This is a genomic window from Streptomyces sp. NPDC058632, from assembly GCF_042717095.1.
Lineage (GTDB): Bacteria > Actinomycetota > Actinomycetes > Streptomycetales > Streptomycetaceae > Streptomyces.
Window position 1 is genome coordinate 1 of the sequence record NZ_JBHXQZ010000013.1, and the last position, 46,917, is coordinate 46,917.

At 69.3% G+C, this 46,917-nt stretch carries 42 protein-coding genes and 12 pseudogenes; 20 read left to right on the top strand and 34 right to left on the bottom strand.

The genetic code is table 11. From position 1 onward, the window contains the following. Nucleotides 1–561 precede the first annotated feature (561 nt). The 4 genes from ACFWVE_RS07530 to ACFWVE_RS07545 all read left to right on the top strand — a co-directional run bounded on the left by ACFWVE_RS07530 (nucleotide 562) and on the right by ACFWVE_RS07545 (nucleotide 3,807). A complete protein-coding gene (locus tag ACFWVE_RS07530; RefSeq protein ID WP_384009208.1) occupies nucleotides 562–774 on the top strand; it encodes a hypothetical protein in 213 nt (70 codons plus the stop codon). Then, nucleotides 750–1,277, top strand: coding sequence for a lanthionine synthetase LanC family protein (locus tag ACFWVE_RS07535; protein ID WP_384009210.1), 528 nt, complete (start codon nucleotides 750–752; stop codon nucleotides 1,275–1,277). Before ACFWVE_RS07530 ends, ACFWVE_RS07535 begins: the two co-directional genes overlap by 25 nt. Next, complete coding sequence (locus ACFWVE_RS07540; RefSeq protein ID WP_384009211.1) at nucleotides 1,274–2,953, top strand: carboxylesterase/lipase family protein; 1,680 nt, start codon at nucleotides 1,274–1,276, stop codon at nucleotides 2,951–2,953. Before ACFWVE_RS07535 ends, ACFWVE_RS07540 begins: the two co-directional genes overlap by 4 nt. 638 nt (nucleotides 2,954–3,591) lie before the next feature. Continuing rightward, entirely contained in the window at nucleotides 3,592–3,807 is a 216-nt protein-coding gene (locus ACFWVE_RS07545) for a hypothetical protein (protein WP_384009213.1), read from the top strand. A gap of 240 nt (nucleotides 3,808–4,047) precedes the next feature. On the opposite strand, the gene ACFWVE_RS07550 is transcribed toward ACFWVE_RS07545, so the two are convergent. The 4 genes and pseudogenes from ACFWVE_RS07550 to ACFWVE_RS07565 form a co-directional block, all read right to left on the bottom strand. After that, nucleotides 4,048–4,365 (bottom strand): transposase, encoded by a 318-nt coding sequence (locus ACFWVE_RS07550; RefSeq protein WP_384009354.1) that lies wholly within the window; start codon nucleotides 4,363–4,365, stop codon nucleotides 4,048–4,050. A 3-nt stretch (nucleotides 4,366–4,368) separates the two neighbouring features. Further along, on the bottom strand, nucleotides 4,369–4,941 hold the full coding sequence (locus tag ACFWVE_RS07555; protein WP_384009372.1) for a hypothetical protein: 573 nt from the start codon (nucleotides 4,939–4,941) through the stop codon (nucleotides 4,369–4,371). Nucleotides 4,942–5,416: 475 nt separating this feature from the next. Further along, nucleotides 5,417–5,746: pseudogene (locus tag ACFWVE_RS07560) on the bottom strand (transposase); the annotation flags it as partial. A 175-nt stretch (nucleotides 5,747–5,921) separates the two neighbouring features. Further along, nucleotides 5,922–6,638, bottom strand: coding sequence for an SDR family oxidoreductase (locus tag ACFWVE_RS07565; RefSeq protein ID WP_384009215.1), 717 nt, complete (start codon nucleotides 6,636–6,638; stop codon nucleotides 5,922–5,924). A 121-nt stretch (nucleotides 6,639–6,759) separates the two neighbouring features. Between ACFWVE_RS07565 and ACFWVE_RS07570 the strand changes: the two genes are divergently transcribed. Continuing rightward, nucleotides 6,760–7,161: a MerR family transcriptional regulator gene (locus tag ACFWVE_RS07570; protein ID WP_384009217.1), complete on the top strand. Its 402-nt coding sequence runs from the start codon at nucleotides 6,760–6,762 to the stop codon at nucleotides 7,159–7,161. 337 nt (nucleotides 7,162–7,498) lie between these two features. Further along, nucleotides 7,499–7,786, top strand: coding sequence for a transposase (locus tag ACFWVE_RS07575; protein WP_384009219.1), 288 nt, complete (start codon nucleotides 7,499–7,501; stop codon nucleotides 7,784–7,786). A gap of 46 nt (nucleotides 7,787–7,832) precedes the next feature. Here ACFWVE_RS07575 and ACFWVE_RS07580 read toward each other — a convergent pair whose 3' ends face one another. Next, nucleotides 7,833–8,612 carry a hypothetical protein gene (locus ACFWVE_RS07580; protein WP_384009221.1) on the bottom strand — a complete coding sequence of 260 codons (780 nt, stop codon included), beginning with the start codon at nucleotides 8,610–8,612 and terminating at the stop codon, nucleotides 7,833–7,835. 181 nt (nucleotides 8,613–8,793) lie between these two features. Here ACFWVE_RS07580 and ACFWVE_RS07585 point away from each other — a divergent pair, with 181 nt between their 5' ends. Both ACFWVE_RS07585 and ACFWVE_RS07590 read left to right on the top strand, forming a co-directional pair. Then, nucleotides 8,794–10,221 (top strand): protein kinase, encoded by a 1,428-nt coding sequence (locus ACFWVE_RS07585; protein ID WP_384009357.1) that lies wholly within the window; start codon nucleotides 8,794–8,796, stop codon nucleotides 10,219–10,221. Between the two features lie 154 nt (nucleotides 10,222–10,375). After that, complete coding sequence (locus ACFWVE_RS07590; protein ID WP_384009223.1) at nucleotides 10,376–10,540, top strand: hypothetical protein; 165 nt, start codon at nucleotides 10,376–10,378, stop codon at nucleotides 10,538–10,540. A gap of 316 nt (nucleotides 10,541–10,856) precedes the next feature. Here ACFWVE_RS07590 and ACFWVE_RS07595 read toward each other — a convergent pair whose 3' ends face one another. After that, complete coding sequence (locus ACFWVE_RS07595) at nucleotides 10,857–11,156, bottom strand: DUF6342 family protein (protein ID WP_384009225.1); 300 nt, start codon at nucleotides 11,154–11,156, stop codon at nucleotides 10,857–10,859. Nucleotides 11,157–11,814: 658 nt separating this feature from the next. Here ACFWVE_RS07595 and ACFWVE_RS07600 point away from each other — a divergent pair. Then, nucleotides 11,815–12,402, top strand: coding sequence for a GNAT family N-acetyltransferase (locus ACFWVE_RS07600; RefSeq protein ID WP_384009227.1), 588 nt, complete (start codon nucleotides 11,815–11,817; stop codon nucleotides 12,400–12,402). Nucleotides 12,403–12,907: 505 nt separating this feature from the next. Here ACFWVE_RS07600 and ACFWVE_RS07605 read toward each other — a convergent pair. Both ACFWVE_RS07605 and ACFWVE_RS07610 read right to left on the bottom strand, forming a co-directional pair. After that, nucleotides 12,908–13,648: pseudogene (locus tag ACFWVE_RS07605) on the bottom strand (IS5 family transposase); the annotation flags it as partial. Nucleotides 13,649–13,874: 226 nt separating this feature from the next. Next, complete coding sequence (locus ACFWVE_RS07610) at nucleotides 13,875–15,077, bottom strand: PP2C family protein-serine/threonine phosphatase (protein WP_384009228.1); 1,203 nt, start codon at nucleotides 15,075–15,077, stop codon at nucleotides 13,875–13,877. Between the two features lie 520 nt (nucleotides 15,078–15,597). Here ACFWVE_RS07610 and ACFWVE_RS07615 point away from each other — a divergent pair. Beyond that, the gene (locus tag ACFWVE_RS07615) at nucleotides 15,598–15,906 is read left to right on the top strand and encodes a transposase family protein (RefSeq protein ID WP_384009358.1); all 309 of its coding nucleotides are present in this window, start codon (nucleotides 15,598–15,600) and stop codon (nucleotides 15,904–15,906) included. 10 nt (nucleotides 15,907–15,916) lie between these two features. Beyond that, nucleotides 15,917–16,357 carry a hypothetical protein gene (locus ACFWVE_RS07620; RefSeq protein ID WP_384009230.1) on the top strand — a complete coding sequence of 147 codons (441 nt, stop codon included), beginning with the start codon at nucleotides 15,917–15,919 and terminating at the stop codon, nucleotides 16,355–16,357. 208 nt (nucleotides 16,358–16,565) lie between these two features. Here ACFWVE_RS07620 and ACFWVE_RS07625 read toward each other — a convergent pair whose 3' ends face one another. Continuing rightward, nucleotides 16,566–16,889, bottom strand: coding sequence for a hypothetical protein (locus tag ACFWVE_RS07625; protein WP_384009232.1), 324 nt, complete (start codon nucleotides 16,887–16,889; stop codon nucleotides 16,566–16,568). Nucleotides 16,890–17,554: 665 nt separating this feature from the next. After that, entirely contained in the window at nucleotides 17,555–18,373 is an 819-nt protein-coding gene (gene map, locus ACFWVE_RS07630) for a type I methionyl aminopeptidase (RefSeq protein WP_384009234.1), read from the bottom strand. Nucleotides 18,374–18,462: 89 nt separating this feature from the next. Between map and ACFWVE_RS07635 the strand changes: the two genes are divergently transcribed. Further along, nucleotides 18,463–18,729 (top strand): helix-turn-helix domain-containing protein, encoded by a 267-nt coding sequence (locus ACFWVE_RS07635; protein WP_384009236.1) that lies wholly within the window; start codon nucleotides 18,463–18,465, stop codon nucleotides 18,727–18,729. 103 nt (nucleotides 18,730–18,832) lie between these two features. Here ACFWVE_RS07635 and ACFWVE_RS07640 read toward each other — a convergent pair whose 3' ends face one another. From ACFWVE_RS07640 to ACFWVE_RS07670, 7 genes and pseudogenes are all read right to left on the bottom strand, one after another. Beyond that, nucleotides 18,833–18,979, bottom strand: a complete 147-nt coding sequence (locus tag ACFWVE_RS07640; protein WP_384009237.1) for a hypothetical protein — start codon at nucleotides 18,977–18,979, stop codon at nucleotides 18,833–18,835. Between the two features lie 1,034 nt (nucleotides 18,980–20,013). Beyond that, nucleotides 20,014–20,166: pseudogene (locus tag ACFWVE_RS07645) on the bottom strand (IS5/IS1182 family transposase); the annotation flags it as partial. Nucleotides 20,167–20,457: 291 nt separating this feature from the next. Then, the gene (locus ACFWVE_RS07650) at nucleotides 20,458–21,363 is read right to left on the bottom strand and encodes a class I SAM-dependent methyltransferase (protein WP_384009239.1); all 906 of its coding nucleotides are present in this window, start codon (nucleotides 21,361–21,363) and stop codon (nucleotides 20,458–20,460) included. 132 nt (nucleotides 21,364–21,495) lie between these two features. Further along, nucleotides 21,496–22,596, bottom strand: a complete 1,101-nt coding sequence (locus tag ACFWVE_RS07655) for an alcohol dehydrogenase catalytic domain-containing protein (protein WP_384009241.1) — start codon at nucleotides 22,594–22,596, stop codon at nucleotides 21,496–21,498. Further along, entirely contained in the window at nucleotides 22,593–24,002 is a 1,410-nt protein-coding gene (locus tag ACFWVE_RS07660; RefSeq protein WP_384009243.1) for an aldehyde dehydrogenase family protein, read from the bottom strand. Before ACFWVE_RS07660 ends, ACFWVE_RS07655 begins: the two co-directional genes overlap by 4 nt. An 8-nt stretch (nucleotides 24,003–24,010) precedes the next feature. Next, complete coding sequence (locus ACFWVE_RS07665; RefSeq protein ID WP_384009244.1) at nucleotides 24,011–24,763, bottom strand: (5-formylfuran-3-yl)methyl phosphate synthase; 753 nt, start codon at nucleotides 24,761–24,763, stop codon at nucleotides 24,011–24,013. 243 nt (nucleotides 24,764–25,006) lie between these two features. Beyond that, nucleotides 25,007–25,266 (bottom strand): annotated as a pseudogene (locus ACFWVE_RS07670) (transposase); the annotation flags it as partial. Between the two features lie 492 nt (nucleotides 25,267–25,758). Between ACFWVE_RS07670 and ACFWVE_RS07675 the strand changes: the two are divergent. Next, nucleotides 25,759–25,913: pseudogene (locus ACFWVE_RS07675) on the top strand (transposase); the annotation flags it as partial. Nucleotides 25,914–25,958: 45 nt separating this feature from the next. On the opposite strand, the gene ACFWVE_RS07680 reads toward ACFWVE_RS07675, so the two are convergent. The 6 genes and pseudogenes from ACFWVE_RS07680 to ACFWVE_RS07705 all read right to left on the bottom strand — a co-directional run. After that, complete coding sequence (locus ACFWVE_RS07680; protein ID WP_384009246.1) at nucleotides 25,959–26,492, bottom strand: 2'-5' RNA ligase family protein; 534 nt, start codon at nucleotides 26,490–26,492, stop codon at nucleotides 25,959–25,961. A 97-nt stretch (nucleotides 26,493–26,589) separates the two neighbouring features. Beyond that, a complete protein-coding gene (locus ACFWVE_RS07685) occupies nucleotides 26,590–27,186 on the bottom strand; it encodes a hypothetical protein (protein ID WP_384009248.1) in 597 nt (198 codons plus the stop codon). A 329-nt stretch (nucleotides 27,187–27,515) separates the two neighbouring features. After that, nucleotides 27,516–27,851, bottom strand: a complete 336-nt coding sequence (locus ACFWVE_RS07690; protein ID WP_384009250.1) for an STAS domain-containing protein — start codon at nucleotides 27,849–27,851, stop codon at nucleotides 27,516–27,518. An 8-nt stretch (nucleotides 27,852–27,859) separates the two neighbouring features. Beyond that, the gene (locus ACFWVE_RS07695; protein ID WP_384009252.1) at nucleotides 27,860–29,137 is read right to left on the bottom strand and encodes a PP2C family protein-serine/threonine phosphatase; all 1,278 of its coding nucleotides are present in this window, start codon (nucleotides 29,135–29,137) and stop codon (nucleotides 27,860–27,862) included. Continuing rightward, on the bottom strand, nucleotides 29,137–29,946 hold the full coding sequence (locus ACFWVE_RS07700; RefSeq protein WP_384009254.1) for an alpha/beta fold hydrolase: 810 nt from the start codon (nucleotides 29,944–29,946) through the stop codon (nucleotides 29,137–29,139). Before ACFWVE_RS07700 ends, ACFWVE_RS07695 begins: the two co-directional genes overlap by 1 nt. 360 nt (nucleotides 29,947–30,306) lie before the next feature. Then, a pseudogene (locus ACFWVE_RS07705) lies at nucleotides 30,307–32,051 on the bottom strand (CocE/NonD family hydrolase); the annotation flags it as partial. A gap of 400 nt (nucleotides 32,052–32,451) precedes the next feature. Between ACFWVE_RS07705 and ACFWVE_RS07710 the strand changes: the two are divergent. The 5 genes and pseudogenes from ACFWVE_RS07710 to ACFWVE_RS07730 all read left to right on the top strand — a co-directional run bounded on the left by ACFWVE_RS07710 (nucleotide 32,452) and on the right by ACFWVE_RS07730 (nucleotide 37,255). Beyond that, nucleotides 32,452–33,378 (top strand): GNAT family N-acetyltransferase, encoded by a 927-nt coding sequence (locus ACFWVE_RS07710; RefSeq protein WP_384009256.1) that lies wholly within the window; start codon nucleotides 32,452–32,454, stop codon nucleotides 33,376–33,378. Nucleotides 33,379–33,731: 353 nt separating this feature from the next. Further along, the gene (locus tag ACFWVE_RS07715) at nucleotides 33,732–34,631 is read left to right on the top strand and encodes an NAD-dependent protein deacetylase (protein ID WP_384009258.1); all 900 of its coding nucleotides are present in this window, start codon (nucleotides 33,732–33,734) and stop codon (nucleotides 34,629–34,631) included. Nucleotides 34,632–34,661: 30 nt separating this feature from the next. Then, nucleotides 34,662–35,119: pseudogene (locus tag ACFWVE_RS07720) on the top strand (response regulator transcription factor); the annotation flags it as partial. A 593-nt stretch (nucleotides 35,120–35,712) separates the two neighbouring features. Then, on the top strand, nucleotides 35,713–36,135 hold the full coding sequence (locus ACFWVE_RS07725) for a DUF6003 family protein (RefSeq protein ID WP_384009260.1): 423 nt from the start codon (nucleotides 35,713–35,715) through the stop codon (nucleotides 36,133–36,135). 712 nt (nucleotides 36,136–36,847) lie between these two features. Then, the gene (locus ACFWVE_RS07730; RefSeq protein ID WP_384009262.1) at nucleotides 36,848–37,255 is read left to right on the top strand and encodes a DUF4190 domain-containing protein; all 408 of its coding nucleotides are present in this window, start codon (nucleotides 36,848–36,850) and stop codon (nucleotides 37,253–37,255) included. A gap of 173 nt (nucleotides 37,256–37,428) precedes the next feature. On the opposite strand, the pseudogene ACFWVE_RS07735 reads toward ACFWVE_RS07730, so the two are convergent. The 4 genes and pseudogenes from ACFWVE_RS07735 to ACFWVE_RS07750 form a co-directional block, all read right to left on the bottom strand. Continuing rightward, nucleotides 37,429–37,550: pseudogene (locus tag ACFWVE_RS07735) on the bottom strand (ribosomal protein bL36). 86 nt (nucleotides 37,551–37,636) lie between these two features. Next, nucleotides 37,637–37,756: pseudogene (gene rpmG, locus ACFWVE_RS07740) on the bottom strand (50S ribosomal protein L33); the annotation flags it as partial. A 195-nt stretch (nucleotides 37,757–37,951) separates the two neighbouring features. Further along, entirely contained in the window at nucleotides 37,952–38,125 is a 174-nt protein-coding gene (locus tag ACFWVE_RS07745) for a hypothetical protein (protein WP_384009264.1), read from the bottom strand. 49 nt (nucleotides 38,126–38,174) lie between these two features. Then, nucleotides 38,175–38,312, bottom strand: a complete 138-nt coding sequence (locus ACFWVE_RS07750; RefSeq protein ID WP_384009374.1) for a hypothetical protein — start codon at nucleotides 38,310–38,312, stop codon at nucleotides 38,175–38,177. 600 nt (nucleotides 38,313–38,912) lie between these two features. Between ACFWVE_RS07750 and ACFWVE_RS07755 the strand changes: the two genes are divergently transcribed. After that, nucleotides 38,913–39,812 (top strand): GNAT family N-acetyltransferase, encoded by a 900-nt coding sequence (locus ACFWVE_RS07755; protein WP_384009266.1) that lies wholly within the window; start codon nucleotides 38,913–38,915, stop codon nucleotides 39,810–39,812. A 246-nt stretch (nucleotides 39,813–40,058) separates the two neighbouring features. Here the strand turns inward: ACFWVE_RS07755 and ACFWVE_RS07760 are convergent, their stop codons facing one another. The 3 genes and pseudogenes from ACFWVE_RS07760 to ACFWVE_RS07770 all read right to left on the bottom strand — a co-directional run. Next, nucleotides 40,059–40,346, bottom strand: coding sequence for a hypothetical protein (locus ACFWVE_RS07760; RefSeq protein ID WP_384009268.1), 288 nt, complete (start codon nucleotides 40,344–40,346; stop codon nucleotides 40,059–40,061). Between the two features lie 444 nt (nucleotides 40,347–40,790). Continuing rightward, a complete protein-coding gene (locus ACFWVE_RS07765) occupies nucleotides 40,791–41,138 on the bottom strand; it encodes a hypothetical protein (RefSeq protein ID WP_384009270.1) in 348 nt (115 codons plus the stop codon). Nucleotides 41,139–41,778: 640 nt separating this feature from the next. Next, nucleotides 41,779–41,907, bottom strand: a pseudogene (locus ACFWVE_RS07770) (flavodoxin family protein); the annotation flags it as partial. Nucleotides 41,908–42,025: 118 nt separating this feature from the next. Between ACFWVE_RS07770 and ACFWVE_RS07775 the strand changes: the two are divergent. After that, nucleotides 42,026–43,417, top strand: a complete 1,392-nt coding sequence (locus ACFWVE_RS07775; RefSeq protein ID WP_384009272.1) for an FAD-binding oxidoreductase — start codon at nucleotides 42,026–42,028, stop codon at nucleotides 43,415–43,417. Nucleotides 43,418–43,502: 85 nt separating this feature from the next. On the opposite strand, the pseudogene ACFWVE_RS07780 reads toward ACFWVE_RS07775, so the two are convergent. The 4 genes and pseudogenes from ACFWVE_RS07780 to ACFWVE_RS07795 all read right to left on the bottom strand — a co-directional run. After that, nucleotides 43,503–43,928: pseudogene (locus ACFWVE_RS07780) on the bottom strand (transposase); the annotation flags it as partial. Then, nucleotides 43,886–44,122: pseudogene (locus tag ACFWVE_RS07785) on the bottom strand (IS5/IS1182 family transposase); the annotation flags it as partial. The pseudogenes ACFWVE_RS07785 and ACFWVE_RS07780, both read right to left, overlap by 43 nt. A 179-nt stretch (nucleotides 44,123–44,301) precedes the next feature. Then, complete coding sequence (locus ACFWVE_RS07790) at nucleotides 44,302–45,933, bottom strand: alpha/beta hydrolase (protein WP_384009274.1); 1,632 nt, start codon at nucleotides 45,931–45,933, stop codon at nucleotides 44,302–44,304. Nucleotides 45,934–46,152: 219 nt separating this feature from the next. Continuing rightward, complete coding sequence (locus tag ACFWVE_RS07795) at nucleotides 46,153–46,860, bottom strand: serine hydrolase domain-containing protein (protein ID WP_384009360.1); 708 nt, start codon at nucleotides 46,858–46,860, stop codon at nucleotides 46,153–46,155. Nucleotides 46,861–46,917: the final 57 nt, after the last annotated feature.

The following is a 46,917-nucleotide window of genomic DNA, read 5'->3' on the forward strand; positions in this document are numbered from 1 at the left end:
GGAGAGCTACGAGGCCGGACTGCACCTGTGTGGGGCAATGCTCTGGCTCCGCAGCATCGCACCACACTCTTGATCCGAACTCCAGACAGGACCTAGGACGACGAGGCCCCGCTGCCGGCCTTCGGGACGCGATGGGGCGCCCCCGGATTCCTGCATCCGGAGCGTTCCTCCCGCGACGGACTGCTCCCCTGCGGCGACTGGTACGCCATCGTCATGATCCTCCACGACTGTGTGGTCCCCGCCACTGCGCTGTTCGGCCTCAACCCCGCGGCCGAGGACACCTTCCTCGACGCCTTCGGCGTGCCCCACCGGATGAGGTCCGTCGTCTCGCCTGAAGGCCGGTGCGGTGGCGGAGGCGAAGACCGTACTCGCCGAGTGGGAAGCCGGGTGATGTGACGCCTCCCTTGCCCACCGAGGCCACCGGGACGCGGGGCCGCCGGGACGCGGGGCCACCGGGAACTCCTGGACGCGGACGTACGCCGCACCGCCGACGGCGTTGCCGGGACCCTGCTCCGGACCGCAGACGAGTGGCGCACCGGCCGCCTGTGGCCCTCGGACTACATGGTCTTCTCGACCAACCCGCTCAGTGTCGCCTACGGCGCCTGCAGCCCGGCCCTCTTCCTGCGTACCGCGACGACCGCCGGCGCACCGCCGCCCGAGGCCGCCTTCTGGATGCGGCGGCAGCCCGCCGGCAACGACACCTACCCACCAGGGCTGTACGTCGGACTCGGCGCCACCTCGACCAGGCCGTGCGCGCGGGCGAGCATCTCCTGAGGACGGCACGCCACGAGGGCAACACCTCGTACTGGCCGTGCGAGCAGGACGGACGGGTCCACTACGGGTACGGGTACGGCTACGGAGCGAGCGGCATCGCCCTCCTCCTGCTCCATTTGCATCTGCGTACCGGCGACGCGCGCTTCCGTACCCGCGCCGTTCGCGCCCTGGAGTTCGACCTGGCCCACACGCGCGAAAGCGGAACCGGACTGCAATGGCGTCGGTTCCGGGACGACACCGTCATGTACCCGTACTGGATCCACGGCAGCGCCGGGATCGGCAGCGTACTCGTCCGCTTCCACCATCCGCTCGGCATCGAGCGCTGCGGCGCACTCGCCGCTCCCGTTCCGGGTGCCAGGGCCGTACCGAGTTTCACCCGGCTGCCCGTACCGGTCCGCTCTGTCCCGTTGGCGAGGTGCGCGCACTTTTCGCGGCTCCGCTGTGAGTATGTCCCGTATTCCTCCCGCGCTGACCGCGCCCCGACAGGAGACAGTCGGCCATGACAGCGAAACGCACGGCGGTGATCGCGGTCCTCGCGAGCGCGGCCTTCCTCGTGGTGAACGCCACCGCCCCGGACCCCCTGAGCGCGCCGGTGCCCGACAGCGCCGCCGCCACTGTGCGCACCGACACCGGCCTCGTCCGGGGCCTGCGGACGGTCACCCACACCCTGTTCCGGGGCATCCCCTACGCGGGGCCACCCAAGGGCGCGTACCGCTGGGCCGCACCGCGCCCGGTACGACCCTGGAAGGGTGTACGGGACGCCACGAAGCCCGGCCCGCTCTGCCCCCAGGTCGCCTCGCCCTACGCGGACGCGTCGAGCCTGGAGGAGGACTGCCTGGTCCTTGACGTCACCGTACGCGCCCCGGCGACCGCGAAACGGCCTGCCCCCGTCCTGGTGTGGATCCACGGTGACGGCAGTGTGGGCGGAGGAAGTCTCTTCGACGCACGGCGCCTCGCCGACCGCGGCCTGGTCGTCGTCACGGTCAACTACCGTCTCGGCGTGTTCGGCGGCTTCGGTTATCCAGGACTCGAGGGGTCAGGGACGTTCGCCCTCAAGGACCAGCAGGCGGCGCTGGACTGGGTCCGGCGCAACGCCGGCGCGTTCGGCGGCGACGCCGGCAACGTCACCGTGGCCGGGTCCTCGTTCGGCGCGGCCGCCATCAGCGGGCACCTCACCTCACCGAAGGCTCGAGGGCTGTTCCACCGGGCCGTTCTGGCCAGCGGCGAGGGGATGATGGACATGCCTGCCGGTGCGATGGGCGAGGGTGTACCGGCCTACCCGTACTACACCTGGCGCACGGAGCGGGAAGTACGCGACGCCGGCGTCGAGATGACCTCCTCCCTCGGCTGCGCCGGCCGCGGCCCGGAGCGCGCTCTGCGGTGCCTGCGCGCGCTGCCGGTGAAGAAGCTGCTGACGGTCCCGCACATCATGAACGCCTTCCAGACGTTCGCCTTCGGCACCGACGTGCTGCCGGAACTGCCGGAGAAGGCGCTGAGGGCAGGCCGCTTCCCCCGCATCCCACTGATGACGGGGGCCACCAGGGACGAGCACCGGCTGTTCGTCGGGATGGCCCACGACGCGATCGGTTCCCCCTTCACCGCCGGCCAGTACGAACGGGCGCTCGCCACGGCCTTCGGCCGTTGGGCGGACAGGGTGAGCGCACAATATCCGGTCAGGGACTTCCCCTCACCCGCCCTGGCCTGGGCCACCGTGGTGACCGACCGGATGTGGGCCAGGGGCACCTACGCGCAGGCCGTCGCTTTCGGACGCCACGCGCCTACGTACGCCTACGAGTTCGCCGACCGGAACGCCCCCATGTACCTCCCTTTCCCCGGGGACTTCGACTTCGGCGCCTACCACGCGGGCGACACCCCGTACGTGTTCGAGGACGCCGACGCCCAGAAGCACTTCACCCCGGCCCAGGTGCGCCTGTCCGACACCATGACCGACCACTGGGCGCACTTCGCCCTCACCGGCACACCGAACCGGCCGGGACTTCCACGGTGGCCCCGGTTCAATCCGGCCCGAGCCGTACCGCACACCCAGTCCCTCGCGCCGGACGGTATCGGACCGGTCGACTACGCCCGGGAACACCGGCTCGACTTCTGGCGCCGGCTCGCCGAACAGGACGGCTTCCCGCCATCACAGCCCGCCGAGGGCAAGGAACCGGTCTCATGACCAGCCCGCTCCCGCCGCAGCGGATCAACGTCACCCACGACTGGGGTGTGCTCAAGGAAACCGTCGTGGGCCGCGTCATCGACTTCACTTCCCCGCGCAGTTCGCCCCCGGGCTCCCGCGATCGCTGCGCTTCCTCCCCGAGCGGACGAGGGAGCACCTGCCCCGGTGGGCGGGGAGGACCTGGTCGCAGGCCGACCCCGAGGGCTACGGACGGTGTGTCGAGCAGGTGGAGTATCTGGCCCGCTTCCCCACGGCCCGCGGAGTGCGGGTCCACCGTCCCCGTGAACTCAGCGACAGCGAACTGAGCGTGACGGCGACGGCGACGGCGACGGCGACGGCGACGGGTTCAGCATGCAGACCTTCGTACGCGATCCCATGATCGTCATCGGCGGCCGGGGCGTCGAAGCGGCGCTGCGGCTGCCGCCCCGCTTCAAGGAACGCTTCGGGCTGCGCCCCGTCTTCGAGGAGGTGGCGGCACGCGGGGCGCGCTGCTCGGTCATGCCGCCTCCGGCCCCCGTACCGGTACCGGACATCCGCACGGCCCGGGGTCCCTTCCTGGAGGGAGGTGACGTGCTGCCCCATGGGCCGCGACATCCTCGTCGGCACGGGCCGGGGCGGGGCGGCGTCCGACACGGCGGGTGCCCAGTGGCTGGGACGCCGTCAACCTCCTGGCGGGCAACAGCCTGGTCCTGGCCCTCGGCGAGATCGTCGTCGCCGAGCGGTTGACTGACCTGGCCGAAGCCCTCACCGTGCACGACGTGACGGTGCACACCCTGCCCTACGACGCAGTGACCCCCTTCGCAGGTGGCTTCCGCTGCTCCCGTCACCCCTTGGTGCGAGAGCTCGGGGCCTGACCGTCGCAGGGCCCCGCCCTCGAGGGCTTCGGGGAACGGGTGCAGCGGGCGGTGGTGAGGACGGGTGCGGGCCGCCCGGGGCCTGCTGCCGCCGGGACCCGTTACCCCGGCCCTGTATACGCCGGATACCGAAGCACAGTGCGAGGTTCTGCACCGCCGCTGCGTTGGGGCCGCTCGGGATTCACCCGGCCGAGCTGTGTTTCTTGGCTTGACTCTGTCGGGGATCTTGGATGGTCGGGCTCAGCTGCCGAGGGTTCGCCAGGCCTTCGGCCGGGGGATCTCGTTCTGGTCCAGGAAGGTCTGGAAGGCGGTCGGCGGTCTCGGTGAAGAGGCTCCCTCGGTCACTGACCGGCCGCTGAGGCGTTCAATGTTCACGGCGATGGCCGTGAGCACGTGGTGCAGGTGGGCTTTCGGCCGTCCTCGGTAACGGCAGCGGTGCATGCCGTGTCCGTGGGCGAACTCGTTGATGGTGCCCTCCGCTCCGGAGCGGACCGCGTAGCGGGCCTTCCACTCGGGTGTCTGTTGCTCGTGGCGGACACGGACTTGCAGGTCACGCAGTTCTCACGGCCAAAGTCCACGGTCCGGGCGCTGTCGGTGGTGGCGGTGCAGCGGCTGCGGACCGGGCAGGGGCGGCACCGGCTCTTGGTAAACCGAGCCACGATCAGCGGGGCCGCAGTGGGCGAGGACGTCGGACAGGGGCCGTGCCACCCCCGGCTGACCTCGCCCTGGGGGCAGGTCGCCTGCTGGCGGTCGAAGTCGATGTGGAAGTTCGTCCCGGTCGAAGCCCTCGTTCTTGCGGTGCCGGCGGGTGGGGTTGCCCGGAAGCGTGCCGGTGACCGTGACCTGGTGCTTGCGGGCGGCCTGTTCCAGGTGGGCCAGGGAGGTGTAGCCGCCGTCGACCAGGTGCTCGGCGGGCAGCAGCCCGCGATGCTTGAGCCGGGTGTGGATGCCAGGCAGGGCCTGGGCGTCGTAGGTGGTGGCCACATCCGTGATCACGTTCGCGCCATCGGGAGTACAGGTCTCGGTGAGGTGCGTGAGGAAGCCCTTCCAACGGGTGATCTGCCCGCGGCGGGCGTAGCGGGCCGAGGTGTCGTAGGGAGACCGCGACCGACGAGGGCGGCAGCCCGCCGTCATCGGCGGTGCGCCGGCGCGGGCGTCCTGCCGCGTCGCGGTAGTAGTTCTGCACGACGATCTGTCGCAGGGCCTGGGCCCGGGGACCGAGCGCGCGGTCCGCCCCATACTGCCGGAGGTGTTCCGGCAGCCGGAAGGCATCGTCGCCGACGGCGAGGATCCTGGTCTTGGGCCGGGTGGGGTTCTTGCCCAGGCGGGCCGGGCGGCCGTAGCGCCACCCCCAGTCCTCGTCGACCAGGTCAACCAGCAGGTGCCCAGCGGTGCCAGCGAATTCTTCCAGCGCGGCCCGTACCGCCTCGGTGATCAGCTCCAGCCGGGTCAGGTCACGCACCGCGGCCAGGACGTGGGTGGAGTCGGTGCGCTGCGTGGTGCGTTCGGTGACGAGGCCGGCCTCTTTCAGGCGGGCGAGCGCCAGATCGAGGAGACGGTCGGCGCGGTCGTCCTGGGCGAGGCGCTCGCGGAAGTCGGCCGGCACGCTGTGGTGGAAGCCGGGGTCGTCCAGCTCCATGGCCATGGCGTATTTGAAGTCGATGCGGCAGCGCACCGCCTCGGCGGCCTGCCGGTCCGACAGACCGAGCAGGAACTGCAGCACACGGACGGTGGCCAACTGGGCGGGTGCGATGCCGGGGCGTCCGTCGCGCGGGTACCAGCCGGCGAAGTCCTCGTCGCACCACAGCCCGTCGAGGCGGTCTCTCACCCATATCGCCGGCTGGTACCCGCGCGGGTTGCTCGCCGGTGTGATCTTCGCAGTCAGAGACGGGACTTGCTCATCGGAACGAAGACGGAGCGACCCCGGGCGCCTCGGCATGTATCGGTCTTCGGAACAGCCCGAGCATGCCAGTTGATCATGCTGCCGTACCGGGAAAATCCAAGATCCCCGACAGAGTCAAGCTGAGACCGTGCCGTTCCAGACTGGCTCCGGTTCTCGCCCGGTGTGGGCAAGAACCGGAGTGAGCGCCACCTTTCGAGCGGGCAAGGAGGAATCAGTTCCCGGACGGGGGGCTGTAGAGCTGCGCAGGGTCGTTTGAGAGAGTGGCCTTGACGAAGCGGCTGGGGTCGTCGACGAGCACCTCGATGTCCCCCGCCTGCACGCCGTCGAGGCTGGCTCGCGCGACGTCCATCGGGTCGATCTTGGGTGCGTCACGTCCCGCCATCATGTCGGTGTCCGCAGCCCCCAGATGCACGCCCTGGACGAGGATCTTCTGGCCGGCGAGCTCGATGCGCACTCCATTGGTCATATTCCACTCCGCAGCCTTGGCCACGGAGTAGGGCCCTGACCCTTCGGGGGTGGCTACCCACGCCAGTACGGAGAGGACGTTCACGATCGCGCCCCCGCCGTTGGAGACCAGAGCTGGCGCGAAGGCGCGAATGACCCGCAGGGTGCCGAAGAGGTGCGTTTCCAGGTCCTGCCGGATCATGTCCAGGTCGTCGGTCAGGAGGTTGGCACCGGTGGTGATGCCGGCGTTGTTGACCAGCAACGTGACGTCCTGGGCCGCTGCGGCAGCCTCCGAGATCGACTTCTCGTCCAGCAGATCAAGGTACAGCGGCGTAACCCGAGGGTCGGAAATGCCGATCGCCTCCGGGCGACGGGCCGTCGCGTAGACTTTTTCAGCTCCCCGTTCCAGTAGCTGGTCGACGAAGCGCCGACCGATCCCTCGGTTGGCTCCGGTCACAAGCGCGGTGGCACCGGCGATATCCATGATCATTCCTTTCGGCAGGCGGGCATGCGGTCCGCACCCGTCCCGTGTCGCCTACGCTAAAACTTGACGTCGACGTGAAGGGCAAGTCGTGAGGAGTGACAGCACGAGCAGAAAGCTCACGATGCGTATCGGTGAACTGGCCGAACGGACCGGAGTCAGCACGCGCGCCCTGCGCTACTACGAAGAGCAGCGCCTCCTGAGTCCGCAGCGAACCGCCAGCGGCCAGCGCGTCTACCCGGAGTCGGCCGTGAACCGGGTGAAGCTGATTCAGCAGCTCTACACCGCCGGCCTCGCCAGCCGTCTGATCGCCACGCTCCTGCCGGCCGTCGACGCCCGCTCCATGGGCCCCGAACTGCTGGACCGTCTGCTTGATGAGCGCGCACGCATCAGAGCAAAGACCGCTGAGCTGCAGGCCGCGGGGCGCAGACTCGATGTACTGATCGGGCTCGCCACACACCCGAACGTTGAGTACTGCCCGGCCTCGCTCGACCAGGCGACTGTCCCAGAACCCACCACGACCTGACGGGCGCAACGGATCATCACCACTGATCGCTCCTGTCCCGTCGCACCGCAATTTTCTGTTGATCTTGCCCTGAGCTGCAGGTTTGCCGGGATGATTGTGAGCGCCTCCCCTCGCGTTCTCAGCGAAGCCGGCTTCTGCGGAACGTCCGGAGGCCGTGAGCATCGACGACTCAGCCCGAGGGGGAGAAAAATCCTTTAGAAGCTGTCGTCGTTCCGATCTTGAGGGGTGTACGTCGAACGGGAGTCTCGATCGGGTGATCGCCGTCGGCCGCGGGCATGAAGGCAGGGTCTCTCGGTAGCTCGGGGTTGCGAAGCCGACCGAGATCCAGGAGACCCTGTTGTCGCAGTTCTACGTGCTCGCGCCGGTGGAGTTCAACTCGACTGCCCCGTCGCGTGATTGTGTCGCTCACTGGTTCGGGAACGCGGCCGATCGCCCGGAACGTGTTCGGCGGTATTCGTCGGACATGACGGACGCGGAGTGGGCGGCGGTCCGGCCGCTGCTGCCGGTGCCGGCCTGGTTGCGCGGCCGGGGCGGACAGCCGGAGGAGTACTGCCACCGGGCGATGCTGGACCAATGCCACGAATTTAAGGGCCCGTTGGCGATGTCAAGGCATCGAGGAGAGTGATCTTGTAGGTGTTCGGCGCGGTGCGGATGAGTCGCCCGTTGCGGGCTCAATAGCAGAGTTGCGCGGTGATGCTGCTGAAAGGGCGCCCCGAGGTGGGAAGCCCGAGATGCCGCGCGATGTCCCGGGTGTGCATGGCCTGGTTGGAGTTCGCGGCCAAGAGCTGGCAGACCTGGCCCCAGCGGCCGGAGAGGGCTCGGCTCGGGTCCTGCGCGCTGGGCGGAGCTGGTGGGTGCACGGTGATCTCGATGGCGGTGATCGGGGTGCTGTCGCGTGGACGCCCGTCGCGGTTCCAGATGTTGTAGCGGAAGGTTCCGCACTTGGCTATGCGGGCGGACAGTCGCATCCGGCGCCCGGGAAGCAGCGCGAGCAGGACGCGGGCGCCGATATGTCCCACCAGGTCGTAGCGGCTGCTCGGCCCTGGGGCCGCGGTCGTTGCGACCCGGCTGACCACCGTGTCGCGGGCGGCTTCCAGAGCGACGGTGAAGCCGGCCCGGTCGGGATCACAACCGGGCATTGTCTCCACCGCGGTCACCATGACCGAGCGCCGGGCCTGGTAGTAGGGTGAGCAGTCCCACACCTCCTGGTTGAGACCCACCGGGTCCTTCGAACGGAGAACTCGGCCTTTGAGCAGGGTGTGACGGAGCGCCAGGTAGGTGATCTCGATCTCCCAGCGCTCATGGTAGAGACGCACCAGGTGGTCGGCGGGATCGGTGCGGTGGTCGTCGAGCGTGGTCAGCAGGCGGTAGGTGACGCCGAAGTCGCCGCCGTCGGCGACGCAGCAGCTGCTCGTCATCACGGTCCAGCTGTTCAGCCTTGCAGCCGTCACTGGCAAACCCCCGGCGTGCGCCGGTTTTGCCTCGCGAAGTGTCGTCGCGGTGCTGTACCGGGGGTATTCCAGCTCTTCGTGGGTACCTGCGTCCGGCGGGGCGTCGACCACGGCTCGCCAGGAGCATTCGCACCTCAATGCAGTGGGAGAGGGAATGAGGTTTCGTGAGTCGGCCCGGGCCATGGCTTCCCGGTGTTCCGCCGAGGTACTGAGCGGCCGGTACCGTCTGGACGATCTCCTTGGTTCGGGCGGCGCCGCGAACGTCTATCGGGGTTTCGATCTGCGATTGAGACGACCGGTGGCGGTCAAGGTCTTTCGGCCCGATACCGGCATCGACATTGAAGAGAACTTGCACAGCGAAGCAGTGATCCTGGCCCGGTTGCACCACCCCGGACTTGTCACCGCCTACGACGCCGGACAGCACAACGGACGTGTCTTCCTGGTCATGCAACTGATCGAAGGCAACACACTGAGGAACCGTATCGCCAAGGGCCCACTGCCACCCAAAGCGACTGCCGAACTCGGCATCGACCTGGCCCACGCGCTGGCTCACGCACACGAAGCAGGAATCGTCCACCGAGACGTCAAACCGTCCAACATCCTTCTGGACGCTTCCCACCGTCCCTACCTGACCGACTTCGGCATCTCCCGACTGCTGGACGCCACCACCCGCACCGCCACCGGCACGCTCATCGGTACCGCCGCCTACCTCTCCCCCGAGCAGGTCCTCGGCCGGCCCGTCGGCAGGCCCGCCGACGTGTACGCCCTCGGCCTGGTACTCCTCGAATGCCTCACGGGCAGGCTCGAGTATGACGGTGGTCCCCTTGAAGCCGCGATCGCACGACTGCACCGCCAACCCGTCCTGCCCCATTGCCTGCCGGAACAACTGGCCTCCCTGTTGCGGGACATGACAGCCCTGGACGAGCAGAACCGCCCATCAGCCAGCGACTGCGCCCGCGCACTGGCCGCGTTGGCCGGGACAGCACGTCTTGAAGCCGGTCCGTCGTCGCACGCCACAAGCCTCATCGCCGGCCACGGACCATCGCAGACGGCCGACCGCACGCACATGAATCCGCTGCCCGACAAGGATCAGACTGCTCCCCGCGCCACGCCCGCGCGTGGGCGCACCCTCGTGGCCGGCGCGACCGTTGCACTCGCCGCCGTCATGGCAACCGCCTTCGCCGTCAGCGACGACTCCGCCCCACCCGACGATGACCGAAGTGCGACCAGGGCCACGAGTGCCCCCACTGGAAAGTCGGATCCTCCTGGCAGCGCAGGGCAGAAGGAGGCAGCCACGACGTCTGCGGCGGCGCCACCCTCTGACCACAGCGCCTCTGTCGGCACACTCCCCGACGACGTACCCGGGCAAAGCGCCGGTCCCGCTTCCCACGGCCCGAACCACAGATCCGCCATCGACGCAGCCACACACAGCTCTGCAGCCAGGACGGCACAAGCCACACCAAGCGACACGGACACACCCGTGGCGGCAACGCAGGGCGGCGCGGCGACCGAGGCCCCGCACCGACCGCCCGGCCGAGCAAAGAAGACGGAAAAGGCCGAGAATAAGGCGCAGCAGAAGGAAGCCAAGAAGACGGCCGGGGAACGCTGAAGGTGCGAGCGGGATGCCGGCTGACTTCGTCGAACCTCGAGCAGTGAGGTTCCCCCGAGATGCACCTGCATGGCAGGCCCCCTCGCCCCCGCTCCTGAACCACCACCGTGCCGCCAGAAGCGTGCCGTACCAGCGCGATCAGGATGGCTCTGCGTTGCCATTCCGCCAGGAACGCGGCGGCGCCCGTCTGGAACGCACCATGGCCTGGCTCGTCGGCTGCCGTAGCCTCCATCGCCGCCACGAACACAAAGCCGAACACTTCCTCCCCTTCACCAGCATCGCCTGCACCCTCATCTGCTACCGCGGACTCGCCGAATGAGAGGCGGCCGCCGGTAAGTGGTCAGCATCGGGGCACAATTCTCATTCTTCGGGCGACCGCGGCTCGACCTGCTGTTACTGGGGTCAGGAATGGGCACCGACGTACCACAACACCCCGTGAGTGTCCGGGGCCACGACCGACTGGTCGTCGCCCCGGATCTCGGTGCACTCAGCTGTGCTGATTCAGAACTCTGGTCAGTTTCGGGTTGACCGCCCGAGCGGCATCGAGGTCGGACCGAGTCTCTTCCAACCGGGCGGTGATGATCGCGTCGAGACGGCCCGTCGACGTGGTCGGGGAGCGGCCTCGCCCTACCCGATCAGTAGGACAGATCTCCCTGTTCCTGGATCACGCGGCCGGCGATGTACAGGTCGCCGTCGGAGTCGAGAATGGCGATGATCTTCTTCTCGGTCCCGTGGTGGGTGGTGAACACGATCCGGTCCCCCTCCTGGCTGGTGGAGAGGTTCGTGTTCACCGAGAGCTCGATACCGAGCGGCGAGCTGATGACCACGTCCTGTTTTCCGGCGTCCGAGAACTTCGGGCTGGGCCGCAGGCCGATCCGCCCGTGGGTGTCGCCCTCGTCCCAGTCCGATGCCACACCGAGATCCACATCAGGCATGAAGTCCCCTTGATATCCGGCGGCACCGCGCCTTCCGTTTTTCAAACCGCACAGCCTGCGCGACCGAAGTTGGAATGCACGCTCCGCATCTTTTTCGCTTGGTGTTTCCCGACCCACGCAGAGTAAAATCGGCTCCGAGGGGGGCGAGTACGATGAGTAACTTATGCCTGTCGGGTCGGCAGTGTCACCGGCTGAGACGTGGCCATTAATTCTTCGGCCTGATTTGCATCGTGTGCAGAAGTGCTCTGCAAAATCTCATCCGCCCCACCTTCACCAAGGTACCGGTGAGCAGGTATGGATAATCTTCGACTATTCACCGGCATGAGGGCAGGGGCACTGGGCGGGTGCTGCGGATGGCTGAAAAGGCATCCGCAGCGTACTGGCCGGAGATCGCCAGCCGCTCAACGATTTCCACCATGACCCACGAGTGCCGAGTACTCCAAATGAGATGACACCCGAGAGGGCGATTCATGAGCTGATGTTCCTTTCGGTGCGAGGCTGGGGAAGGAGTGCCGTTCAGTGCGTCGCCGGCCTGGCGAAGTTACCTGTGTAATATGCGGTCAGGTTCCCCACTTGTTACGGAGGGGTCCGCATGGACGTCGGACTCGTACGTTCATGGGTGGAGGGTTGGGTCGTTTCACGCGGAGCCGCGCCGCCGGTGGCCGGGCCCTGGGGCTTCACCGTCATCGTGGGAATGACCAGCCGGGTCACCCGACACGTGCTGCCCGATGCCGACGAGTCACCGGTCCGCAAACTGACGGAGACGGTCACCTCCCCGGGCACCTGGCTCAAGCTCTTCCTGCCGTCGCGGACCATCGCCCCGCGGGTAGCCCCTGGCTGGCGCTTCGACGACGACGGCTTCCTGATGTCGCTGCCGCTGCACCCAACCGCCTCCGGAGCCCTCGACGGGTACCAGGTGCGCACCTGGGCGCGGGACGGCGTCACGCGGGTGCTCATCCTGACCGAGGACGGCGCGTCCGCCGCTCGTGGCCAGGTCGCCGTGCCAGGCCGCGGGCACACCGCCGTCATCGACCAGGTCGAGACTTCTCCGGCCCACCGCCGTAAGGGACTTGGCAGTCTGGTCACGCGGATGCTGGGGAACATTGCCGTCGCCGCGGGCTCCTCAACTGCTGTGTTGACCGCGACGACCGAGGGGCGGGCGCTTTATGAGGCCCTGGGCTGGCGCACCCTCTCTCCCCTGACCGGCCTGGTCCGCGACGTTCCGCCGCAGACGCTGGAAACCTGAGAGGGAGGTCGTGAGTTGATGTCCCTTTCTGGGTGAAGGTGGGGCAAGGCCGTTGGTCAGCGTACTTGATGGGCTATTACTTTCTGGCGAGGCTGCCGGTGTCGACTTCGGCGAGAACACCGAGTCCGACCAAACGCTTCAACTCGGCCCGAGTGCCTTCGACATTCTTTGGCAGCAGGTTGTGCCGAAGGCCTGGCAGACGTCGCGGGCCCGGAGTGATCGCGTGGACTCGTTGAAGACGGCGAGGATGCGGGGGCAGCCCGGGTGGTCCGGCAACTCTTGCGGCGCCGAACAATCGTTGGGGATCCGGTCGGCGAGGTCGGTGATGGTCTTCCGGGTGATGGCGAGGTGTTCGAGGTGCGTCTCGGCCTCCTGCAGCCGGTTCTGCAGGTCGGTGATCTGTGTTCGTAGGTCGTCGGCCAGGGCCCGGGCGGCGTTCCCCAGGGTGCCCAGCGCGCCGAGCAGGGGCTGGATGGATGTTCACGTGGTCATCGGCTGAGGGCCGCGCCGGGTGGTGCTCGTAGTCGCAAACCAATCGCCCGTGCAGTATCAGGATCCCGTAGGTCTGCTCGACCCTCCACCGTTTCGGCTGCGGCACGAACCCCTTGTTCTGCGGGTTGCGTTCCACGATCTCGACGTCAAGGCCGAGGTGGGCGCCGTGCGTGACGACCTGGTTCTTGAGCCCTGGTCGACCAGAGCCTTCTCAACGGTTCCGCCGGTGTTCTCGGCGACCTGGTCCAGCAGAGCGATACCTGCGGCGTTCTCGTGCGTGTCCGCCGCGAGGACCACCATCGCGATGACCAGCCCGAGCACGTCCACCGCCAGGCCCCGCTCGCGGCCCGGAGCCCTCTTCGCCATGTCCAGGCCCGTCGTGGAAGCGGGAACTCCGGCAGCCGCGTGGACACTCTGCTGTCCAGGACCACCAGGGTCGGTCCTCTAATCGGCGGGAGCGTTCAGGGACCTGGCATCGCAGGAGTTCGTGGATGGCCTGGTCCGTCCCGTCGTCACGCCAGGCGGCGAAGTAGTAGTGGGTCGCGCTCTTCGGAGGCAGGTCGTGCGGGAGGCAGGCCCACTGGCAGCCGGTCCGACCCCGGTAGAGGATCGCGTTCACGATCTCGTGCATCTCATAGGAGCCCTGGTGACCGCTGACCGAGCGATGCCGGTCCTTCCACGCGTTGATCACCGGCTCGATCAGGGCCCACTGCTCGTCCGGTAAGTCGCTCGGGTGCGGCATGCGTTCACTCACCCCGCCACCCCAGCAGACCACAAGCCGCGGAGCACTAGATTCCACTTACAGCCACACCATCAGGTGATAACAGAATCACTCAAAGACTCATGAACCGCCCTCCTGGGTGAGCCGGACGTCGCCCGGCGCGCCGGCGCGGCTGACGTTCCACGTCAGGGTCATGTACATCGTCCGATGCGAGGTTGGTGTCCGGTGCGGCATGCGCGAGCTGGTTCGTGAGCGTGGCTCATTCCAGGACAGCGAGGTGGTCGGCCGCGCGACCGCGCCACTCGATGAGGAAGAGGGTCGAGTCATCGCTGGTCGCCCCGCGTTCCTGTTTGAGGGTGTGGGAGAGCCGGAGCGCTGTTGTCCGTAGTCCTTCCTGGGTGTGCTCGACGCGGTTGACGCAGGCGATGAGTCGTTCCTCTCCGAACGGTTGCCCGTCCTCGCCGCGCTCCTCGATCAGGCCGTCGGTGTAGCACAGCACTCGATCGCCCCGCTGGAGTGTGTATTCACTGATCTGGGGCGGTGGACCGCCGAAGCCGACGGGCAGGGTGGTGAGGCCTTCCAACTGGCGGGCGACCTCGTGGGTGCGGATCAGCAGGGGTGCGGGGTGGCCCGCGTTGACCCATTGCAGGCGGCCGGTGACGATGTCCAAGTCCATCATCTGTGCGGTGACGAAGTGGTCGGGCCCGAACTGTTCGGCGATGGCCTGGTCCATGAACGCGTACTTCTCGGCAAGGCTGATGCCGGCGCGTCTGGCGTGCCGGTAGGCGCCGACCGCGACGGTCGCCATCGTGGCCGCGTCCAGGCCATGGCCCATCGCATCAATCACGGCCGCATGCAGGATGTCGTCGTTGAGTGCGTAGTCGAAACTGTCGCCGGCGATGTCGTAGGCGGGCTCCAGGATGCCGGCCACCTCGACCTGCGGCACGGACATCGACAGCGGCGGCAGCAAAGTCCACTGCATCTCCGCGGCCACGCTCATCGGCTCGCGGCGCCGGGCCTGGAAGAACCGGTCTGTGTAGGCGTGCTTGGTGACCAGCATGTCGGCGACCAGGCCGGCGAGCCTGCGCAGCAGACGCCGGTCGTCGTCATCGACGGTGTCCAGGGTGACAGCCATCACCCCCACCTCGTCGCTGCCGTCCAGCAACGGCAAGTACATCCGAACGCTGTCGGTCTGCGGGACCTCGACCGGGGCCATCCGCAGGAAAGCCGTGCCCGCCGCGGAGTCACCGATCACTTCGGGCTCACCGACCAGCAGTCCCCTCCCCGGCAGCGGCATCAGGAACTCCTGCGCATAGTCCTGCAGGAGGATCGAGACCCCGCGTCCACCGACCCGGGCCACTTCTTCCGCGATCAACGGAGCTACCAACTGCGGCGGCATCTCGTGCGCCCGGTCCAGCAGCACCCCCAGCAACCGCTCTCCGAATCCTTCCGACCGGTCCACCCTGGCCTTGTCAGGCGCCGGCTCACGCTCGGCCACAGCTGTCCCCTACCGGCCTGACTGGCCCATTACCGATCACCTTCGTGAATCGGCCACGGCCTTCTCGTTCCGCAAGCATGCGCATTGCTCGATCATCACGCTGCGGCCCAGCGCTCACCGCTCGCAACGGCACCCGCTCCCGGCGAATCGCTCGAACGGAGCAGGCGGCGAACTCCAAACCGTTCGGGAGTCGCCTGAAGAGTGTTTCCGGAATGATCCGGCCTACCCGGGGCCGCCCAGCAGCGCAGATCGGCCGCGGCCAAGGTGTTGATGATCCCGTGGGGGCGGGCCGCGCGCAGGTCGTGTGTCAACGTACACGTGAACGCGGCTCTGGCAAGATTCCCGTAGTCCGAGATCACCTCGGGAGCGCCAGGGTCGACTGGTCCGCATGACGGGCAGCCTTTGAGTGTGTTCAATTGAACTACCGGACTCGTCACCGCACTTGGCGGGCGTGCCGGTCTCCTCGGTCGACGGCTCCGGACCAGTGGTAGTTGTCCATGCGCGTACGCGGTCACTTGTTCCGGCACCGTGTACGGGCTGTGGAAGACCGAGCGGGTGGTGTCACAGCCGCTATGTCGGACGACTTGCCGATGCGTCGCTGGGCGGTCGTCCCATGCTGATCGAGCTGAACGTGCGGCGTCTGTCCTGCGAGAACGCCTCTTGCGACAAGGTGACGTTCACGGACAACGCCGCCCCTTTCATCAACGACGCCGTTCTGTTCCGCGACCGCGCCCGGTTCACCGACTCCCGCGACGCGGTCCTCTACCGGGGTGCCGCGCAGCCACGACGGTGACGTCCTTGCGTTGCCACTCACCGGCGAGTGGGTGCAGGCGCCCACTGGGAACAGTGCCGACGGCCTCGTCGCCACCCCCGACGGGCGTGCTCTGACCCGTTGTCGGCAGACGGCGCTCAGTGCGGGCCAGTTGTACAACGTGAGCCTCAAGACCGGGTACGTCACCACGATCGCCCTGACGGGCGCGGAGGAGGTCGTCAACGGTGACGGGCTCGGGTTCCGCATGGGCCACACCCTGTACGTCGTGCAGAACCGCATGAACCTCGTCAGCGTGTGGGACCTCGATGCCAAGGCCGCCACCGCCACCCCGCGCACCACGATCACCGACCCGCGCTTCGACGTACCCGCGAACGCCGCCCGCTACGGCAACCACCGCTGCCTCGTCGACGCCCGCTTCACCAGCCCGCAGACGCCAGAGGCGACGTTCGACGCCGTCGCGGTGTCCATCTGAGGGACGGCCTGGCGCCCACTCCACCCCTGTCCCTCTCCCGCCATGGTCAAAGTTGACCATGGCGGGGTGCGTGGGCGAGAAGACCCTTCCGATCCTTACCTGCCGGATCCTCCATCCCGTCCTCGACTTCTACACCGTTCTCGGCTTCGAGGTGACCTTCCCGATCCGGTTTCAGCGTGTCCACCATTCAAAGGGAGGGCTCGGGAGCTCATGGCGGTTTCACCGTCACACAGGCAGGAGCGGTCGGGGAACGGGTGGTGCAATGGCTCTTGCCTTTGTCTCCGCTGTTGGACACGTTGATCGTCAGATGTGTGGCGTTCTTCGGCAGCGTGAGCGGAATGGTTATTTTCTGGTCCACCTCGCCCATGTCGTCGGGCCTGAGCGATCCTGAATAGAGTTCGGCGTCCGACCGGTCGCCTTCACCTGTGTGCAGCGACCGCGCGAACGCGGCTACGTGGTCGTTGCGATCGACACCGACCGCGTGGACGGTGAACGTCAGCGAGACATAGGGCCGTTGACCCGTCAGGCTCACGCTCGTCACGGTCGGCCTGCCGTTCCCGGCGGCGGCGAGGGTGGCGACGATCAGCGAGGCGACGAGAGCCGCGACCAGCGGGTCCTGCGGGAGTTCGGCAGCACCCTGCGCAGCAGAGCCGTCATACCCGCCGCGTCAAGACCGAGCATCCCCAACACCGAGGCATGTTGACGTGCCGGAAGTAAGGACGCGAGCGCCAGGATCGGGCGCAGCAACTGATGCAACCCCGCATATGCCCCCCTCGCTGCCGCGACAGCGCAGCACACGAACGCGGGAAGTACGCCCTGTCCAGGAGGGCGACGCGCAGGCCCGGGTCGGCGCGCGACGCGCTCAGGGCGGTGGCGGCACCGGCCGGTCCGGCGCCGACCACCGTAAGGTCCCAGCTGACGGCAGCGATCGCCGCGTACGTCGCAGAATCCGGGCATGACCTCCTGGCGGTCGAAGCAGCCGTCAAGCACGCGGCACGCCAACCGGGCCCGCCGCAGACCAGCCGACCGTGTGCTCCGACGCGTACTGTGCGTCGCGATCTCTGCGGAAGCCGGTGCGTATGTGGTCGGCGATCGACCAGCCGACCACCCGGCGGCTGAACTCGGCCCCGCTCGCAGCTGATCACCGCGGTCGCCGTGGCGTCGGCCACCTGGGCTTCATCCTCGATGAAGCCCAGGTCAGCGTCCGGTCGTCGATGGTTTCCGCTGGTCTTCCAGCCCTTTATCGCTCTGAGGGCGCCGGGTGAGCACGAGCGGGCCGGCCTCGGTGATGGCAACCGTGTGCTCGGAATGAGCGGTGCGCGAGCCGTCGGCCGATCGGATCGTCCAGCCGTCCGGATCGTAGACGATCTTGTTGGTGCCAGCGGCGAACCAGGGCTCGATCGCGATCGTCAGGCCGGGACGCAGCTTCCAACCGCGGCCAGGACGACCGTCGTTGGGGATGTGCAGGTCCTCGTGCATCGTGCGGCCGATACCGTGACCGCCGAACTCCAGGTTGACCGGGTAGCCGTACTCGGCGGCAACCGCGCCGATGGCCGCCGAGATGTCCCCGAGCCTGTTGCCCGGCTGGGCGACCTTGATCGCGGCTTCCAGGGCGACCTCGGTGGCCTCGATCAGCCGCAGGTCCTCCTCGGCCGGGGTGCCGACGACGACGGAGTGGGCCGAGTCCGCGGCCCAGCCATCGATGCCCACCGCCATATCCATGGTCAGCAGGTCCCCGTCGCGCAGCTTGTAGCTGTGCGGCAATCCGTGCAGCACGGCATCATTGACCGAGAGGCACACCACGTTGCGGAACGGGCCCTTGCCGAACGAGGGCTCGTAGTCCCAATAGCAGGACTCCGCGCCGCGCTCCTTGATCCGGCGGCGAGCGTGATGCTCCAGGTCCAGCAGGTTGACCCCTACTGCGGCGAGGTCAGCGAGCTCGGCCAGCACCTGGCCGACGAACCGTCCAGTGACGTGCATACGCTCGATGTCTTGGGGAGATTTGTGCTCGATCACTGCGGTCCTCGATTCTCCGGGGCACTGGCAGGTATATTTATACCAGGGGGGTGGTTGCCGCCGGACACCTGCGGCTCTAGCATGTGCGCATGGTTCGCTATCCGCTCGCCCCCGAACAGATCGAGGCGGGCCGACGCCTCGGGGCCGCGTTGCGCTCCGCCCGGGCCGGACGCAGCCCCGTCGAAGTGGCCCTGGCGGCAGAGATCTCGCCGGAGACCCTCCGCAAGATCGAGACCGGCCGGCTGCCGACGCCCGCGTTCGGCACTGTCGTCCGGCTCAGCGAGGTACTTGGCGTACCACTGTCCGAACTCGCCATCGTCTGGCGCACCGATCCCGCCCTGAGCAAGGCCTCCTAGCAACGGCCCTTCGCGGTGCGGCGCCGTCGTCGACGGGCCGCACTCGCCACGGGCGCAAGACGGGCGCACACCTCGCGGAAGCGCGAGACTCACCGGGTCGTCCTCAGTGGTGGCGACGGGACGCTCCGCGTGCACGGCTGCCATCGATGGTGCGCAGGGTCCAACCGTCCGGGCCGTGCCGGCACTCGTCGTGGCCGTCCGTGATGAACATGGGCTTGAGCGCGAGCACCGGCCCGGGACGTAACAGCATGCCCGTGCCGGGTCTTCCCCCGTGGCAGACGAAGGGGGCTGTCAAACGAACGGCCCTGTCTCACATGCGGCGGTAATGGTAAGTAGCTGTCGTGGCTGGCAGTAACACTCCCGGACCAGCACGGGTGACGCGACCGTCGACACCGTGCTCGTCCCGCTCGACGGCGCGTCTGCGACTGCTCTCCTCGGAGCTCGGACCAGGCACATCAGCGGTGACGCTCTGTCACCACCGCGTGTGAGACAGGGCCCGGATCTTCACGTGAATGGCGTCGATGAAGGCAGTATGTCGACAATCCGGTCCTCCGCACCGTCGGGCGAGTCGGCGAGTGTGCGCAAAACCTCGATCCCCCGTCGTCCCGACCGTGCCGCACCAGGAGATGTGCGAGCTGTGCGACCCCGTGGTACCTGCGGACCGGCGAGTCGCCCGGCTGCCGGTACACGGCGATCGCACCCTCCACGTCACCCTGCTCCTCCAGGAGCTCCGCGAGACGCTGCGCGGCGTGCCCGTGGTATTGGTCACTGCGTAGGTCCGCGGCTCCTCGATCCGGCCGTGCCGGGCCAACAAGTCGGCCAGTCGGCCTCGGTTGTTGACCGAGGTGGTGTCTCGGGTGTGCAGCAGGGCAACAGTCTGGCCGATGAGACCCCGGCGTTCGCGGATCTCGGCGAGCAGTCCGACGGCACAGGACGGTTCGATGCTTCGCCGGCGGCACGAGGGGGTGTCGCAGTGGCGTCCGGTCTCTGTGCGCACAGTAAGCAGTACAGCGGCCGGCCAGGAGGTCCACCTCCTCGGCGTGACCGAGCTCGAAGAGTCGGCAGACCAGATGCGGAGGAACACAGCCGGAGAGCGTCCGGGCCCGATAGTCAAGATCGACGGTGTCCACGGGGCCGCACCATAACGCCCGACTCCGACACCGGTCGGTCCTTGAGACAGCCTCCGCCCGGCTTGCCCACCTCTCCTGGGACCGGATCCGACGGTTGGGCCGACGAAGTGGCCGGACGCACTTCTCGGGATGAGCGGTTGCGACGTAGCGCATCGCAGCGCAGATTGGCCAGCACCAGCAGAGCCTCCCGGTCCGCGGTGAGTCGGCGCCGACGCGTCCCGCACTCCAGGCGCCGGGCGGACAGCAGACGGGCCGGGTGGTGCAGCGTCGAGCTGGACAGATCGATCCCCGACGGGTGGACAAACACATGAAGTTCCGGACGGGCAGGTTGATCTTGGCCAACAACCCGCCTGTCAGGAGCTTCACCTCCTCTCCAACGCCACCTCCGCGCCAACCGGTCAGCACTCCAAGCGGGTTGGCAACAGCTCAGTGTCTTGTCGGGGCGTTCGGGGGATCAGTCCGGACGCGCGCCGGACGACGGTCCGGCGGGCGGGACAACCGAACGCCGTGCTTCAGCGCCTCGTGCGGAAGCACGAAGGGAAACCGTCAATCCCGGGGTGAGACCGGCCCTTTCGCGACTCTCATCCGGGGCGCGGCATTACACCGAGGGCTTATTCGCGAACACCCACCGGTTGCCCTCCAGCGCGTCGTTCTGCTCGGGCAGCGGGCCGCGTCCGTGCCGCCGGGCGAATTCAAAGGGGGTGTGGACCGACGCGGACCAGCCCTTGTCCGCCAGATCCCCGGCGGAGTCGGGCCGCGGCTCTCCGTCGAAAAGGTTCAGCAGGTCGATGCCGATCTGTTCTTTTGTCGCGGTGTAGAGCGGGCTGTCGCGATACTCCAGCAAGTCTTTCTCGATCTTGACTTCAAAGGCCAGAGCACTCCCGCCCGTACTCAACCGGTCCACCGTGTCGATGAGATGGATCTCGGCGGCGCGGGGCAGGTAGAACAGCAACCCCTCCGCCAGCCACACTGCCGGTGCAGTCACGTCGAAGCCGGCGTCGGTCAGTGCTCCCACCCAGTCGGCACGCAGATCGATCGGAATCGGTACGCGCGCCGCCTGCGGAGTGGCTGACAAGCCGCTGAGCACATCATGCTTGAACGCCAGCACGCCTTCCCTCTCGATCTCGAAGATTACGCAGCCCGCAGGCCATTCGAGCCGGAACGCCCGGGAATCCAGTCCTGCGCCGAGCAGGACCACCTGGCGTGCGCCAGCCTGCACCGATCGGAGAAGAAAGTCGTCGAGGACTCTCGTGCGCAGACCGAAGTAACGCGCGAAGCGCCCCCACAGGGGGTTCGCGTCCCCGTCCGGAACCTGGTGCATCCGGACAGGCCAGCCTGCGGACGCGGATGCGGCGAGCACGAAGTGCTCCGCGTAGACATCCTGTGCCAGGCTGTCTACGCGGTGGGTCTCGATAGCCCGTGCCGCAGCGACCATGAGGGCAGTCACGCCGACTCCTCCGTCCACACCTCCCGCACCGGGGTTCTCTTGCGCTGTGCCGGCCATGTGTCCTCCTTGGGAAATGCGAGATCATGAGAAGAGAGACGGAAGACGCTGCCGAACAGCCGGATGGACGTCAGATGGCCGTCGGGCAGAGCCGATCGGACAGGCAGCGGCGTGCGTCGAAGAGCTCACGCATCAGCTTCTGCTCTCCGGAATCAGGACGGGTTTGACCACGCGGCCCGCATCGCAGTCGCGTTCGGCCTCGTTGATATCGGTGAGCGGGTACGTACGGATCAGCTGGTCGAAGGGAAAGCATCCGGCCTGCCACAATGCCGTCAGCCTCGGAATCAGAAGTCCGGGAACTGCGTCCCCTTCGCAGATGTGGGAAATTCGCCGGCCTCGGTCCAGTGCCCCCGGTTCAAGTGGCAACGTGGTGTGGAGCCGTGCCACCAGCCCGAGGTGACCGGTTGGGCGCAGGGCCCGGAGCGTGTCGTTGATCAGTTGGGTGGAACCCGTGGTGTCCAGCGCGTACTGCGCACCGCCGTCGGTCAGTCGCCGGATGTGGCCGGGCAGGTCGGGCGACGCGGCGTGCAGCGGGAGCGCGTGGAACCGTTCGGCGAGGGCCAGCCGTTCGGGATGTCGGTCGACGGCCACGGTCACCGCCCCTGCGGCCGTGGCCGCCAGCACCGCGGCCAAGCCCACCGCTCCCGCGCCGAAGACAGCGACGGTGTCGCCGGGACCGACGCCGAAGGAGTTCAGAACCGCCCCGGCGCCGGTGAGGAAGCCGCAGCCGAGCGGCCCGAGCAGTTCGAGGGGCAGTGAGGGATCGACCCGGACGGCGTTGCGGGCCAGGACCATCGCGTACTCGGCGAACGAGGACTGGCCGAACCACCGGGGAGCCAGTTCGCTCCCAGCCGTGTCGATGAACCGCGCCGCGTTCTCCCCGCGCCCTCCGAACAGGTTGAGCGAGGCGAAGGAGTCACAGTAGGCGGGAGCCGCGCCCACGCAGTTACGGCAATGTCCGCAGGAGTCGAAGCTCAGCACGACATGGTCGCCGACGCTCAGCCCCGTGTCCGAGCCTCCCGTCTCCACTACGACCCCGGCGCCCTCGTGGCCGAGCACCGCCGGCAGCGGCGAACGGCCCACCGAACGCCGGACCGCGAGATCGGTCCGACACATCCCGCAGCCCGCGATGCGGACCAGGACCTCGCTATTGGCCGGTCCCGCGTCCAGGGTCACCTCCTCGATGGCGAAAGGGCTCTCGTACGAGCGCAGTACCGCCGCGCCGAACTTCACGGTCGTGCCTCCTCCGGGCGGTGCACGACGAACGGTCTGAGATTTCCGTAGAGCCCCCACGGTCCGCCCGCGACACCGACACCGCTCTCCTTGATACCCGCGAAGGGCTGGGCGAGGGACAGTTCGGCGTGATGGTTGATCCACGCAGTCCCGCACTCCAGCCGGTCGGCCACCGCCTCGGCCCGGTCGAGATCGGCCCCCCATACCGAGCCGCCCAGCCCGAAACCGGTGTTGTTGGCGGCCTCGACGACTTCGTCAAGGCTCACGTACGGCAGCACCGGCAGGACCGGACCGAACTGCTCCTCCGTCACCACCGGGCTGTCGGCCGGCACGTCGGCCAAAATCGTCGGAGCGAAGAAGTAACCCGGCCGGTCCAGTCGGCAGCCACCGGCCGCAACTCGAGCACCGTCTGCCAGAGCCTGGTTCGTGTAGCGCTCTACGCGGGCCAGTTGCCGGGCGTTGTTGACCGGCCCCAGCTGGGAGTCCGGGTCGAGCCCGGGACCGACGACAGTGGCCTTCGCACGCTGTGCGAGCGCCTCGACCACCTCGGAATAGAGCCGGACCGGGGCATAGACACGCTTGACCGCCATGCAGACCTGCCCGCAGTTGCGGAACGCCGCCCAGAACAGCCGGTCCGCGATCCCCTCCACGTCCACGTCCTCCAGCAGAATCGCGGCGTCATTGCCGCCCAGCTCCAGGGTGACCCGAGCGAGCGAGGCCACCGCCCCCTCCGCGACGGCCCGCCCTGTGGGGATCGAACCGGTGAAGGTCACGTGGCGGATCCCCGGATGGGACGCGAGGCGGGCGCCGAGGGGCTCGTGGCCCGTGACAATCGTCAGTACGTCCTCAGGGAGGGCGGCGGAGACGACGGACCCCAGCAGCCGTGTGGCGAGGGGCGTGTACGGGGAGGGCTTGAGCACCATCGTGTTACCTGCGGCGAGTGCCGGCGCGAACTTCGCCGATGCCAGCTGGAGAGGAAAGTTCCACGGGACGATCGCTGCGACGGGCCCGAGTGGTCGCCAGCGGATCTCGCTGCGTACCGGGCGGCCGTCCGCGATCCGCTGAGGTCCATAATCCATCTCGGCGAAGTGGCGCAGACGGGCGGCCGTGCGAGCGACCTCGGCGTACGATTCGGCCAGAGGCTTGCCCTGTTCACGGGTGAGCAGTGGCGCGAGGTCGGCCCCGGCCGCTTCCACGGCATCGGCTGCCGCAAGCAACGCGGTCGTACGGGCGACAGGGTCGTCCCGCCAGCCGCGCCAGGCGGCATGGGCCCGGTCGACGACGGCGTCCAACTCGGCCGGCTGCCGGTCGGGAGCCGCGTCAAAGCCCTCGCCCGTCGCCGGATCGACCACAACGAAGTGCCCTCCGTGGGTTCCGGGCGCGCCGCAGGGAGGCCTTGCCGCCATGCCGACGGTCAGCCCGTGGCGACGACGGCTGCGTGTTCCCGGACATGCCGGTCCATCTCCATCCGAAAGGCGGCCACCAACTGCGACTGAATCCGGCCGGCTTTACGGTCGCCCTCCTCGCAAACCGCCCCGCGCACTCCCACGATGTCCGTGCTCATGCGGGCCAGCTCGCCCAAGTCGCCGACCTTGACGCTGCCTGCGAGGGCGGCGAGCAGACCGGCCTCATGGGCCAGCCGCACGAACTCCGCGCAGACGTCCGGCGGAGTGTGGTCGAACAGCCGTGTCCCGTCCTTGATCGCGGTGTCGAGCATGGCCCCGTCGGAACCGGAACGGCGGGCGATGTCGGGCAGTGCGAGCGGGTTGACGCAACCGATCCGGTGGGCGTCCGCGTACCCCGAAGCGACGACGAACGCGTCCGGTCGATAGTCCTTCACCGCCCGGACGACTCCTCGCATGACATCGACGGCCTGTTCAGGCGTCGTGCATCCGTAGAGGCCGACCTTGATGTACGTGGCTCCGGAGACAGCCGCACCGAGCGCCGCCTGGGCCACTGTGCCGGGCTTGTACGGTACGTCCCCTACCGTGGCGGATACCGGCTTGTCCGCCGGGACCGCGTCGCGGATCGCCTTGATGACCCACGGGAAGTTCGCACCGAGCGAGCCCTCATCGGGCTTCTTGACATCGACGATGTCGAGGTGCTCCGCCGCCTTCGCGCAGTCGAGAGCCTCCTCGACGCTGTCCGGAGAGATGAGAAGCAACAACGTGGGCTCCTTCCACCACACGTCCGCCTGCCGAGGGGCAAGGGTGCGCAGTCGCCAGGATCACTTGCGGTCAACTCATCATCACTGCAGTCCGGGACCTTCGGCAGAGCGCGTGGAGTCCTGACGGGGTGTCGCCATGCCATGTACCCCCCTCAGTGCGCCGTCCGCGCCGGCTCGAAGGTCGTCATGGTGCCGAGGACGGTCGCCGTTACCGAGGTTGGACCCGTGATGTCGCCGGGTCGCTCAGGTGGGTCCGGTGATCAGACCGGTCTCGGCGAGGCGGCCGTCCATGAGGTCGCCGCGGTACTGGATGCGTCGTATGCCCCGTCGGATGCGTTGGATGAGGTGCTCGGGGTGGTGAAGGCGATGTTGGACAGCCAGCCGCGCCGGAGCAGGGACCAGGCGTCTTCGACGGGGTTGAGGTCGGGTGCGTAGGGCCGCAGGTAGTGGATGGCCGGCCAGTCCTGTGAGGCGGCGAACTCCCTGAGACCGGCGGCCTTGTGGAAGTACGGTGAGGGCCTTCGCCACGGTGGGCGGTAGTAGGTGGCGCCCGGGATGCCCGCCTCGATGCACAGCGCGGTGATGGTGAAGGGGCCGTCGGTGCGCTCGGGGTGTTTGGACATGATCTGCTCGAAGGCATGCACGATGGTCTGGTCGATGCCCGACCGTGAGGGAACGTCGGCGGTTTCCGGTGCGTGCCGCAGGCGTAGCTCCGACGGGTCGGTCATGTGCGGGGTCTTCGGTGATGGGGCGCAGTTCGGCAATGTGGGTGGTCGGCGCGGCGGTCTGGAGGCGGGACAGGCCGCCCGGCGTGCAGAGCGGGCGCTGGGCCTGCGCACGCGCGGTGGCCAGTCGGGGCAGATGGACGCTGGAGCGGCGCGCGTTAGGGCAGTTCAGGCACATGGTGAGGAGGGGCAGGGGTCGGCTCGTGCGCTGGGCTCGCTGGGCGCAGATCGCAGTGGAGTGCTGGTAGAACTCGCACAAACGGCGAGCTGGTCGCCCGGGACGCGGGCTGCAAGGTCTCCCACCTGCCGGGCCTTGCCGTGCGGCGGATCGCCGACCTGTATCCGGGCGAGGCGAAACCGACGTCAAGGACGCTGCGGTGATCGCGGACGCCACCCGAACGATGCCGCACACACTGGACTCCCTGCTTTTGCGCATGTCACGCCCTTGAACCGGCGGTCTCCGGCGGTTCTCACTCGGGCGGAAGTGAGGTGACGGTGCGGGTGAGCGAGTCGTAGATGCGTGCGGTGACGAAGCGGCCGCGCACGGGCCTGTCATGCAGGTCGGGCGGCAGAAGCTGGTCGTCCGGCACGTTCCACGCCGGTCGGCGGCTGCGGCCGAGGGTGATGTGAGGCTGCCAGGTCTCCGGCAGGAGCAGGGGGTGGTCCGGCTCGCATCCCGTGGCGAGGAGCACGTCGTGGACGGCGGCGTGTACGGCGAGGAGTTCGGGAGCGCGCCGGACGCACCAGGCGAGCACGTGCGTGCGGCCGGAGAAGCGCACGAGGCCGTCGAGGACGGCGGGACAGTCCAGGCCGCCCAACCGCCCCCGTAGCTCCTCCTCCGCTGCCGCGGTCAGGGAGCCGACCGCCGCCAGTGTCAGATGGGGCCGGTTCGTCGGATGACCGTGGTGCCTCTGGCTGGGCTCTCCTCGCGCGGCCAGATGCTCCCAGACGTGCCGGACCCTGCGTTCCGTCTCCTGGTCGAGGAGCAACTCGACCGTGTTCATCACTTCGCTCCGAGGGACCGCGCCGGGCGGAGCCGGGAGAGGCCCCCACCGCACACGCGGCGGGGGCGCGGGAGGCCCGTAGGACCCCGGGGCGTGCTCAGCGCGTGGAACACCAGTCGGAGGCCGACGGCATGTGCGACGACATCGAACGGGCCCGCTGCCACATGCCCTGCGTCTGCCCGGCATAACGCTGCTGTTCACCGTGCAGGGCGCTGAGTACCACGAGGCAGCCGGTCAGCGCCGGTACCGCCCACTGCGCGTAGACGAGGCGGCGCTGGGCCTTGTCGGTGTCGATGGGGTGCCTGGCCGCCTTCTCGACGTCCTCGGGGTCGTCCGAGGAGGCCAGCTCGACCTGCTTGCCGAGGACGCGGGAGTAGGCGGTGACGGCCAGGGCCGCGCCGGTGACGACGGTCTTGGTGAGCGTGGCGGCGGCCGCGCCCTGCTGGGTGGCGACGCGGGGAGCGTCCGCGGCCAGCATGCCGCCGCTGCCGAACAGGTGGATACCGATGGCCACGGCGTTGACCGGCGTCCACTTCGCCCAGCCGGACGAAGCGATCCGAGCGGTGGCCGTCCGTGATCCGCCCTCGGACTCGGCCGCGCCGTTGAGGCCGACGGCACCCATCAGCGACCCACCGAACCACGCTGCCAGCCCAACGTCGTGCAGGCTGCGCATAAGGGTGTTGCGTTCGGACATCGAGGACTCCTTAGCGGGGGGGGTGAACTGGTGGAGCAACCGAACAGCTGTCGTGTTCACCCTCACCCGCGGAAAGAGCCGGGCGCCATCAGGCTTGGTACGAACGGGTCACTCCCCCAGCGAAGGCCACGGGTGGAGAGCGGCACCGCCACTGCGCTCCTCCTCGGTGCCCCGCCGACCCGGCTGTCGCCCGTCACCTGAAAGGATCTTCGCCCGCGGGTGCGTACCGCCGGGCCCGGCGCGTGGCCTTGCCGCTCGGCGGTGAGCGTCCAGCCTGCACCCGGCAGGATGCGCACTGCTTACCGGGTCGCGGATGACGTGTTCCGCGGTCAGCTTGTGGTGGGATGCCAGGCGGCTTCGGCGGCCTGGGCAGTGGGGTGGGCGGGGAAGACCTGTTCCAGGCCGACGATGCGGAAGGTCCGGCTGACACGGTCGGGGACCGCGGCCGGCGCGATGGTCGAGCCGGCTGCCAGGGCGTGGTTGCGGGCGGCGATCAGCACAGCGATACCGCTGGAGTCGCAGAACGTGAGGCCGCCGAGGTCGAAGGTGAGCTGCCGGCCTGGACGCAGGTCGAGCCCGGGCAGCGTGGCGCGGACCTCGGGTGCTGTGTGATGGTCCAGGTCCCCGGTCGGTTCGACGACCGCTCCGGCTGTGGTGGTGCGCATGTCGAGGGTCAGGTGCTTGGTCGCTGCTGCTCTTCACTGAGGGGTCGGGGCACGTGGAGGGCCAGGACGGCGGTGTCGTCGTCCACGCCGGTGCCGAAGGTGTCGAGCAGGTCACGGACCGCGCCGACGGCATCCGACGCGGTGGTGGGGGCGAGAGCGCGGCCGAAGTCGAGGAGGGCGTCGTCACCGTACCGGTCCTCGTCGCCGCCGACGATGCGCGCTTCGGTGAGACCGTCGGTGTGCAGGAGCAGGGTGTCGCCCGGGGCGAGGTGGACGGTGGTGGTGGCGATGTCGGCATCGGGCAGAACACCGATGAGCTGCCCGCCGGGAGTGGGCAAGAAGTCGGCGGTGCCGTCCGCGCGCATCAGCAGGGCCGGGGGGTGCCCGCCGCTGGCCAGCGTGACGCGGAAGCCTCCCCGGTCGGTCTCGGGGGTGAGCAGGCCGAAGACGACGGTGCAGAAGCGGGGGTCGTGGCCGTTGTGCTCGTGGTTCAGGACGGTGTTGAGGTTGGCGAGGACAGCGGCCGGGTCGGGGTTGTAGACGGCGGCGGCGCGCAGGGTGTAGCGGGCCAGGGAGGTGATGGCCGCGGCAGTGGCGCCTTTACCGCATACATCGCCCAGAAACAGTCCCCAGGTGCCGGCGGCCAGGGGGAAGAGGTCGTAGAAGTCGCCGCCGACCTCGTCGACGGAGGCGATGTGGTAGTGCGCGGCCACGTCCAGACCCGGCACGCTGGCCAGCGTCGGCGGCAGCAGCGTCTTCTGCAGGGTGGCAGCCAGGAGCTTCAGGCGGTCGCGCTCCTGGTCGGCTTCCTTGCGGGCACGCAGCAGCTCCTCTTCGTAAGCCCGGCGGTCGCGGGCATCGACAACGGTGGTGCGGATCAGCAGGGGCTGCCCGTCGCTGCCCTTTCTGACCGTAGAGGTGACCATGACCGGCAGGCGGGAGCCGTCGGCGGCCCTGAGTTCCAGAGCGATGCCGCTGACCTCGCCCTGCATCCTCAGCAGCGGGGCGAAGTGGGTCTCGTGGTAGAGCCGGCCGCCGACGGTCAGCAGGTCGGAGAAATACTTGCGGCCCACCAGGTCACCGCGCTCGTAACCGAGCCAGGCCAGCAGGGTGGTGTTGATCTTCGCGATCCCGCCGTCCAGCAGGGTGGACAGGTAGCCGCAGGGCGCGTGCTCGTACAGGTCCTCGGCACTGTCCTCCAGCAGCGCGGAGAACTGCGCCGACTCATCCGCCGGCCCACGCTCTCCTTTCGGACCGCCCTCTTCACCGTCGTTGATCTTGCACATCACCCGGTGGCTCCCGCAAACGAGGCGATCGCTGCGGCGGTCTCCTCCGGGGCGGCGAGCTGGGGGCAGTGCCCCGTCGCGTTCAGTGTGACCAGCCGGCTTCCCGGTATCTGCGCATGCACGAACGCGCCCACCTCCGGCGGGGCGATCGCATCACGCGAGCACTGAGCGACCAACGTCGGTACCTTCACCACCGCGAGATCGGACCGGTTGTCGGACAGAAACGTCACTCTGGCAAATACCCGGGCGATGTCCGGGTCGGTGCGGCAGAAGCTGTTGGTCAGCTCCTCACCCAGCTCCGGACGGTCCGGGTTGCCCATCATCACCGGTGCCATGGCGCCCGACCAGCCCAGGTAGTTCGCGTCCAGCGATTCCAGCAGCTCATCGATGTCCTCGGCGCTGAACCCGCCCCGGTAACCGGCCTCCGGATCGTCGATGAAACACGGCGAGGGGGCGAGCAGCACCAGCCCGGCGAACGCCTCGGGCTCCCGCGCGGCGGCCAGCACCCCCATCATCGCGCTCACCGAATGCCCCACGAACGTGACGGGGCCGAGCCCCAGCTCCCGGCACAGCTCCAGCACATCGTCGGCATAGCCCTCCAGCGACGAATAGCGCTCCCGGCTCCAAGCCGACAGCTCCGAATTCCCCGCACCCACGTGATCGAAGAGGACCACGGTGAAGTCCCGCTCCAGTAGCGGCACCACCAGACGCCACATGTTCTGGTCGCAGCCGAACCCGTGCGCCAGCACCACCACCGGCCCGCCGACCCGTCCGGTCACCGTCACGTGGTTCCTGCTGCGCACATCCATGCACTCCATCCTCGCAGACAGCATCCATGCGATCGCGTCTCTCACACCCGCAGTACGCCCGGTCCCTTCGTACGGTGCGGCGGCAGCGGGATCGCTCGGCAGCGCGGCGCACACCTGGTCAAGGCCCGCATCGCCTCCCGGGCCGTCGTCGTCGCCACCGGCGTCACCCAGGACGGTGCCCGCCGGCAATGACGAGCCCGGGGTACTGCGGATGTTCTACGACCGGGCCGCGGACCCAGGGCGATCCCGACGGCGGGTCGAGCAGCTCGCGCAGCATGGGCGAGGTGCTCGACGCCCGCCGGCGGCACTCCGCTGCCCCGGCCACCGGCGGTGCCTGTCGGTTCCCTCTCGGCCTGCAGGTCAGAGAAGGTCGCGGGCGATGGTCTCGTTCCACGTGCGGGAGAACACACGGCGCCCGCCCTCGTATCCGTCGAGGGTGGCGTCCACGAAGAACTGTGTCTCGTCGCACGTGAGCCGGGTGTGCGTCTCCACCCGCACATCCCAGTCGTCGCGCCGGAAGCGCATGGTCCAGGTGGCCTCACCGGTGGCGGACGTGAAGTCCTCGGCGACGGAGGCGCAGCGTTCGCCGGCCCGGCGGCCGACCTCCAGGCCGATGTCCTCGAAGCGGACCAGGCCCCGGTCCTTGACGATCTCCAGCTCGGCGTTGTATCCGACAAGGTCACGCGTGAGCAGCCGGCGCTCCTCCGGGCCCGTCAGCTGAGTGGCGTCCAGCGGCGGGGTGCCCTCCGGCTCGCCGAACGCGTTGTGTGGCAGCCCGTCGGGCGTGGTCACGGAACGGACGGGCAGTGTGAGCGTGCTGGCCCCCTCGTACACGCTCAGCAGCACCGGTCGGGGCGGTGGCCAGGCCAGGGGCCAGTACGACGTGGAGAGCGACAGCCGGATGCGGTGTCCGCACGGAAAGGACTGCGCCACGGCGTTGAGGTCGACAGTGGCCCGGTAGCGGCGGGCGGGCTCCAGCGCCTCGGGGTCGGCCCTGCCGTCGAGCCGGGTGAGGTTCAGGACACCGTACGAGACACGGGTGGCGCTGCCGTCCGGCGCCACGTCGGACAGCCTCGCGGCGACCATCGCGACCGGTTCGCTGACGGACACGTCCAGTTCGACGGTGACAGGGCCCAGGATCTCCACCGGTTCGGTGAGCGGTTCGGTGTCGAACACCAGCGAGCCGCCGTCCTTCTCACGCTGGTCGTACGGGAGGTCCGGAGGCGCGTTGTACGAGGCCCACTTGCCCGCGAACCGGCCGACGGACAGCGGGGACTGCACCGCCATCGGCTCCCTCTCCCCGTCGCCGCCCGCAGGCTTCGCCGCAGTGTCGCCCGGTGCGCCGATGCGGTGCCGGGTGAGCGGGTACGTCACGCGCTCGACGTTCGGCGACGGCCGGCTCGGCTCGCCGACCCGACGGCCCGGCCGTTCCTCGTACGATGCCGAGGGCGGCACACTCTCCTGCATCCAGGTCCGGAGCATCGGGCCGTCCATGACGCCGTTGTCGGCTCCCTTGAGCCAGTGGTCCCACCAGCGCACGACCTCCTGGAGGTAGCCGATGGCCGGGCCTGGCTCGCCCAGGTGCGGGAACTTGTGCGACCAGGGCCCGATCAGCTCCTTGCGCGGTACATCGAGATGGCCGAGCAGCCGCATCACCGCGTTCGAGTACCCGTCGGCCCACCCACTGGACGCGAGCACCGGGCAGCGCACGGCTTCGTAGTCCTCGCAGACCGAGGCGTGCCGCCAGTACTCGTCTCGGCGCTGGTGACGCAGCCACTCCACCACCCATGGCCGGGTGTTCTCCAGCCGTTCGTGCCACATCTCGCGCCAGCGCTCCCCGACCACGGCCGGATCGGGCGGACAGGTGGCGTAGGCGAACATGGTGCCCGCCTCGGCCAGATTGTCGGACAGCATGACGCCGCCCATGTAGTCATGTCGTCGGCGTAGCGGTCGTCGGTGAAGGAGGCGATGACGATCGCCCGCAGGCTCGGCGGCTGCCGGGCCGCGACCTGGAGCGCCGCGAACGCGCCCCAGGACAGGCCCATCATGCCGGTGGCGCCGTCGCACCAGGGCTGGTCGGCGATCCGGGCGAGGACGTCCTCCGCTTGACTCGCGCTGTTTGCGGACTCGCGTCGTCGTCTAACCCGGGAGACGCCTGGCAATCAAAATGGTCGCCGGCAGTCGGCACGCGTCCCCCAGGCAGGCTCGTCTTCACACTCTCGTCCGGCGGACTGCGCCTGGCGCGGCACACGCGTGGTGCTGTCGTCAGCCGCCCCCGTACGGCCGGGCCGCCCACGCCACCGATCCGCCGTCTTCCGGAGCGCACGCGCCACTGACGTCAGTCGCTCCACGGTGGTCTCGTCAGGGTCCTGACCGAAGGGGCCGGGTCCGGTGAAGCGGCCCACGACGGAGGCGTAGGAGCCGGCCCCCACCCCCTCCCCCGGCGCGGGTGCCAGCCGGAAAAGCCATTGCGGCCCGCGCCTCTTTTCCGGACCCTTGGCTGTCATGCACTACTCCCTGCGGCCTGCCGCGCTCACGGACGCGCCCGCCATCACCGAACTGCTCAACAAGGTCGACGAGATCGAGATCGGCCGGCCCGAGACCGACCTGCACACTGTGCAGGCCGACCTGAAGCACCCCGGGACCGATCTGGAGCGCGACTCGTGGCTCGTGTGGGACGGGGACGTGCTGGTGGCCTACGGGTTGCTGTGGGACGAGTCCGGCGGCGACCGCATCGACATCGACCACTACGTGCTGCCCGGCCATCAGCGGCCCGGTGCGCACCTGCTGGAGGTGATGGAGGCCAGGGCGCTGGAGAAGGCACGGGAGAACGGCGCCGAGCGAGCCGTGGTCCACCTCCACCTCAACGTGACGCCCACCCTCGACACACAGCTGCTTCTCACGCGGGGCTGGCAGGTCGTACGGCGATATCACGTGAAGCACCGTCCGCTGGACCCCGCACAGGACGTGGTGCCCGAGGTACCCGCCGGCATGCGGATACGCAACTGCGGCGCCGAGGAGGACCGGGCTCGCGTCCACGCACTCCACCAGGCGTCCTTCGCCGACCACTTCGACTTCCAGCCGCGCGCGTACGACCAGTGGCTGCACGACGTCGATGCCGACGCGCTGGACTGGTCCCTGGTGTGGATCGTCTCCACCGACGAGCTGGGGGACGCCGGGTTCCTGCTGGCGCGCAACGACAGGGAGGCCATGGGGTGGATCCCCAGCCTCGGTGTCCTGGCCGGGGCCCGCGGCCTGGGCCTGGGTGGTTTCCTGCTCCGGTACGCCTTCGCGGCCTTCGCGGCACGGGGCCGGGACACCGTCGGGCTCGGGGTGGACACCGCGAACGCCACCGGGGCTTCCCGGCTGTACGACCGCCACGGGATGACGACCCATTTCGCCGTCGACACCTGGGAAACCGTCCTGAGCTGAGACGGCCGTCGGCCCCGCATCCTGCCGGGTCGGCAGTCCGTATGGTCAGAGCTCCCAGGGGTTCTCGCCCGTAGCGAGCCGGCCGTGGGTTCGGCGTCGCGGCGTCCCCGCCGTACTCCGGTTTCCGGCGCCGCAGTGCCTCCACGGTGAAGCCCGCGGCGGTGGCCATCGCGCGCGGAACGCCGGATTGTTGACGCGGCGGTCCGGATGCAGCCGGAACAGCTCCGCGTCGTCGGTTGTCCAGCAGGCCAGGGCAATCGCGTCGGCGCCGATCGCGACCGGTAGAGGTGGCCCGCAACGGCGCCAAGGACATCGCTGGCGGGTGGCGGCCACCTGTTCCGTACCCTGGCGGTATGCGCATGCGTCCCACTCTGAGCTGGCTCCCTGCCGAGGACCTGTTGCCGGGCACCACGGATCTGGAGCCGGTCGCCGATGCGCTGAGCACCGGCGGTGTGCTGGTACTCAGCGGAGCGGGCATCTCCACGGAGTCCGGCATCCCCGACTACCGGAGCGAGGGCGGGAGCCTGAGCAGGCACACTCCGATGACCTACCAGGACTTCACCGCCGGCGCCCAGGCCCGGCGCCGGTACTGGGCGCGCAGCCACCTCGGCTGGCGCACCTTCGGCCGCGCCCGCCCCAACGCCGGGCACCTGGCCGTGGCCGCGTTCGCGCGGCACGGCCTGCTCACGGGTGTGATCACCCAGAACGTCGACGGCCTGCACCAGGGCGCCGGCAGCGAGGGCATCGTGGAACTCCACGGAAGCCTGGCCCGGGTCGTCTGCCTTTCCTGCGGCGCCCTGAGCCTGCGCAGCGAACTCGCCCGACGGCTGGAGGAGGCCAATGCGGGCTTCGAGCCGACGGCTGCCGGAATCAACCCGGACGGTGACGCCGACCTCACCGACGAACAGGTCAAGGGCTTCCGCGTGCTGCCCTGCACGGTCTGCGACGGCATCCTCAAGCCGGACGTGGTGTTCTTCGGCGAAGCCGTTCCGCCACGGCGGGTCGAGCACTGCCGCACGCTGGTCCGTGAGGCGGCCTCGCTGCTGGTTCTGGGCTCCTCACTGACGGTGATGTCCGGGCTCCGGTTCGTCCGCCACGCAGCTCAGGCCGGAAAGCCCGTACTGATCGTCAACCGGGACCCCACCCGGGGCGACCGGCACGCCGTCACCCGGGTCGCGCTCCCTCTGGGAACGGCCCTCACCACCCTGGCCACCCAACTGAACATCTCCGTCGACGACGAGTTGACGGCCTGAATGAGGCGGTGACGGGAGCGTCACGGACTCATCGAGCCGGTCCCTTGTATCGAGGCAGGGCCCCAACACCAAGCGCGCTGCGGCGACGGGCAGGCCTTGGTCGGGCTCGCCGGGCAATTGCGCCCGGACGTGGTGGTGGACGTACGCATGCCGGTGCTCGACGGCATCAAGGCCACCGGTCTGCTCGCCGGTGACGGGGTGCCCCCGTCAAGGTGTTCGTGGTGACCACGTTCAACCCGGGCGAGTACGTCCACGAGGCGCTGCGCGCCGGGGCGGGCGGATTCCTGCCCAAGGACTCACCGCCGGCCCAACTGCTGCACGGCACAGAAACGGTGGCCACCGATGCGGCGTCACCGGACCCGCAGGTGACGCGCCGACCGGTGGGCAGATACGCCACCCGGATCCGGCCCGCCAAGGACGGCGCACGACACTCCGCTGACCGCCGTGAGCCGGAGGTCCTCCGCCTCATCGCGGACGGCCTCTCCCACAGACGAGATCGCCGCAGCTCTCCTGACAGGCGACGGCGCCCTCGTTCCGAGGGTGGACCGGTCGGATGCCCCGATCCCTCGATGTCCGGCACCGTGCTCGCGGCCATCGCGCAGGGTGCCAAACGACCGACCCTGGGCGAGAGGGTGTTCGAGTACGGTGCCGGGCAGTAGCTGGTGGTGTCCGTCGATCTGCCCGTGGCCGGGCAGTTCACCCGGGCCGCCCCCGAGCAGTCGACGCTGGGGTTCGCCTGCGGCGCACGTGCTCGTGTCCCGGCTCGCGCTGCCCGCTCCTCCTGCCCTTTCGGCACTCGTCGCCGGCCGGCCGGCGTCGGCCGGGTGGCAGGGTGTGCAGGAGCGGGAGCAGTCGGCCTCCTCCAACAGGAGCGCGATGCACCGGCGCGGTGCAGGGCCGGTGTCAGCGGCGATTCGTCAGCCCGTCACCAGTCAGGCATGTGACGCGCGGTAACGGGAGACCCGGAATCCCGCGCGGCGGGCATGGACGGCCGACGGCCGGTCGGGGGCGGTCGTGAGACGGCCGATGGAGGGTATAGGGGTGCCGTCAGGACAAGAGCTTCTCCCGTGAGGAACCGAAGATGACCGATGACGCCTACCTCGTCCTGCTGAACGGCACGGCCGTAACGCTCGGCGTGCCCCCCGCGGCCGTCGGGGAACTGGCCTGCATGGAGACCCCAGCGGTCCAGGCGTGGCTGCAAGCGCAGGGGGTCACCGCGACGTCCCCCGGGCTACGACTGGTGCCGCCGGAGGAGACGGCAGCCCTTCCCGACGATGCCGAGCGGCTGCCCGTCCCCCTCGGGGAAGAGGAATTGAGCCACGTACGCCGGCATGCCGCGCCGCACGACGTCGCCCGGCTGGAGGAGGAACTACTGACCTACCGTTCCCACTCGGACGGCAGGGACGCGCTGCTCGCCCGTGCCCTGGCAGCCGGGGTGCCGGCGCACCGCATCGCGGAACTGACCGGTGAAGACCTGACCGTCGTCAAGGCGTTGGCGCACTGACACCGTCCTCACCGGGCCGTGACCGCGACCGGACGCCGGCCGACGGTGACGCGCCGCAGACCGGTGCCCCCTCCTGCGGCCGCCGCGGCCTCGCTCGGATGTCCTCGCGTCGGCAGGCACAGTGATGCGACGTCAAACACCATTCCCCATAAGCGTTTTCGTTGCAGACAAGGGCAGTCGGGACACCACGCCGGTACCGCGGTGGGCAGGCACGCACGCACCTGGAAGGAGACGCATCACATGGTCGGGTCAGGCGGCAGCATCCGGGCGGACACGGTGACCGTGGCCGGTGTTCCGGCCGGCACAGTGCCGGCCGACTGCGGCAACGACAGCGATTCCCCGGCGGGGAAGGAGGCGTCCAGCGCTCGGGAGCAGGGTACAAAGGCCGTTCGTTCCGCCTACGACAAAACGGCCGAGCAGGACACCGCACGGGTGACGCTGCGCGTGCAGACTTCGGCCGAGGGTACCTCAATGGCCGCGAGCGGCCGGAGAACCGTCGGTCTGAAGGACGGTGGCAGCGTCATGGCCCTCAGCGCGCAGGGTGCGCGCACCGCACAGCGGATCGTCGGTCGAATGCTCCACCAGAGGCTTCCCCGGAGTGGAACCCAGGGCGGCAGGCCGTGGATCGAGATCGATTCGCAGAAGCCTGCCGAGCCTCAGGCAGCCGGGGCCGGTCCGCGAACGATCTTGTCCAAGCAAGGAGGTAACAACCATGACATCGACGCAAGGACACCACGAGGGACGGCAGGACGGGCCCGCCGGTCCGGGTGAGCGCCACAACGGGTTCGGTATCACCGCTCTCGTTCTGGGACTGGTCGGCGCCGTACTGTTCTGGACCGTGATCGGCGGGATCGTGCTCGGCCTGCTGGCGCTGGTCTTCGGAGTGCTCGGTCACCGGCACAAGAAACGCGGCGTGGCCACCAACGGAACGATGGCCGTGATCGGCGCGGTGATCGGCGCGCTCGTGCTCGTCACCTCCTCGGTGCTTCTGGCGGTGGGCGCGGCCGTGTTCAACAGCGACGAGTTCAAGAACTACACCGACTGTGTCGAGCACGCCGACACCGAAGCCGACCGACGGCAGTGCGCAAAGGACTTCGACCGGAACGTCGACAGTCCGTGAGCCCGGTGATCGGGGCCGGGACGGGCCTCTCCGGGAGGTACGGATCTTCTTCGGCAGCACCGTGCGAGCGCCGGTTGAGCACTGGCCGGCCTATCGCCCCCTCCCCCACCGGCACGCCGGACGGCCCGGTACCGCGAGCGCGGTGCCGGGCCGTCCGGTAGCGAAGTGGCTCGTCAGCCCTGGCGGGCCTTGAACCGCGGGTCCTTCTTGTTGATCACGAACGCCACGCCCCGCCGCGCACCACTTGGACGTCCGGCTTGGCCTTCAACGAGCGTGAGGACTTGCCCACCTTCACCACGGTCTCCTTCCTCAGGGTCCAACAAGGGGGCACCGTCGGCCTCCCCCTCGGGGGCCTCGGCCGCGGGGCGACGGAGGCAGGTGTCATCGTTCTTCGCGGAAGAGGACGTGCTCACCGGCGACCGGGTCGTACGTCCGCAGGGCCAGCCGGTCGGGGTCGTGCAGACGGTTCTTGCGGGTCACGTAGGTGACTTCCGTACCTGCTCCGGCAAGAACCGCAGTACGCTGCGCACTCTGCTGCCCACGACCGACGATCACGCCAAGATGCCGTTGAACAGGTGTCCCTTGGGGAACCGTTGCCGCGGACAGGGCCGACCACGAAGGTCGGGGGTGCCCGGAGTGTGTTCGCGTCACCCCCGAGCACCCCGTCACGCGGGGCAGCGGTCGCAGGGTCCGGGGTCAGCGCCGGCTCCTGGAAGCCCGGCCCGCACCGATTCCCGCCACATGCAGAGCCAGGGCAGTCAGCCCCAGCAGCATCACATTCGTCGAAGAGAACACATCATTGGTGCCGATGTCCGCCGCGTTGATCAAAAACGCGACGAAGAACAGCACCGCAGCCACTATGCCCAGCATGAACAAGCTCCTCTCGGACAGGTGAAGCCCGTATGCCCCGACATCCCCCTCACACACCGGAACGCAGAAAGGTCGCCGAGGAGGCAGGCCGAAGCGGGGCCCCGCAATCCGCCGCCGCAAGCGCCGCGCCGGAGACGGCGACCGGCGCACCACTGACCGGGTCCACCAGCAGCAGTTCCTCCTCCACGCCTACACTCCGCATACCGCCACCTTCATCTCCCCCTCACCGCCACTGCCCCTCCGCCCGAATCGTGGCAGGCGCAAGCTCCCACGACAACACGTCGACCCCGCACACCCCGTCGGACGGACCGCCCCCACCAGGACCTCAGCAGGTGCACCGGTCCCTGGCCGTGAGGCGGGTACGGCCGGAGGATCCGGGTGGTGAGAATCGGCGGGGCGGCTCGGCACTACTGCCGGAAGTACGGGGACCCGCTGCCGCAGACGATGCCGGCACAGGCGGTGTTCCGCTTTCCATGCCGACGAGTGGATCACCTTCCTCACCGACGTCACCTCACTCACCCACACGATCCACCCGCGTGTACGGGACGGAGACCCGGCCGCCGCAGGACAACTCCTTCCCCCTCGAAGCTCCTGCTCCGTGAACGAAGGGACCCTCTGGCGCACCTGCGCCGGTGAACCTCGGGCAAGGGCACGGTCTCAGTGGCATGACCTGCAGCAACAACCGGGAGAGCGCCGTGCGCGATGACATCACACCCCGTTGACGCCGGTCGCTGTGACGCGGGGGAACCACTCGCCCCGGCCAGGTTTCTCTGACTAACATCAGAGAATGGATGCGGCGCAGATCGATCAGGTGCGGCGGTTCAACCGCACCGTCACCGAACGCGTGGGCGTGCTTCACGACCACTACCTGGGCCGCGACCGGCCCATCGGCGAGGCCCGGCTGCTCTGGGAGATCGGCGAGCAGGGCCAGGACGTACGGCGGCTGCGCGAGCGCCTGGGGCTCGACTCCGGGTACGTCAGCCGGCTGCTGCGCTCCCTCGAGGCAGACGGCCTGGTGAGCGTCAAGCCGCACCCCCGGGACAGACGGGTGCGCACCGTCCGGCTCACCGACGCGGGCCGCGTCGAGCGTGCCGAACTCGACCGTCGGAGCGACGACCTGGCAGGCCGCCTCCTGGAACCGCTCAACCGCACCCAGCGCGCCCGGCTGGTCTCCGCCATGGCCGAGGTCGACCGGTTGCTGAGCGCCGCGACGGTCACACTGGACGTCGTAGCCCCGAACCATCCCGACGCCGAGCACTGTCTGCGGTCCTACTTCGCCGAACTGCGGGAACGCTTCGAGAGCGGCTTCGACCCGGCGCGGAGCCTGCTGCCCCACGCCACGGAACTTTCCCCGCCGCAAGGACTGTTCCTCATCGCCCGCCTGTACGGCGAGCCCGTCGGCTGCGCCGGCCTGAAACTGCCGCCCGGGGCACCGGCGGAGGTCAAGCGGATGTGGGTCGCACCCCACGTCAGGGGGCTCGGTCTCGGCCGTCGGCTGCTGACCGAACTGGAGACAAGAGCCTCCCAGCACGGCCGCAGCGTATTGCGCCTGGACACCAATGAGGCGCTCGATGCCGCCATCGGCCTGTACCACTCCTGCGGCTTCCAGGAGGTTGCCGCCTTCAACAACGAGCCCTACGCCCAGCACTGGTTCGAGAAGCACATCGCCACACCACCGCCAGGATGACGGGACCGGCCACAGACTATGGAGCGGGTGCGTTCGGCCGCCTGAGCCGATCCCCGCCGGCACCGCCCGCCCCCCCCTCCACGCCCAAAAGGCCACCGGACTCGAGCCGGTACACGGCCTGCGCCGCGCCACTGCGCGGCGCACCCCGGTGGCAATGGCGTTCAACGAGCTCCTGAGCCTGTTGAACGGAGTTCGCGACAGGCCCCGGCCCCACCCGGCCCCGGTGGCACGCCCCCCCCCCGCCGGTCAGGTTCGCACGGCCGTCACCGTGAAGATCGGGATCGCGACGAATGCCCGGCCGGCCGCGCCGCGTTCGCGCTGGTCGGACATCCAGGCCTCGGCCTCGGCGGCGCTCACCGCGCCCGCCGCCCGGGCAGCCTCCGCCAGGTGGCCGAGCATGGGCAGCAGCAGGCCGTCGGTGAACACCGCCGTGTCCACCTCCACCCGTGCCTCCCCGAACCCGCCGTCCAGCAGCAGGTTCCGGTAGCCGCGCGCCGCCCGGGCACCGGGCGGCCGGTCGGCACGGGCGGCCACACACATCCCTGGCCGCCTGCCCGGACTTCGCCCGGCTCGTCCAGTCCCGTCCCGCATCGACGCGGGTCCTCGGAGCGAACGAGCGGGGCACGGCCTCTGCTCTTCCTGGACATCGACCGACCGCTGACCCCGTTCACGACGCCGTGCGGGTGGCCCCGGGCCCTCGCCGCCGGGACGGGAAAACGGGGGGCGATGAGTTCCTCGCCGACGTGGAACCGACCGGTGACAGACACTCGGACGGCGAACCCCGGCCGAAGTCCTCAGCTATCGTCCACCTCCTCGATGCCGGTATGGAGGACTCGGCCGGCACCGTCGGCGACGCCGTGGACAACGCCCCGTGGAGTCGCGGATCGGCCTTTGCGAGGAGGAGCCGATCAGGCCTCGTCTACCGGGCCGGGCGGCTCATTCGGGTCGCATTCGTTGCCCTCGGTGTCATGACCACCTTCAGCTCACCGTCCGGTCCGTTGTGGCCGTGCTCGACGAGCGGCTGCGGGTAACGGCGTGACCGAAGGCCGTCGCCAGGACGTACATGAGCACCGAGTAAACGGCGCTGGGGACTGCCACCTCCGCGTTGTCCAGGACGCTCAGTGCGATGGTGAGGGCAACGGTCGTGTGGTGGATCCCCACTTCCATGGCGCCGGCGATCGCCTGAGGTTCGTTCAGACGAAGGGCCTTCGCACCGCCGTACCCGATGCCAAGGCTCGCCAGGCAGAATATTCCGGTGACCAGACCGACCTGCCGAAGGTAGTCCGCGAGGTTCTCCCGTCCTCCCAACAGCGCAGCCAGGGACACAACGACCAGGACGGTAACGGAAAATAAGCGGACGGGACCGTCGGCCCGGGCCGCGGAACCGCGCCGGACCAGCATGCCGAACTGCAGCCCCAGGTCGCCTTCGGTGTCGACGCGGCAGCCCTGACCGCCTGTTCATCGCCCCGGCCAGTCGGCAACCACGGGATGGGTGCGCTGTTGACGGAACAACTGCCACAGAACCATCCGAAGGAGATGTCACGGACATCACCGTCGTGGACGGGCGTACGGTGCGCAGTCACGCGGACGGCCACGTCAACCGGGGCCGGCTGGAGCCGAAGGGCCCGTTCGGATGGCAGGTGAACGCTTCACCGGACCGGCCGACCAGGCCGCTGATCCGCCAGGACGGGGACTTGCCGAGGTGTGGCTGGGAGACCGCCAGGGAACGGTTCGTCTCCCGTTCCCGCGATCTGCCGGCCGAAAGCCGTCCGGAGTCGACCCACTGGTGTGTGTCGCCCAGCGCCCCACGCAGGTGGCCCGCTGGGCGACCGTTCACCCGGCTCCGCGCGTCGGCACGAACGTCACCCTGCTCACCGAGCTCTTGCACGCCCGGGCGGCCCGGCCGGATCTGCGGCGTGCCGGCCGCGCGGATCGGTGAGGCCGCCGAGGTCCTCGGGCCGGCCGGCTCCTCATCGCCGGTGATCGGGCAACCGCCAACGTGTCCGTAACAGGCGTACTGGCCTGCATCGTTGAGCAGGCTGGAACAGGCATGGAAACGTTCGGTCACCTGATCCATCACGGAGCTGTCGGCGCCGGTCCGGAACGACCGGCATGCGGGCCCGGCCGCTCCGGACTAGCGTGGAAAGCAGAGAACGGCAGCCACCAGCGCGCCCCGGGATGTGACGCAGATGCCGGACAAGCAGGGGTCCGTATTGACAGCCACTGCGGAGCAGGCGATGGCGGATGAGCTGCGCTCCTCGCTCCGAGGTGAGGTGATCGACCGCAGGCATCCCGGTTACGACGAGGCCCGGGCCGTGTGGAACGGCCTGACCGACCGGCACCCCGCGCTCATCGCCCGGTGTTCCGGCACGGCGGACGTCGTCGAGGCGGTACGGGCTGCGCGCAAGCACCGTCCTGTCGTCAGCATCCGCGGTGGTGGGCACCAGGTGGCGGGCAGCGGGGTGTGCGACGACGGGCTGGTGATCGATCTGTCGCGCATGAAGGGCGTGCACGTCGACCCCACTGCCCGCACAGCGCGGGCCCAGGCGGGCCTGACCTGGGGCGAGCTCGACCGCGAGACCCAGCTGCACGCTTTGGCCACACCGGGCGGGGAGATCTCGGCCACCGGGATCTCCGGTCTCACGCTCGGCGGCGGCCTCGGCTTTGTGACGCGGACGTTCGGTCTGAGCTGCGACAACGTCCGCTCGCTCGAGATCGTCACCGCGGACGGCGAGGTGCGCACCGCGAGCCGGGAGGAAGAACCCGAACTGTTCTGGGCGGCGCGCGGCGCAGGTCGGGGCCTCGGAGTCGTCACCTCCTTCGAGTTCGACCTCCACCCGCTCGGTCCCGACGTGGCCGGTGTGCTGGTGCTCCACCCCTACGAGCGTGCCGAGGAAGTGCTGCGGGCCTGGCGGGACGCGACGTACACCGCGCCCGAGACGGTCACGCCGGAACTCCTGCTCTGGAGCATCCCTGCGGACCCCGCGATCCCGCAGGAGCTGCACCGGTCGAACTGCGTGATGGTGGGCGCCGTGTACGGGGGTCCCCCGGGCGACGCTGCCACCGCCGCGCTGGCGCCGCAACGTGAACTGGGCCCGCCGCTCATGGACTTGAGCGGAACCGTGCCCTACGTCGAGCTGCAGAGCGCCAACACCTGGCGGTTCCCCGACGGCGAACGTTACTTCATGAAGTCGCATTTCCTGGACGAGCTGACCGACGACGCCATCAGCACCCTGGTGGACTGGTACTCCCGACGGCCCACTCCGGAGAGCCTGATCGTCGTCCGCACTCTGGGCGGCGCCGTGGCGCGCGTCGGTCCCGACGACAGCGCGTTCGCGCATCGGTCCGCGCGCTACAACGTGAGCATCGACGCGGGCTGGCGGGATCCGGCGCTGGACGAGACCGCGATCGGGTGGGCGCGCTCGGCGTGGGACGCGATGAAGCCGTTCTCGAGCGGCGGGACGTACGTCAACTTCGCCGGGCTCGGCGAGGACGCGAACGAGCTGCGGGGTGCGGTCTTCGGCTCGCACGAGGAACACCTCGAACGCATCCGCGCCGCATACGACCCCGAGGGCCTCTTCGGATCAGCCGCGGGCAGGCCCTGAGCAGGTGAACAGAGCGCGATAGAGGCGGTCACCCGCCCTGGACCGGTATCCGCCCGTCCGGGACCTCGCAGGGGCCCCGGACCGGTCATGGATGCTGTTGGTTAATCGGGGCCCTGCTTATTTTCGCCCCGTCGATCATTTGATCGGCGGGGCGAAGTACTGCGAAGTGGCGGGTGCGGGTGCGGGTGCGGGCTCGTGGTTGGCCGGTGACGTGGGCGTCGATGCGGGTGAGGTTGATCGCGGCGCCGGTGAGCTGGTGCTGGAGGCTGGTCTTCGCGAGGCCTCGGTAGCGGGATCTGCGCAGGCCGCAACGCCCCACGGCCTGGGAGATGGTGCCCTCGGCACCGGCACGGATCTTGTACCTCTCTTTCCAGGCATCGGTTCCCTGCTCGGCTCGGGCCGTGCGGACGCGAGGGCGTACTTGAAGTCGATCCTGGCCCGGACCGCTTCCGCGGCCTGCCGGTCGGTGAGCCCTTCGACGAACGGCAACACCAGCACCATCACGAGCCGGCCCGGTGACCAGGCAGGCCTGCCCCGCACCGGGAACAGGTCCACGAACTCCTCATCCGCGAACAACACCCCCGGCTCGTCCCGCACCCGGATCGCCAGACTCCCCTCCGGGAACGCGGCCCGAGCCACCCGCACCGTCTCCGCCGGGATCTCTCCCGACCCCTTCGGCTGCACTGACATCCGCACCCACCCCATACGACAACGTCGGCCTTCAAGACCACAACCGGGTCTCGAAGGCCGACGTCACGCCAGGCCCCGGATTAACCAACAGCATCCGATCATGGTCCGGGCCCCCGGTGTCGGTCCTGGTTGCAGAACGGCATGGGATGGGGCCGTGGCCGGTCCCGGGACCCACGCATGGCCGGGCTGCGGGACTACGGCCGGCTCAGGGCGATGCCGGCCGTCCCTCCCCCGCCGGTGGCGACGCCGCCCTGCGGCTTGGTTGCGGAGAAGGGCGGCGTGTCCTGTTGGCACGTGCTTCCGGGCGCCGGGAGGGTGCCGTCGACGAGGTAACGGCTCTCGTGTGCCTTGATGCAGCTGCTCGGGTTGACCAGTGCGGTGTGCCCGTACCCCTTGTTGGTGAGCAGACGGGCACTGGCCAGTTCCCCGGCCATGGCCTGCGCACCCGCGTAGGGCGTGGAAGGGTCGTACACGGTGCCGACCACCAGGACGGGGTGTGCCGTCGGGTTGTTCCACGGGCCGGTGTAGCGGTTGGCGGCTACGGCCGGCCAGGTGGCGCACGGCTGCGCGGCCCAGGTCCAGAAGCGTCCGGTGTCGCCCGCACGGGTGGCGCTCGCCTCCTCCAGTGCGTGATAGACGTCGGGATCACGTGGATTGGGGCTGTCGCCGCAGAGCACGGCACCCCCTTGCTCATCACCCGTGTACGGAACCGGGACCGGCGGTGCGGGCGGGGGTGCGGACGGCCCCGGGACGCGCCCGTTCCACAGATCCTGAAGCCGGCGGGCGAGATCCGTCCATCCGGGGTGGACGGTGTAGAGGCTGTTCACCGCGTCACCCACCGTCCTGCCGTAGGTCCACGTGTCCACCGGATGCTCCCTCAGACGCTTCATCAGATGGTCGAACTTGTCCCGGGTCGCTTTCGGACTGCCGGCGGAGAAGGCGCATCGGCCGGTGGTGGCGGATCCGCAGAGGGTGAGGAACTGGTCCAGTGTCGCTGCCGCGGTGCGGTCCGAGCCCATCCGCAGGAACGTCGTGAGCCGCGGGTGGTCGGGGGAGGCGTGGTTCGTCCAGGCCTGCGGGTCGATGTTGCTGTCGAGGATCATGGCGCGGACCTTGGCGGGGAAGAGGTTGGCGTAGGTGGCGCCGAGGATCGTGCCGTAGGAGATTCCGAGGTAGGTGAGTTGCGGATCGCCCACCGCCTGGCGAAGCCGGTCGAGGTCGCGCGCGGTGTCGGCGGTCGACACATGGCGCAGGAGCTCGGGGTCACGCTGCCGGCAGTTGCGAGCCAGCTCCTCGTACGCGGCGATCCAGGTCTTCCGCTCCTGTGCGCCGACCGGAAAGCCGGCCGGTTTGCTCGAGATCCAGGCGTCGGCGTCCTCGGGGCTCGCGAAACAGTTCACCGCGGTGCTGTTGCCGATCCCGCGGGGGTCCCAGCTGACGATGTCGAACCGCTCCCTGACCTCGCGTGGGAAGGCCTCGTAGTTCTGTGGCATCTGGACCGTTCCCGGCCCGCCGGGCCCGCCGGGGTTGAAGAACAGGGTGCCGATGCGCTGTCCGGGTCCGGTTGCCTTCCGTTTCACGACCGCCAGTTCGACGGTGCGGCCGCGAGGGTTGTGGTAGTCCAGCGGCACCTCCGCGGTCGCGCAGTCGAAGTGTCTCCCCTGAGCGCAGGGCCTCCAGTCCAGCTTCGGAGCGGACACCGAAGGTGTCGGCCCACCGTCCGCGGTGGCGAGGTCCGGCCGGGCCAGTGCCGTCGAGCAGGTCACCATCGCGGCGATGACCGCGGCACGACTCCGACGGCCCGCCAGCAGTCCGCATATGTGCATGCCTTGTCCTTCACGGCCGAGCGCCCGACGCCGCCCGTGCGCTGGACATCGGTGCGCATCCCTGTCCACGACACCCCGGTCCGGCAGGTCGCGCGAGCCGGCAGCAGCCGAACGGCGGAGCGACCGCCCGGCCCACACCGTCCGCGTCGCGACGTACGTCCTCCGGGCTCGGAATGTCCCGGCGCCGGCATCGCGCGGCGGCGTTGCGTATGGCCGCTGCTACGTGCGGTCCGCCGCACACAGTTGCTCGTCGATCAGGGTGTTCGCAGCGTGGTGGGTGCCGGGATCCGAGGACGAACCGTCGCCCGTCGCCGCCACGACGACCACCCGGCGGCCGTCGCTGCTGAAACCGTTGCGGGTCGTGCAGCCGAACAGGTCCCCGCCATGACTGTAGTAGCCGCCGCCGCAGGTGAGCCGTATCTCCATCAGGCCCAGGCCGTAACGGGCACCGGGCCGGGCCGGATCCATCGGGGCCGCCCTCACCGTCGTCCTCGTCTCCGCCGGCTGGGCGGGCTTCAGCAGCCGGCCTTCCATCAGCGCCCGGTAGAACCGGGTCGGATCGTCCGTCGTACCGGTCATTCCGCCGGCGGCACCGGGTCCGCTCGGGTTGAGCTCCGTGACGTCGATCACCGGTCCGCTCTCGCCGAAGGCGGAGCAGCCCTTCAGGTGCGCGCCCCGGATACGGGGATCGGCGGCGGGCGCGGACGTGTCGTGCAGGCGCAGCGGCCGCAGGATGCGGTGCCGTACCTCGTGCTGCCAGCTGTGGCCGGTGACCAGCGCAGTGGTCAGGACATGGACCGTGGTCCGGGTCCGGGTGAGAGTGCGGATCGTGGGCGTGGATGTGATCCTGGGCGTGGGTGTCCTGGTCTGCCGGCTCCTTGGCGAGTGGTGGGGGGCCCCGCCCGGGGGGGGGGCCCCCCCCCCCAGGGGGGGGGGGGCGGGGCCCCCCGCGGGGGGGCCCCGGGGGGCCGGCCCCGCGGGGGA

Bases quoted from the DNA above. Each gene is read 5' to 3' on its own strand.
- ACFWVE_RS07530 (WP_384009208.1), top strand. From the start codon at position 562: ATGGTCTTCTCGACCAACCCGCTCAGTGTCGCCTACGGCGCCTGCAGC.
- ACFWVE_RS07540 (WP_384009211.1), top strand. From the start codon at position 1,274: ATGACAGCGAAACGCACGGCGGTGATCGCGGTCCTCGCGAGCGCGGCC.
- ACFWVE_RS07555 (WP_384009372.1), bottom strand. From the start codon at position 4,941: ATGACGGCGGGCTGCCGCCCTCGTCGGTCGCGGTCTCCCTACGACACC.
- ACFWVE_RS07565 (WP_384009215.1), bottom strand. From the start codon at position 6,638: ATGGATATCGCCGGTGCCACCGCGCTTGTGACCGGAGCCAACCGAGGG.
- ACFWVE_RS07570 (WP_384009217.1), top strand. From the start codon at position 6,760: ATGCGTATCGGTGAACTGGCCGAACGGACCGGAGTCAGCACGCGCGCC.
- ACFWVE_RS07585 (WP_384009357.1), top strand. From the start codon at position 8,794: ATGGCTTCCCGGTGTTCCGCCGAGGTACTGAGCGGCCGGTACCGTCTG.
- ACFWVE_RS07595 (WP_384009225.1), bottom strand. From the start codon at position 11,156: ATGCCTGATGTGGATCTCGGTGTGGCATCGGACTGGGACGAGGGCGAC.
- ACFWVE_RS07635 (WP_384009236.1), top strand. From the start codon at position 18,463: ATGGTTCGCTATCCGCTCGCCCCCGAACAGATCGAGGCGGGCCGACGC.
- ACFWVE_RS07640 (WP_384009237.1), bottom strand. From the start codon at position 18,979: ATGCTGTTACGTCCCGGGCCGGTGCTCGCGCTCAAGCCCATGTTCATC.
- ACFWVE_RS07650 (WP_384009239.1), bottom strand. From the start codon at position 21,363: ATGGCCGGCACAGCGCAAGAGAACCCCGGTGCGGGAGGTGTGGACGGA.
- ACFWVE_RS07660 (WP_384009243.1), bottom strand. From the start codon at position 24,002: ATGGCGGCAAGGCCTCCCTGCGGCGCGCCCGGAACCCACGGAGGGCAC.
- ACFWVE_RS07680 (WP_384009246.1), bottom strand. From the start codon at position 26,492: ATGAACACGGTCGAGTTGCTCCTCGACCAGGAGACGGAACGCAGGGTC.
- ACFWVE_RS07685 (WP_384009248.1), bottom strand. From the start codon at position 27,186: ATGTCCGAACGCAACACCCTTATGCGCAGCCTGCACGACGTTGGGCTG.
- ACFWVE_RS07690 (WP_384009250.1), bottom strand. From the start codon at position 27,851: ATGCGCACCACCACAGCCGGAGCGGTCGTCGAACCGACCGGGGACCTG.
- ACFWVE_RS07695 (WP_384009252.1), bottom strand. From the start codon at position 29,137: ATGTGCAAGATCAACGACGGTGAAGAGGGCGGTCCGAAAGGAGAGCGT.
- ACFWVE_RS07700 (WP_384009254.1), bottom strand. From the start codon at position 29,946: ATGGATGTGCGCAGCAGGAACCACGTGACGGTGACCGGACGGGTCGGC.
- ACFWVE_RS07710 (WP_384009256.1), top strand. From the start codon at position 32,452: ATGCACTACTCCCTGCGGCCTGCCGCGCTCACGGACGCGCCCGCCATC.
- ACFWVE_RS07715 (WP_384009258.1), top strand. From the start codon at position 33,732: ATGCGCATGCGTCCCACTCTGAGCTGGCTCCCTGCCGAGGACCTGTTG.
- ACFWVE_RS07725 (WP_384009260.1), top strand. From the start codon at position 35,713: ATGACCGATGACGCCTACCTCGTCCTGCTGAACGGCACGGCCGTAACG.
- ACFWVE_RS07730 (WP_384009262.1), top strand. From the start codon at position 36,848: ATGACATCGACGCAAGGACACCACGAGGGACGGCAGGACGGGCCCGCC.
- ACFWVE_RS07745 (WP_384009264.1), bottom strand. From the start codon at position 38,125: ATGCTGGGCATAGTGGCTGCGGTGCTGTTCTTCGTCGCGTTTTTGATC.
- ACFWVE_RS07755 (WP_384009266.1), top strand. From the start codon at position 38,913: ATGGATGCGGCGCAGATCGATCAGGTGCGGCGGTTCAACCGCACCGTC.
- ACFWVE_RS07790 (WP_384009274.1), bottom strand. From the start codon at position 45,933: ATGCACATATGCGGACTGCTGGCGGGCCGTCGGAGTCGTGCCGCGGTC.